This window comes from Sphingomonas leidyi (assembly GCF_011761945.1).
Taxonomy (GTDB): domain Bacteria; phylum Pseudomonadota; class Alphaproteobacteria; order Sphingomonadales; family Sphingomonadaceae; genus Sphingomonas; species Sphingomonas leidyi.
On the sequence record NZ_JAASQV010000001.1, the window covers coordinates 378,039 to 435,709 of the forward strand.

The 57,671-nt window shown below is 68.2% G+C and carries 47 protein-coding genes and 2 tRNA genes (2 of these 49 cut by a window edge); 32 read left to right on the top strand and 17 right to left on the bottom strand.

Annotated features, from left to right (window positions below; all coding sequences use genetic code 11):
- The 7 genes from FHR20_RS02105 to FHR20_RS02135 form a co-directional block, all read left to right on the top strand.
- Positions 1-3: the final stretch of a ferritin-like domain-containing protein gene (locus FHR20_RS02105; protein ID WP_167298011.1), read on the top strand. It extends 681 nt beyond the left edge of the window; the window shows 3 of its 684 coding nt (coding positions 682-684); its start codon lies off the left edge, out of view; the stop codon is at positions 1-3.
- Positions 4-188: 185 nt separating this feature from the next.
- The gene (locus FHR20_RS02110) at positions 189-407 is read left to right on the top strand and encodes a hypothetical protein (RefSeq protein ID WP_167298012.1); all 219 of its coding nucleotides are present in this window, start codon (positions 189-191) and stop codon (positions 405-407) included.
- Between the two features lie 20 nt (positions 408-427).
- On the top strand, positions 428-1,390 hold the full coding sequence (locus tag FHR20_RS02115) for an NAD-dependent epimerase/dehydratase family protein (protein ID WP_167298013.1): 963 nt from the start codon (positions 428-430) through the stop codon (positions 1,388-1,390).
- An 83-nt stretch (positions 1,391-1,473) separates the two neighbouring features.
- Positions 1,474-2,310, top strand: coding sequence for a c-type cytochrome (locus FHR20_RS02120; RefSeq protein WP_167298014.1), 837 nt, complete (start codon positions 1,474-1,476; stop codon positions 2,308-2,310).
- 77 nt (positions 2,311-2,387) lie between these two features.
- Entirely contained in the window at positions 2,388-3,830 is a 1,443-nt protein-coding gene (gene leuC / locus FHR20_RS02125) for a 3-isopropylmalate dehydratase large subunit (RefSeq protein ID WP_167298015.1), read from the top strand.
- A gap of 146 nt (positions 3,831-3,976) precedes the next feature.
- Positions 3,977-4,606 (top strand): 3-isopropylmalate dehydratase small subunit, encoded by a 630-nt coding sequence (leuD, locus tag FHR20_RS02130; RefSeq protein ID WP_167298016.1) that lies wholly within the window; start codon positions 3,977-3,979, stop codon positions 4,604-4,606.
- The gene (locus FHR20_RS02135) at positions 4,569-5,564 is read left to right on the top strand and encodes an NADPH:quinone oxidoreductase family protein (protein WP_208413370.1); all 996 of its coding nucleotides are present in this window, start codon (positions 4,569-4,571) and stop codon (positions 5,562-5,564) included. Before leuD ends, FHR20_RS02135 begins: the two co-directional genes overlap by 38 nt.
- A gap of 3 nt (positions 5,565-5,567) precedes the next feature.
- Here the strand turns inward: FHR20_RS02135 and FHR20_RS02140 are convergent, their stop codons facing one another.
- Entirely contained in the window at positions 5,568-6,428 is an 861-nt protein-coding gene (locus FHR20_RS02140; protein WP_167298017.1) for a hypothetical protein, read from the bottom strand.
- A 119-nt stretch (positions 6,429-6,547) separates the two neighbouring features.
- On the opposite strand from FHR20_RS02140, the gene FHR20_RS02145 reads away from it, so the two are divergent.
- The 9 genes from FHR20_RS02145 to nadA all read left to right on the top strand — a co-directional run bounded on the left by FHR20_RS02145 (position 6,548) and on the right by nadA (position 13,593).
- A complete protein-coding gene (locus FHR20_RS02145) occupies positions 6,548-6,871 on the top strand; it encodes a DUF1476 domain-containing protein (RefSeq protein ID WP_137861509.1) in 324 nt (107 codons plus the stop codon).
- Complete coding sequence (locus FHR20_RS02150; RefSeq protein WP_086128722.1) at positions 6,871-7,110, top strand: BolA family protein; 240 nt, start codon at positions 6,871-6,873, stop codon at positions 7,108-7,110. Before FHR20_RS02145 ends, FHR20_RS02150 begins: the two co-directional genes overlap by 1 nt.
- Before the next feature lie 5 nt (positions 7,111-7,115).
- Entirely contained in the window at positions 7,116-7,442 is a 327-nt protein-coding gene (gene grxD / locus FHR20_RS02155; RefSeq protein ID WP_167298018.1) for a Grx4 family monothiol glutaredoxin, read from the top strand.
- Between the two features lie 554 nt (positions 7,443-7,996).
- Positions 7,997-8,365 (top strand): BlaI/MecI/CopY family transcriptional regulator, encoded by a 369-nt coding sequence (locus tag FHR20_RS02160; protein WP_086128724.1) that lies wholly within the window; start codon positions 7,997-7,999, stop codon positions 8,363-8,365.
- Positions 8,362-9,963 (top strand): M56 family metallopeptidase, encoded by a 1,602-nt coding sequence (locus FHR20_RS02165; protein WP_167298019.1) that lies wholly within the window; start codon positions 8,362-8,364, stop codon positions 9,961-9,963. Before FHR20_RS02160 ends, FHR20_RS02165 begins: the two co-directional genes overlap by 4 nt.
- Before the next feature lie 142 nt (positions 9,964-10,105).
- Positions 10,106-10,975: an MBL fold metallo-hydrolase gene (locus FHR20_RS02170; protein WP_167298020.1), complete on the top strand. Its 870-nt coding sequence runs from the start codon at positions 10,106-10,108 to the stop codon at positions 10,973-10,975.
- The gene (locus FHR20_RS02175; RefSeq protein WP_243857097.1) at positions 10,957-11,679 is read left to right on the top strand and encodes a DUF4230 domain-containing protein; all 723 of its coding nucleotides are present in this window, start codon (positions 10,957-10,959) and stop codon (positions 11,677-11,679) included. The genes FHR20_RS02170 and FHR20_RS02175 overlap by 19 nt, the downstream gene beginning before the upstream one ends.
- A 75-nt stretch (positions 11,680-11,754) precedes the next feature.
- Entirely contained in the window at positions 11,755-12,513 is a 759-nt protein-coding gene (locus tag FHR20_RS02180; RefSeq protein ID WP_243857098.1) for a hypothetical protein, read from the top strand.
- 60 nt (positions 12,514-12,573) lie between these two features.
- Positions 12,574-13,593: a quinolinate synthase NadA gene (gene nadA, locus FHR20_RS02185; RefSeq protein ID WP_167298021.1), complete on the top strand. Its 1,020-nt coding sequence runs from the start codon at positions 12,574-12,576 to the stop codon at positions 13,591-13,593.
- Between the two features lie 33 nt (positions 13,594-13,626).
- Here nadA and FHR20_RS02190 read toward each other — a convergent pair whose 3' ends face one another.
- Positions 13,627-14,619: a phytanoyl-CoA dioxygenase family protein gene (locus FHR20_RS02190; RefSeq protein WP_167298022.1), complete on the bottom strand. Its 993-nt coding sequence runs from the start codon at positions 14,617-14,619 to the stop codon at positions 13,627-13,629.
- 108 nt (positions 14,620-14,727) lie between these two features.
- Here FHR20_RS02190 and nadC point away from each other — a divergent pair, with 108 nt between their 5' ends.
- Positions 14,728-15,579 carry a carboxylating nicotinate-nucleotide diphosphorylase gene (gene nadC / locus FHR20_RS02195; RefSeq protein WP_167298023.1) on the top strand — a complete coding sequence of 284 codons (852 nt, stop codon included), beginning with the start codon at positions 14,728-14,730 and terminating at the stop codon, positions 15,577-15,579.
- Between the two features lie 11 nt (positions 15,580-15,590).
- Complete coding sequence (locus tag FHR20_RS02200; protein ID WP_425057370.1) at positions 15,591-16,310, top strand: ribonuclease T2 family protein; 720 nt, start codon at positions 15,591-15,593, stop codon at positions 16,308-16,310.
- Positions 16,311-16,464: 154 nt separating this feature from the next.
- On the opposite strand, the gene FHR20_RS02205 is transcribed toward FHR20_RS02200, so the two are convergent.
- Both FHR20_RS02205 and FHR20_RS02210 read right to left on the bottom strand, forming a co-directional pair.
- The gene (locus tag FHR20_RS02205; protein ID WP_167299330.1) at positions 16,465-16,878 is read right to left on the bottom strand and encodes a DUF4112 domain-containing protein; all 414 of its coding nucleotides are present in this window, start codon (positions 16,876-16,878) and stop codon (positions 16,465-16,467) included.
- 20 nt (positions 16,879-16,898) lie between these two features.
- Positions 16,899-18,362 carry an ABC transporter substrate-binding protein gene (locus FHR20_RS02210; protein ID WP_167298025.1) on the bottom strand — a complete coding sequence of 488 codons (1,464 nt, stop codon included), beginning with the start codon at positions 18,360-18,362 and terminating at the stop codon, positions 16,899-16,901.
- A gap of 148 nt (positions 18,363-18,510) precedes the next feature.
- On the opposite strand from FHR20_RS02210, the gene FHR20_RS02215 reads away from it, so the two are divergent.
- Entirely contained in the window at positions 18,511-18,744 is a 234-nt protein-coding gene (locus tag FHR20_RS02215) for a hypothetical protein (RefSeq protein WP_167298026.1), read from the top strand.
- Positions 18,745-18,766: 22 nt separating this feature from the next.
- On the opposite strand, the gene FHR20_RS02220 is transcribed toward FHR20_RS02215, so the two are convergent.
- The 3 genes from FHR20_RS02220 to rpsA all read right to left on the bottom strand — a co-directional run bounded on the left by FHR20_RS02220 (position 18,767) and on the right by rpsA (position 21,070).
- A tRNA-Leu gene (locus FHR20_RS02220) sits at positions 18,767-18,853 on the bottom strand.
- 51 nt (positions 18,854-18,904) lie between these two features.
- Complete coding sequence (locus FHR20_RS02225) at positions 18,905-19,183, bottom strand: integration host factor subunit beta (protein WP_116838546.1); 279 nt, start codon at positions 19,181-19,183, stop codon at positions 18,905-18,907.
- A gap of 174 nt (positions 19,184-19,357) precedes the next feature.
- Positions 19,358-21,070 (bottom strand): 30S ribosomal protein S1, encoded by a 1,713-nt coding sequence (rpsA, locus tag FHR20_RS02230; protein WP_086128734.1) that lies wholly within the window; start codon positions 21,068-21,070, stop codon positions 19,358-19,360.
- Between the two features lie 307 nt (positions 21,071-21,377).
- On the opposite strand from rpsA, the gene FHR20_RS02235 reads away from it, so the two are divergent.
- The gene (locus tag FHR20_RS02235; RefSeq protein ID WP_086128735.1) at positions 21,378-21,650 is read left to right on the top strand and encodes a hypothetical protein; all 273 of its coding nucleotides are present in this window, start codon (positions 21,378-21,380) and stop codon (positions 21,648-21,650) included.
- A 10-nt stretch (positions 21,651-21,660) separates the two neighbouring features.
- Here FHR20_RS02235 and cmk read toward each other — a convergent pair whose 3' ends face one another.
- The 3 genes from cmk to aroA form a co-directional block, all read right to left on the bottom strand.
- Positions 21,661-22,299 carry a (d)CMP kinase gene (gene cmk, locus FHR20_RS02240; RefSeq protein ID WP_167298027.1) on the bottom strand — a complete coding sequence of 213 codons (639 nt, stop codon included), beginning with the start codon at positions 22,297-22,299 and terminating at the stop codon, positions 21,661-21,663.
- 61 nt (positions 22,300-22,360) lie between these two features.
- Positions 22,361-23,344 carry a proline iminopeptidase-family hydrolase gene (locus tag FHR20_RS02245; RefSeq protein ID WP_167298028.1) on the bottom strand — a complete coding sequence of 328 codons (984 nt, stop codon included), beginning with the start codon at positions 23,342-23,344 and terminating at the stop codon, positions 22,361-22,363.
- Complete coding sequence (gene aroA / locus FHR20_RS02250) at positions 23,341-24,678, bottom strand: 3-phosphoshikimate 1-carboxyvinyltransferase (RefSeq protein WP_167298029.1); 1,338 nt, start codon at positions 24,676-24,678, stop codon at positions 23,341-23,343. The genes FHR20_RS02245 and aroA overlap by 4 nt, the downstream gene beginning before the upstream one ends.
- A 101-nt stretch (positions 24,679-24,779) precedes the next feature.
- Here aroA and FHR20_RS02255 point away from each other — a divergent pair, with 101 nt between their 5' ends.
- A complete protein-coding gene (locus tag FHR20_RS02255) occupies positions 24,780-25,097 on the top strand; it encodes a TIGR02300 family protein (protein WP_167298030.1) in 318 nt (105 codons plus the stop codon).
- Between the two features lie 82 nt (positions 25,098-25,179).
- Positions 25,180-25,255 (top strand) — tRNA-Ala (locus FHR20_RS02260).
- A gap of 150 nt (positions 25,256-25,405) precedes the next feature.
- On the opposite strand, the gene FHR20_RS02265 is transcribed toward FHR20_RS02260, so the two are convergent.
- Positions 25,406-26,056, bottom strand: a complete 651-nt coding sequence (locus FHR20_RS02265; RefSeq protein ID WP_167298031.1) for a TetR/AcrR family transcriptional regulator — start codon at positions 26,054-26,056, stop codon at positions 25,406-25,408.
- A 192-nt stretch (positions 26,057-26,248) separates the two neighbouring features.
- Here FHR20_RS02265 and FHR20_RS02270 point away from each other — a divergent pair, with 192 nt between their 5' ends.
- The 6 genes from FHR20_RS02270 to FHR20_RS02295 all read left to right on the top strand — a co-directional run bounded on the left by FHR20_RS02270 (position 26,249) and on the right by FHR20_RS02295 (position 38,736).
- Entirely contained in the window at positions 26,249-27,424 is a 1,176-nt protein-coding gene (locus FHR20_RS02270; protein ID WP_167298032.1) for a glycosyltransferase, read from the top strand.
- 138 nt (positions 27,425-27,562) lie between these two features.
- Positions 27,563-35,206: an autotransporter outer membrane beta-barrel domain-containing protein gene (locus FHR20_RS02275; RefSeq protein ID WP_167298033.1), complete on the top strand. Its 7,644-nt coding sequence runs from the start codon at positions 27,563-27,565 to the stop codon at positions 35,204-35,206.
- Between the two features lie 46 nt (positions 35,207-35,252).
- The gene (locus FHR20_RS02280) at positions 35,253-35,654 is read left to right on the top strand and encodes a DoxX family protein (protein ID WP_167298034.1); all 402 of its coding nucleotides are present in this window, start codon (positions 35,253-35,255) and stop codon (positions 35,652-35,654) included.
- Between the two features lie 234 nt (positions 35,655-35,888).
- A complete protein-coding gene (locus FHR20_RS02285; protein WP_086128743.1) occupies positions 35,889-36,401 on the top strand; it encodes an RNA polymerase sigma factor in 513 nt (170 codons plus the stop codon).
- Complete coding sequence (locus FHR20_RS02290) at positions 36,398-37,411, top strand: FecR family protein (protein ID WP_167298035.1); 1,014 nt, start codon at positions 36,398-36,400, stop codon at positions 37,409-37,411. The genes FHR20_RS02285 and FHR20_RS02290 overlap by 4 nt, the downstream gene beginning before the upstream one ends.
- A gap of 14 nt (positions 37,412-37,425) precedes the next feature.
- Complete coding sequence (locus FHR20_RS02295; RefSeq protein ID WP_167298036.1) at positions 37,426-38,736, top strand: M20/M25/M40 family metallo-hydrolase; 1,311 nt, start codon at positions 37,426-37,428, stop codon at positions 38,734-38,736.
- Between the two features lie 107 nt (positions 38,737-38,843).
- On the opposite strand, the gene FHR20_RS02300 is transcribed toward FHR20_RS02295, so the two are convergent.
- Together FHR20_RS02300 and FHR20_RS02305 are read right to left on the bottom strand one after the other, a co-directional pair.
- Complete coding sequence (locus FHR20_RS02300) at positions 38,844-42,020, bottom strand: TonB-dependent receptor (RefSeq protein ID WP_167298037.1); 3,177 nt, start codon at positions 42,018-42,020, stop codon at positions 38,844-38,846.
- Between the two features lie 142 nt (positions 42,021-42,162).
- Positions 42,163-42,747, bottom strand: a complete 585-nt coding sequence (locus FHR20_RS02305) for a DUF4142 domain-containing protein (RefSeq protein ID WP_167298038.1) — start codon at positions 42,745-42,747, stop codon at positions 42,163-42,165.
- 141 nt (positions 42,748-42,888) lie between these two features.
- On the opposite strand from FHR20_RS02305, the gene FHR20_RS02310 reads away from it, so the two are divergent.
- Positions 42,889-43,278, top strand: a complete 390-nt coding sequence (locus FHR20_RS02310) for a DUF3597 family protein (RefSeq protein WP_086128747.1) — start codon at positions 42,889-42,891, stop codon at positions 43,276-43,278.
- Positions 43,279-43,305: 27 nt separating this feature from the next.
- Here FHR20_RS02310 and FHR20_RS02315 read toward each other — a convergent pair whose 3' ends face one another.
- The 4 genes from FHR20_RS02315 to FHR20_RS02330 all read right to left on the bottom strand — a co-directional run bounded on the left by FHR20_RS02315 (position 43,306) and on the right by FHR20_RS02330 (position 47,675).
- Complete coding sequence (locus FHR20_RS02315; protein WP_167298039.1) at positions 43,306-44,019, bottom strand: gamma-glutamyl-gamma-aminobutyrate hydrolase family protein; 714 nt, start codon at positions 44,017-44,019, stop codon at positions 43,306-43,308.
- Positions 44,016-44,984, bottom strand: a complete 969-nt coding sequence (epsC, locus tag FHR20_RS02320; RefSeq protein WP_167298040.1) for a serine O-acetyltransferase EpsC — start codon at positions 44,982-44,984, stop codon at positions 44,016-44,018. The genes FHR20_RS02315 and epsC overlap by 4 nt, the downstream gene beginning before the upstream one ends.
- Positions 44,985-45,082: 98 nt before the next feature.
- Positions 45,083-46,999 carry a sensor histidine kinase gene (locus FHR20_RS02325; protein WP_167298041.1) on the bottom strand — a complete coding sequence of 639 codons (1,917 nt, stop codon included), beginning with the start codon at positions 46,997-46,999 and terminating at the stop codon, positions 45,083-45,085.
- Positions 46,986-47,675 (bottom strand): response regulator transcription factor, encoded by a 690-nt coding sequence (locus FHR20_RS02330; RefSeq protein ID WP_167298042.1) that lies wholly within the window; start codon positions 47,673-47,675, stop codon positions 46,986-46,988. Before FHR20_RS02330 ends, FHR20_RS02325 begins: the two co-directional genes overlap by 14 nt.
- Positions 47,676-47,898: 223 nt before the next feature.
- Here FHR20_RS02330 and FHR20_RS02335 point away from each other — a divergent pair, with 223 nt between their 5' ends.
- The 3 genes from FHR20_RS02335 to FHR20_RS02345 form a co-directional block, all read left to right on the top strand.
- Positions 47,899-49,062 (top strand): helix-turn-helix transcriptional regulator, encoded by a 1,164-nt coding sequence (locus FHR20_RS02335; RefSeq protein ID WP_167298043.1) that lies wholly within the window; start codon positions 47,899-47,901, stop codon positions 49,060-49,062.
- 420 nt (positions 49,063-49,482) lie between these two features.
- Positions 49,483-51,144: a ShlB/FhaC/HecB family hemolysin secretion/activation protein gene (locus FHR20_RS02340; RefSeq protein WP_167298044.1), complete on the top strand. Its 1,662-nt coding sequence runs from the start codon at positions 49,483-49,485 to the stop codon at positions 51,142-51,144.
- An 11-nt stretch (positions 51,145-51,155) separates the two neighbouring features.
- A protein-coding gene (locus FHR20_RS02345; RefSeq protein WP_167298045.1) for a YDG domain-containing protein crosses the window boundary here: on the top strand, positions 51,156-57,671 show its 5' portion. It continues 12,138 nt past the right edge of the window; the window shows 6,516 of its 18,654 coding nt (coding positions 1-6,516); its start codon is at positions 51,156-51,158; its stop codon lies off the right edge, out of view.

Here is a 57,671-nt window from a genome sequence, read left to right on the forward strand (position 1 = left end):
TGATCCTGCCGCTTTCGACGCGCATGCGTGCGGCATGGTCGCCGGCATGTCCGGATTCGTCGCAACATTGCGGCACGGCCCGCCCATCCGATGCATGGGAGTTCGCCGCAGCATCAAGGTCGCACTGCTGCAACCTGCCGGAGAGGGTGTGCCGGGATATCGGCGCACGGGCGTAACGGGGTTTGTGCATGCGTAGGATGGTCTGCGGCCTGACCGGGCTGATCTGTTTCTTTGCCGCCATGGATCTGTCGACCGGCCTCGAGCATGGCGATGCCGCGGCCGAGGCGGAGCGGGGGCGCGGCCTCGGCCGTGCCGCCCATGGCCGCGAGGCGGGCGCCGCGCATTTCTCCACGCATTGGACCGCGCCGTCTTGCCGCTATCTCGTGTCGGACTGGCAGCGGAGCTGACGCTCGTCTATCGAGCGCCCATGCACATTCTCCTGACGGGCTCGTCCGGCTGGCTCGGCCGTTTTCTCGCACCCCTGCTTCGTGCGGAAGGGCATGCCGTCACCGGGCTCGACATAGCGCCGGGCGCGGACACCGATGTGATCGGATCGGTCGCCGACCGCGCACTGGTCGACCGGGTCTTTGCCGAACGCGGGATCGACGCAGTGATCCATGGCGGCGCGCTGCACAAGCCCGACATCGCGCGCTATCCGGCCCAGGCGTTCGTCGACGTCAACGTCGCCGGTACGCTGAACCTGCTCGAGGCCGCGGCCAGGGCCGGGCACGACCGGTTCGTCTTCACCTCCACCACGTCGCTGATGATCAGCCAGACGATCCGTGACGAGGCCGGGGAGGCGGCGACATGGCTCGACGAGGATTCGGGGCCGATCGAGCCGCGCAACATCTATGGGGTCACCAAGCTCGCCGCCGAGCAGCTCTGCCGGCTGGCCTGGCTGAACGACGGGCTCAATTGCGTCGTGCTGCGCACCAGCCGCTTCTTCCCGGAGGAGGACGACACCCATCGCGGGCTTTCCGGCGAGAACATGAAGGCCAACGAGCTGCTGCATCGCCGGCTGACCGCGGAAGATGCCGCGAGGGCCCATCTGTGCGCGCTCGAAAAGGCCCCGGAGATCGGCTTCGATGTCTTCATCGTCTCGGCGCCCACGCCCTTTGCGCGCGCGGACTGCGCCGCGCTCAAGGCCGATGCGCGCGCGGTGATCGCGCGCCACTTCCCCGACGCCCCGGAGCTATATCGTGCCCGGGGCTGGGAACTCCCCGCGAGCATCGGCCGCATATATGACGCCGCGCGCGCCGAACGACGCCTCGGCTTCCGGTGCGAGACCGGGTTCGAGGAAGTCCTGGATGCGCTGCGGACGGGACGGCCGCTGCCCTTTGCCCATGATCCGGCCTATGTCTCGCCCAAGGAGCCGACGGGCGCTGCGTGACCCGCAAGGGGCGGATGGGCTTCGTCGCGGCGGTGTAACGAAACTAGGCTCTGGATCGCGCCCGGGAATCCGGGGGGAATCCGATGCGCAATGTGGTGAAGCTGTTCGAGGCCCTGGTGGCGATCGCGATCGTGCTGGCGGCCGGGCTCTTCGTCGGTTCCGAATGGATCATCGAACGCAGTCACGCCGCGCCGGACGACAGGATCGCCATTCCCCGCGATCCGGCGGCGGTCGCGGAGGGGGGCAGGCTCGCCACGCTGGCGGGCTGCCGCGGCTGCCACGGCCGGAATGGCGAGGGGCGCGTCTGGGCCAGCGACCGGCTGAACGGCACGATCGCGCCGCCGGCCCTCGCCCGCAAGCTCGCGGGGTATTCGGACGCCGAACTCGTCCGGCTGATCCGCTACGGCGTGAAGCGCGACGGCGGCTCGCTCTTCCTCATGCCGACACAGGCGCTGCGCAGCTGGGCCGACGAGGATCTCGGCCGGATCATTGCCTGGCTGCGCACGCTGAAGCCGGACGCGAGGGATTCGCGGGCGGAGACCAGTTACGGCCCGTTGCCGCGCCTGGGCATGCTGACCGGCGGCTTCGAGGAAAGCCGTCGCACCGTCCGGCTCGCGCCGGCGCATCGCCCGCCCGAGACCGGCCGCTATGTCTATGACACCACCTGCGCCGCATGCCACCGGCTGGGCGACGACCATGCGCTGGGCGACGGGCCGGTCGCCCCCGCGCTGGCGGCCAAGGCCGCCGGCTATGATCCCGCGGCTTTCCGCAGGCTGTTGCGCACCGGAGCGGGGCGGCATGGCCACGATGTCGGGCGCATGTCGGTCGTCGCCCGGGAGGCGACCCATGCGCTCGGCGACATGGAGATCGCGGCGCTCCATGCCTATCTGAGGGGCGAGGCGGCGCGGCTGGGCCGCTGACCGGAGAATAGTTCAACTATGCGATGGAAAATTGCACGAACGCTTGCCTGTGCGCAAGAATCGACTAAAGCGCCCGCATGACCGCTCAACCGCGTACCCTTTACGAGAAGATCTGGGCCGACCATGTGGTCGAGCGCCGGGACGACGGAACCTGCCTGATCTATATCGACCGCCACCTCGTCCATGAGGTGACCAGCCCCCAGGCCTTTGCCGGCCTGCGCGCGGCGGGGCGGCCGGTGCGCCGCCCGGACCTGACGCTCGCGGTCCCCGATCACAACCTGCCGACCACGCCGCGCGCGGATGCCGCGGGGCAGATGCTGCCGATCGCCGATCCGGCAAGCGCGGGCCAGCTCGCCGCGTTGCGCGGGAACGTGGCGGAGTTCGGCGTGCCCTATATCGACGCGCTCGATGCGCGGCAGGGCATCGTGCATGTGATCGGGCCCGAACAGGGCTTCACCCTGCCCGGCGCCACGCTGGTGTGCGGCGACAGCCACACTTCCGCGCACGGCGCGCTGGGCGCTCTGGCCTTCGGCATCGGCACCAGCGAGGTCGAGCATGTCCTCGCCACGCAGACCTTGCTGCTGAAACGGTCCAGGACGCTCGAGATCCGGGTCGACGGCAGCCTGGGCTTCGGCGTGAGCCCCAAGGACGTGGTGCTGGCGATCATCGGCAGGATCGGCGCGGCCGGCGGCACCGGCCATGTCATCGAGTTCACCGGCGACGTGATCCGCGGCATGTCGATCGAGGGGCGGCTGACCGTCTCGAACATGTCGATCGAGGGCGGCGCCCGCTCGGGCCTGATCGCGCCCGACGAGACGACCTATGCCTATCTCAAGGGGCGCCCGATGGCACCGGCCGGCGAGGCGTGGGACAAGGCCGTAGCCTGGTGGAGGACGCTGCCCAGCGATGCCGGCGCCGCGTACGACAAGAGCGTGGTCCTGCAGGCCAGCGACATCGCGCCGTCGCTCACCTGGGGCACCAGCCCGGAGGACGTGGTGCCGATCACCGGCGCCGTGCCCGATCCGGAGAGCTTCGTGGACCCCGCCAAGCGCGCCGCGGCGCAGAAGTCGCTGGATTATATGGGGCTGGTCCCGGGCACGCGGATGGAGGACGTTCCCATCGAGCATGTCTTCATCGGCTCGTGCACCAACAGCCGGATCGAGGACCTGCGCGCCGCTGCGGCGGTAGTGAAGGGGCATCGCGTCGCCGACCGTATCCGCCAGGCGCTGATCGTGCCGGGTTCCGGCCTGGTCAAGCGCCAGGCCGAGGCGGAGGGGCTGGACCGCATCTTCCGCGAGGCCGGGTTCGAATGGCGCGAACCGGGCTGCTCGATGTGTCTCGCGATGAACCCCGACAAGGTTCCCAGCGGTGAACGTTGTGCTTCCACCTCGAACCGTAATTTCGTAGGGAGGCAGGGTCCGGGGGCGCGGACGCACCTGCTTTCACCCGCAATGGCGGCGGCAGCGGCGATCCGGGGACGCCTCACCGATGTCAGGGAGCTGATGTCGGAGGATGCGTAAGGGGATGTTCTATGAAGCGGGCGCTAGTCGCGTTGATTGCGGGTACGGTGCTGAGCGGCCTGGCCGCGGCCTATGCGGCCACGGGCAAGGCGGTCGAGGCCCGGGCGGAGATCACGGCCACCCGCTGATCCGGGAGGTTGTGTAGCGTGGAAGCCGTTCGCAAGGTCGAAGGGCGCGCCTATCCATGGGGCGCGAGCAATATCGACACCGACATCATCATCCCGGCGCACTGGCTGAAGACCACCACGCGCGAGGGGCTGGGCAAGGGCGCCTTCGAGAGCGTGCGCGCCCAGCCGGGCAATGTCTTCGACGATCCGCGCTATGCGGGCGCGTCCGTGCTCGTCGCCGGCGACAATTTCGGCTGCGGATCGAGCCGCGAGCATGCCGCCTGGGCGCTCGCCGATCTCGGCATCAAGGCCGTGATCGCGCCGAGCTTCTCGGACATCTTCTCGGGTAACGCCTTCAAGAACGGCATCGTGCCGGTGGTGCTGCCGCAGGAAGCGGTGGACCGGCTGGTCGAGGTCGCCAGGACCGACGAGGTCACCGTCGACCTGGAGACGATGACCGTCACCACTCCCTATCAGGATCGCTTCGCCTTCGATCTCGACCCGTTTCGCCGCCAATGCCTGATGGAAGGGCTGGACGAGATCGGCATGACGCTGGCACAAGATACCGCGATTTCGAAATTCGAAGCCGGGATGGCAAAGGATCGCCCCTGGCTCGCGGTGGAGACGGCGAATGAAGGCATTGCTTTCGAAGCAACCGGGCGGACCTGATACTCTAATCCTGGAGGATCTGCCCGATCCGGTGGCGGGCAGGGGGCAGGTCGTGGTCGCGGTGAAGGCCTGCGCGATCAACTATCCCGACTTCCTGATCATCGAGGACAAGTACCAGTTCAAGCCGCCGCGCCCCTTCGCGCCGGGCGGCGAGATCGCCGGCGTGATCGAAAGCGTGGGCGAGGGCGTGGCCGATTGGGCGGTGGGCGACCGGGTGATCGCAGTGACGGGCCATGGCGGGCTTTCGAGCAAGCTGGCGATCGAGGCGGTGCGGCTGTTCCGCCTGCCCGAGGGCCGCAGCTTCGAGGAAGGCGCCGCGCTGCTGCTCACCTATGCGACGACGATCCACGCGCTGCTCGATCGCGGGCATCTGCGCGAAGGGCATACTCTGCTGGTGCTGGGTGCGGCGGGCGGCGTCGGCCAGGCGGCGGTCGAGCTTGGCAAGGCGTTCGGCGCGCGCGTGGTGGCGGCGGTCTCCTCGGAGGAGAAGGCCGCGGCGGCCCGGTCGGCGGGCGCGGATGCGGCGCTCGTCTATGGCCGGGCGCCGTTCGACAAGGACCAGTCCAGGGCGCTGGCCGAGCAGTTCAAGGCGGCGCTGGGTCCGCAGGGTGCGGACGTGATCTACGATCCGGTGGGCGGCGACTATGCCGAGCCGGCACTGCGGGCGATCGGCTGGCAGGGGCGCTATCTGGTGGTCGGCTTCCCGGCGGGTATCCCCAGGCTGCCGCTCAACCTCACCCTGCTCAAGAGCTGCGACGTGTGCGGTGTGTTCTGGGGCGCCTTCGCGGCGCGCGATCCCGAGGCCAATGCGGCGCATGTCGGGCAGTTGTTCCGGCTGTGGGGCGAGGGCAGGATCGCGCCCCGGGTCACCGAGACCTTCGCGCTGGCCGATGGCGGCAAGGCGATCGCCAAGATGGCCGCGCGCCAGGTGATCGGGAAGGTCGTGGTGACGATCTGAGGGCTAGTCGCCGGCGGGGGGAGCGGGAACGCTCTTCCCGCCGGCACCGTCGGTGCAATTGGTCGCGCTCGACTTGCCGTCGACCCCATGCACTTCACATACCAGCGCTCGTGCCGGCGACGTGATCCCGGCGGATGAGCGGCAATAGGGCGTCGCCCGGACGGCCCCGGTGCCGAGATTCCGGTCGCACAGCATCCGTCCGAGCAAGGCGCTGGGCGCGTCCGGATCGCAGAGGCGGCTCGTCTTCTGTGTCGCCAGGTCGTTGTAGTGCGAGTTGACGGCCTGGCTTGCCGAGGGGCGCAGCGTTTCGAGATAGCCGCCGAGATCGGTGATGAAATGCCGAGGCAGGGTGGGATTCGTCCCGTCGCCGCCATTGGCCGCGAGGCTTGCCCGTGCCTGCGTGCCCATGCGCTGGAACAGGGCGAGCTGGGCCTTGGCCTGATCCACCTCGATGACCTGCTGTGCGGTGAGGTCGTTCCGGGTGGCGGCATAGTCGAGAATTGCCTGGAAATAGCCGCTGCCGACGCGGCTGACATATTCCATCAGGACAATGTCGCCGCGATCGACCGTGACGTCGGCCGTCAGGTTGGCGGCAGTCTGGCCGCCCGCCTGCCATGCCGAAACCAGCATGGCGAGGGTGAGAAAGCCGTCGTCGTCGAAGAAGTTGAACGCCTGGCCGCCGGGTGAGGCGGTGCCTGCGACCATCAATGCCGGGAGCGTACGCTTGGCGGTCGGCTGCTCGTAGTTGCCGAGCAGGATGCGGGAATAGTGCACGCTGCATGTCTCGCCGGGGGCCTTCTGCGGCAGGGGTGGCGCAGCGCCCAGCAACGAGAGCGCGAGCGGCGCGGCGATTCCGATCTTCATGATGCCTCCCCCCTTGGTCCCGGGTGCAGGATGCACCATCCGGCGATGGGCGCAACCGTCAGTTGCGGTTGCGCTGCGTTCTCCCTATCTCCGCACCAAACGCCATATAGGGGATTGCAATGACCACGTTCGACGATCGCGAAAAGGCATTCGAGGCGAAGTTCGCGCGCGACGAGGACATGGCCTTTCGCGTCACCGCGCGCCGCAACCGGCTGGTCGGCCAATGGGCCGCCGCGCAGATGAAGCTGACCCCGGAAGAGACCGACGCCTATGCCAAGGCGGTCGTCCAGGCCGATTTCGAGGAAGCGGGCGACGAGGACGTGATCCGCAAGCTGCTCGGCGACCTGCTCGCCGCCGGCATCGAGACCGACGACGCCACCGTGCGCCGCGCGCTCGAGGAGCAGGCGGTCGAGGCGCGCCGCCAGCTGATGGGCGAAGCCTGATGCCGATGGCTGCCGCCGAGATCGAGGACCTGATCAAGGCCGGCATCCCCGATGCCCGGGTCGAGATCACCGATCTCGCCGGTGACGGCGATCATTATGCGGCGCGCGTGGTCGCGCCGATGTTCAAGGGCATGCCGCGGGTGCGCCAGCACCAGGCGGTCTATGCCGCGCTCGGCGGGCGCATGGGCGGCGTGCTCCACGCGCTCCAGCTCACCACCGAAGCGCCGCTCGAGGAGTAAGCGAAGTGACCGACGATACCCAGGCGCGCATCCAGGCGCTGGTCGACAGCAACAACGTGCTGCTGTTCATGAAGGGCAGCCCGCTCTTCCCGCAATGCGGCTTCTCCAGCCGCGCGGTGGCGATCCTGAACCATCTCGGCGCGGAGTTCGAAAGCGTCGACGTGCTCCAGGACCAGGGCATCCGCCAGGGGATCAAGGAATTCTCCGACTGGCCGACCATCCCGCAACTCTATGTGAAGGGCGAGTTCGTGGGCGGTTCGGACATCATGATGGAGATGTTCGAGAGCGGCGAGCTGGGCGAGCTGCTGGCCGAGAAGGGTGCGGCCGCCTGAGCGCGGCCGGCGACCGATCCTTCCCGGCACCTATCTCCTTCAGGCAAATATCCCCGTTGCGTCATCGAGCCCTTGCCTGAAGGGAAGGGGATGATCGTCATCCTTCTTCATTGCCCCGGCCCGCTGCCGGCGCCGACGCTCCGAGATGGCGAGCGTGTCGGTTTCTGTGGCGATCCCGCCGCGGCGATCGTGCCATAATCAGGCGGCGGACGGCATCCGATCGATTCGTTCTGGGAAGACCCGGGTCGGGTGGGTCGACGCGAGACCGGGGAAAGTAGCGGTCGACCCACCCTGAAATGAAGCGTTGAACGCTTGGGGTGCCTTATATCCTGCAGCCCCCGTGCCAGTTCGCCCCGACCGCGGATTTCTGCGCCTCATGCTGGTTATCGGCTCTTAACCCTCTCGCGCAGCTGTAAGCCGTTCCGACAGTTTCCGGCCCTGAGGGCGAAGGGCAGGTCAAAGATCCGACAGAATTCGTTCAGCCGGCGTTCACCCGCTTGACTACAGACGTAATCGTAACGATTACAACAGTAGTCGAGCGAAAGAGGGACCCGATGACGGAACGGATCAGCGACGCCGAGCACGCCGTGATGGAAGTGCTGTGGGAAGAGTCGCCGCTCACTGCCCAGGAAGTGGCCGAGCGCGTGCCGGCCGAGCGCGGCTGGAGCGCCAATACGGTCAAGACTCTGCTCGGCCGCCTGCTCGCCAAGAACATCATCGCGCATCAGGAGGAGGGGCGTCGCTACCTCTATCGCCCGCTGGTGGTGCGCGGCGATTATGTCGCCGGGGAGTCGCGCAAGCTGATGGACCGCCTCTTCGGCGGCCGACTCACGCCGCTGGTCGCGCATCTCGCCGAGCGCGACGAACTCACCGACCAGGACATCGCCGAGATCGAGGCCCTGCTGAAGGAGCTCAAGCAATGACCGGCTGGCTCATCGAGACCTTCGTCGCCACCACGCTGCTGATGCTGCTGGTGCTCGCCGTCCGCGCGCCCGTCCGCCGCGCGTTCGGGCCGCAAATGGCCTATGCGCTGTGGGCGATCCCCGTGATCCGGATGCTGCTGCCGCCGTTGCCGGGCGACTGGCAGCTCACCAGCCTGATCGCTCCCTTCGTCCGCGAGGCGGATGTGCCCGGGATCGTCACCGGCGTGATCAGGCCGGAGGCGCTGCCCACCGGGATCGACAAGAGCGCGGTGACGATCGTCGAGATCGGTGCCGGCAGCCATCCCGCCACTGCGGCGCTGGTCGCGCCCACCTATGGCGCGAGCGGGCCCAGCCTGCTGATCCTCGGCATCGGCTTGTGGGCGATCGGCGCGCTGGCCTTTCTCGGCTGGCACCTGATCGCCCATCGCCGCCACTGCGCGCGCCTGCTCAGGGCCGCCCGCGTCGATCGTACCGTGGCGCAGGGCAAGGTGCGCGTGATCGAGACGGATGCGGTGCACGGCCCGCTCGCCTTCGGCGTGCTGCGCAAATACGTCGCCTTTCCGTGCGACTTCACCGAGCGCTATGACGAGCAGGAGCGCGATCTCGCGCTGGCCCATGAGCTTGGCCATCATGTCCGCGGGGACCTGATCGCGAACTGGGTCGCCCTGTTCGTCCTCGCCATCCACTGGTTCAATCCCGTCGCCTGGAGGGCGTTCCGCGCCTTTCGCGCCGACCAGGAAATGGCCTGCGACGCCCTGGTGCTCGCCGGCCGCGCCCAGGCACTGCGCCATGCCTATGGCCGTGCGATCGTCAAGTCCGCGCATGGGGGTGCGGTCTCGGCGGCATGTCACTTGCACACGATCAACGAAGTCAAAGGGAGGCTACGCATGCTTTCGAAGACCCACAAGAATACCCCCGCCCGTCTCGCCATCGGCCTGATCGGCACCGGCGCGCTCGGCCTCGCCGCCCTCGGCCTCACGGCCTCTGGCACGCAGGCCGCCGAGCAGATCAAGGCGAAGGTGGAGACCGTCACCGGCGTGAAGCTGGACCAGGACGTACCCGCGCCGCCGGCGCCGCCGGTTGCGGCCGAGCCGGCCGCTCCGCGGGCGCCCGCCGCCGCGCCGGAAGCGCCCGCGGCCCCGGCCCGGGTCGAGCGCTACGTCTATCGCTCCACCGAGGGGGGCAAGGAAAAGGACGACAAGCGCGTCACCAAGATCGTGATGGTGCGTGCCGACGGTTCATCGTTCGAGACGAAGATGCCCGATATCGACGCGATCCGCGCCAGCGTGCCCGAGGTCCGGAACGGCAGGTGCGCGGACACCGCGGACGGCAAGCCCGTCGTCGAGAAGTTCGAGCGCGACGGCAAGAAGGTGATGATCGTCTGCTCCAACCGGATCGAGAAGATCACGATCAATGCCGAACGCGCGGCGGTCGACGCCAAGCGGATGGGCATGCGCAGCGCGATGATGGGCCTGCGCATGGCCCGGCGCTCGATCGAGAGCCAGTCCGATCTCAGCGCCGAGCAGCGCGCCAAGGCGTTGAAGGGCATCGATGAGGCGATCGCCGAAGTCGAGAAGAGCGCCGCCGACGACAAGTGACATGGAGGGGAAGGGCGTTCGTCAAAAAGCCCCTTTCACGAACGCCTTTCGACGGGGCCGGCCGATCTCCTTCGCGGCCGGTCCCGTTTCCGTTTTTCAGGCCGGCCTTGCGCTGCGGCGCGGCAAAGGCCATTTCGGGGACATGGACATCATCGCGGATGCCCCGACCGGCCTGGCCATGGCGCTCGATCCGCTGGTCACGCGGGTGCTGGCGCCCAATCCCTCGCCCTTCACCTATACCGGCACCCAGACGTATCTGGTCGGCACCTCCGAGCTTGCGGTGATCGATCCCGGACCGGACGATCCGCGCCACCTCGCGGCGCTGGTCGCGGCGATCGGCGGGCGCCGGGTGGCGGCGATCCTCTGCACCCACACGCATCGCGACCACAGCCCCGCCGCCGCGCCGCTCCGGGCCGCGACCGGCGCGCCGATCATCGGCTGCGCCCCGCTCACGCTCGAGGATGCCGGCCCGCGTGCCGATGCCGCGTTCGATACCGGCTATGCGCCCGATCGCGTGCTCGCCGACGGGAACAGGGTCTCGGGCCCGGACTGGACGCTGGTCGCGGTCGCCACGCCTGGCCATACCTCCAACCACCTCTGCTTCGCCCTGCCCGAGAGCGGTGCCTTGTTCTGCGGCGACCATGTCATGGGCTGGTCGACCACCGTGGTCGCGCCGCCCGACGGCGACATGGCCGCCTATATGGCCAGCCTCGACAAGCTGATGGCGCGCGAGGACGACCGCATCTATTTCCCCGCGCATGGCGAGCCGATCGAGAAGCCGCACCGCTTCGTGCGCGGGCTGATCGGGCACCGCAAGCAGCGCGAGGGGCAGATATTGCGCCTGCTCAAGGCCGATGTCGGCGCGGTTCCCGCCATGGTCGAGCGCATGTATGCTGGGCTCGATCCCCGGCTGAACGGGGCGGCCGGACGATCGGTGCTCGCGCATCTGATCGACCTGCGCGACCGCGGGCTCGTCATCGAGGAGGACGGCGTTTGGAAGACGACAGCGTGAAGCAGGGCGGCGGGGGCTGCCTCAAGCTGTTCGGTGTCACCCTCGTGATCGTGCTGGCGGTGGTCCTGACGATGGGGGCCGGCTTCTGGTTCCTGGGCGATACGATCAAGCGGCAGTTCCAGGGCCCGACGCCGGAGACGGTGGCGCAGGCCAGCCTGCAGGGGCTGCGCGAGCAGAACCGGCTGTCCGCCTTCGCGGCCAAGTTCGTCGCAGTGGTCACGTCGAAGCAGAGCCAGCTCGGCCTCACCGCGCAGAAGACGATGATCATGCCGGGCAGCGTCCGCTATGAGGTAGACCTGTCGAAGCTGCGCCAGGAGGATGTGACCTGGGACGCGCAGAACAAGCTGCTGACCGTCCGGTTGCCGGCCGTCGAAGCAATGGGCCCGGACGTCGATCTCGACCAGGTCCGCCAGTACGACAATGGCGGCATCCTGCTCTCGGTCACCGATGTCGGCGGCAAGCTTGACGATGCCAATCGCAAGGCCGGCCAGCAGGAGCTGCTCCGCCAGGCCCAGTCGGGTCCCTATATGCGCATGGCGCGCGATGCGACGCGGCGCGCGGTGGAGCGCAGCTTCACCATGCCGCTCCGGGCGACGGGCATCGCCGCCGATGTCCAGGTGATCTTCCCCGACGAGGCGAACCGCCCGACCGAGCGCTGGGACGAATCGCGCCGGCCCGAAGAGGTGATCGCCAACAAATGGTGAGCGGCCGCGCCGTTGAGCGGCCGGCCCGAATGCGCTACCTTCACGGCATTGCATATTTCAGTTGGGGGACTGAACATGGCGACTCTCGCCGAACCGATGCCGCGCGTCCAGCGCGACCGCTTCTTCCTGATCCTGTCGCTCGCCATGATCGCGGTGATCGTCGGCGGCTTCTCGCTCAACCTGGCGCTTGGCCGGTCGAGCTTCGGCCTGCCGCTGATCTATCATGTCCATGCCTTTGTCTTCATGGGCTGGATCCTGATCTATCTGGCGCAGAACCTGCTGATCGCCACCGGGAACGCGGCGATCCACCGCAGGCTCGGCTGGATCGCGCTGGCCTGGGTGCCGGCAATGGTGGCGATGGGGCTGGCGATCACGCTCTATGCGGTGCGCGATCATGGCGGGCCGCCCTTCTTTGCGCTGCCCGAGTTCCTGTTCGGCAATCCCGCCGGCCTGTTCTGCTTCGCCGGGCTGGCCCTTGCGGGATTCTCGATGCGCGGCCGCTCCGACTGGCATCGCCGGCTGATGCTCTGCTCGATGGCGGCGATCACCGGGCCGGGCTTCGGGCGGATCCTGCCCGTGCCGTTCATGATCCCCTGGTCGTGGCTGGTCGCGGCACTTCTCGCCCCGGCGATCTTCCCGCTGATCGGCATGGCCGTCGACCGGCGGCGCACCGGCCGGGTGCATCCGGCCTGGCTCTGGGGGCTCGGCGCGATGATCGCCACCTTCGCGTTGGGCGAGGCGATCGCGTTCACCCCGTTCGGCGAATCGGTGGCGCGGGCCGTGGTGGCGGGCTCGCCCGGTGCCGATCGCGCCTTTGCTGCGCACTTTCCCTGATCGACCTTGAACCCGCGCGTCCGCCGGGCCATGTGCGGCGCGGGCAAGGGAGTGTTAGGCATGGACGCGCGCAATGGTATCGGCGGGAGCCTGTCGGGGCTCGATCTTCGTGCGGAGATCGACCGGCTGCGCAAGGAGCGCAATGCCGTCATCCTCGCCCATTATTATCAGAAGCCCGAGCTGCAGGACCTGGCCGATTTCGTCGGCGACAGCCTCGACCTCAGCCGCAGGGCGGCGGAGACCGATGCGGAAGTGATCGCCTTTTGCGGCGTGCGCTTCATGGCCGAGACCGCCAAGATCCTCTCGCCGGACAAGATCGTGGTGCTGCCCGACATGAATGCCGGGTGCAGCCTGGAGGATAGCTGCCCGCCCGAGCAGTTCGCCGCCTTCCGCGCCGCGCATCCGGACCATATCGCGCTGACCTATATCAACTGCTCGACCGAGGTTAAGGCGCTCAGCGACATCATCGTCACCTCGAGCTCGGCCGAGAAGATCCTCGCGCAGATCCCGGAGAGCCAGAAGATCATCTTCGGCCCGGACCGCAATCTGGGCGGCTATCTCAAGCGCAAGGTGGGGCGCGACCTGCTGCTCTGGCCGGGCGTGTGCATCGTGCACGAGGCGTTCAGCGAGACCGAACTGCTCAAGCTCAAGGCGCAGCACCCCGGCGCGCCCGTGGCGGCGCATCCCGAATGCCCGCCGCACGTGCTCGATCACGCCGACTATGTCGGCTCGACCCGCGGCATCCTGGAATTCTCGCAGACCGTTCCGGGCGATACGCTGATCGTCGCCACCGAGCCGCACATCATCCACCAGATGGAGAAGGCGATGCCGGGCAAGACCTTCATCGGCGCGCCCGGTGCCGACGGCAACTGCAATTGCAACATCTGCCCCTATATGGCGCTCAACACGATGGAGAAGCTCTACCTCGCGCTGCGCGACCTCACGCCGCGCATCGAGATCGAGGAGGGCCTGCGCCTCCAGGCCAAGAAGAGCCTCGACCGGATGCTCGAAATGGCGGCGGGCACGGTGGGGCAGGGCGATCTGGGCGCGATCGGCGGCGATCCGGCCGGGAAGCGCTGAACCTGCGCCTCTCCCAAAAGGGGAGGGGCCGGCTCACCGCCACGCCGGCTGGATGCCCATCTCCGCCGAATAATAGTTCACATATTGCGCGAGCCGCGGCTGCGTGGCCGTGTTCGGGCTGGCGCCGTGCGGCAGGTCGTGCCGCCAGATGATCAGGTCGCCGGCACGCGCGGGGACGCGCACGGCCCGGTCGCCGAGATCCACCGTTCGCGGATCGGCGTCGCCCAGCGCGGCCAGCCATTCGACCAGGCGATGGTGGAAGCCGGGAACCAGCTCGAACGCGCCCTGGTCCGCAGCGGTGTCGGAGAGATAGAGGATGCCCTGCGTCGCGAAGGCGATCGGCGGGACGAGGCTCACGTCCCAGTGCAGCCGCGGTGCGGCGAAGCTGCAAGGCGTGCGCAGCGGCGCGTTGAAGCTCATCCGGTCGATGCGCGACCACAGGTCGCTCGTGCCCCAGAGCTGGGCAAAGGCCTTGTGCACCCGCGGTGCGCGTCGCGCCGCCTCCAATGCGGGATGCTGGAAAAGCTGGACCATCAGCCCGTTGGTGCGCGGCCCATGCCAGCTTGCCGGATCGGCCGGATCGGCCCCGGTCGCTTCCCAGAGCAGGGCCGCCGCCGCTTCGACTTCCCGGGGCGTGATCGCGCCGCGCAGGATCACATAGCCTTGCGCATCCCAATGGGCGAGGTCCGCCGCATCGAGCACCGCCGGCATCGCGTCGATCCGCGAGAGCTGGGCGGAGACTTGCGGCGGAGGCGGGGCGCCGGCGATCGCGGCATGATAGCGGGCGATGGTCACCGGGTCGGGCGGGCCCGCGGTGGTGACGATCCAGCGCCGGAAGGCCTCGAAATCGGGCTGTTCGCGGCCCAGAAATTGTAGCGTCTGCTCCAGGCCCAGGCCCAATGCGTCGAGCAACAGCTTGTCGGCCATCCACTCCTCGGGCGGCGACGACCGATGCGCGACGCGGCGTTCCCAATAGGCGCGCAGCCGGCGGACCTCGGGCAGCGCGGCGGGTTCGATATCGGCCATGGAGGCAGCCTGCTATGCGCGCCGCATCCCGGTCAACTCGGGTTCGAACCGATCCCGCGCGGTTCCGCACCCCCTTGCCGTCCGCGCGGACTGTGCCACAAGCGCGCCATGTCACACGTCTTCGCACTTCCGGGATTCGATCTCGATGCCTTTGTTGCCGCCACGCTCGCCGAGGATCTTGGCGACGAAGGCGACGTCACCTCCGCCGCGGTGATCCCGGCCGATGCGATGTTTGCCGGGGTGATGGACAGCCGCGACGCGATCACCGTCGCCGGCCTGCCCATTGCCGAGGCCTTTTTCCGCGCACTCGATCCCGAGGTCGAGATCGAGCGGCTGGTCGAGGATGGCGATCGCGTGGTGCCGGGCACCGACCTGATGCGGCTGCGCGGCCGCGCACGCGCCCTGCTCACCGCCGAGCGTCCCGCCCTCAACACGGTGCAGCATCTCTCCGGCATCGCGACCATGACGCGAGCCTATGTCGATGCCATCGCGGGGACCGGCGCCACGCTGCTCGACACGCGCAAGACGCTGCCGGGCCTGCGCAGGCTCGAGAAATACGCGACGCGCATGGGCGGGGCGACCAACCATCGCATGGGCCTTTGGGACGCCGCGATGATCAAGGACAATCACGTCGCGGTCGCCGGATCGGTGGCCGAGGCGGCGCGGCGCGCCGTCGCCGCCGGTATCGCGCGCATCATCGTCGAGGTCGACCGGATCGACCAGATCGAACCGGCGCTTGCCGCGGGGGCGACGCATCTCCTGCTCGACAATATGGGGCTGGCGACGCTGCGCGAGGCTGTCGCGCTGGTCGCGGGCCGGGTGCCGACCGAGGCTTCGGGCGGCGTGCGGCTCGACACGATCCGGGCGATCGCCGCAACCGGCGTCACTTATGTCAGCGCCGGCCGGCTCACCCAATCGGCGCCCGCCGCCGATATCGGCGTGGATTTCTTGCAGGGATGAGGAGCATGGATGTGCGCAAGCCGGTTCTCGGTCTCGTCGGCGCCGGTCTCGCGTTGCTGCCCGGCCTTGCTTCCGCCCAGGCGCTGATGTGCCGCGTGCCCGGCAAGGTCGAGCGGCCGCGCCCCGATCTGCCCGGCGCGAAGGAGCCGCGGCGGATCATGCCGATCGGCTCCTATACGCTGGCGCTTACCTGGAGCCCCGGTTTCTGCCGCGCCCATGGCGACGAACCGGAGAATCGCTTCCAGTGCCGCCAGGGCGCGCGCTTCGGCTTCACCTTGCACGGCCTGTGGCCCGATGGGGAGACGCGGAGCTGGCCGCAATATTGCGCCGATACCCGCATCCTGCCGCCCGCGCAGATCAAGTCGATGCTCTGCGCCACGCCCTCGGCGCAGTTGATCCAGCACGAATGGGCCAAGCACGGCACCTGCACCTCGATGTCGCCCGCTGCCTATTTCGGCACGGCCAGGCGGCTCTATGACGCGGTCCGCTATCCGGACATGGAGCGGCTGTCGCGCGGGGAGCTGACCGTCGGCGGGTTCAAGGCGCGTTTCGCCGAGGCCAATCGCGGCATTCCCGCCAGCGCGATCCGCGTGACGGTGACGCGCGAGGGGTGGCTCGACGAACTCTGGCTCTGTCTCGACAAGGGGCTGCGCTACGAAGCGTGCCGGCCCGGCACCGGCGGCGCGGCCGATGGCGGCGCGTTGAAGATCTGGCGCGGCGGGCGGCGCTGATCAACGACCTTTGGCTGAGCCAATCACGGATAGGGAAGTCCGAAGCGCCCGAATATCCCGGTTCGTTCTAGGTTGGGGGCTCCTATTCGTTTCCGTCATCCCCGCGCAGGCAGGGATGACGGCGGAAAATCAGATACTGGTTTGGGTTCTCAACCTAGCGCTGATGGACCGTCGCGGTGCCCGGGTGGTGCCGATCGAGGTGCCGCTTGATCAGCCTGAGGTTGCGGGTGTTCGACCTGAAGAGAAAATCCGCCGCGTCGCCCACGACCGGCACCAGCCCGATCAGCCAGTCGAAGCCGACATTGCCGACCATGCGCATCATCGTCGTCGCCGGCATCTTCAGGTTGCGCGCTTCCCAGACGATGTAGAGGCCGAGCAACGCGGCGATCAGGTCGCCGCCCACCGGCACGAGGCCCAGGATCGCATCCAGGCCGACCTTGGCCTTGGTGCCGGGGATGGGAACGCTGCGCTCGAGCAGATGCTCCATCATCTCGATCCGCCGGCGCACGTCCGCCGCATGCGTTCCCAGCGGCAGCGCCGCCGCTGCCGCCTTTGCCCCCGAAGCCATCCGCGTCGTTCTCGCCACGCTCACCTCGTCTCGTTGCGCAGGTGGTTCAACGGGTGCCACGCGCGCGCGTTCCCCTGCCACGCCTGCAGCCGCAATGCGACGATAGACCATCGGAAGGGCTGGGCGATAGGGATGAAAGCGCCGTCCGCGGTGAGCGCGGCATCGGCCTCGGCGATGCGATGGGCGCGAGCATAGAGGTCCGGCGCATCGCGCGCGGCTTCGATCAGCGTCTGCGCATCGTCGGAACAGGCCTGGCAAGCGGTGGCGACGAACCACCGCGCACTGTCATAGGGGGCGACGGCATCGACGAGGCGCAGGTCCGCGGGGGCGTCGAGGGCGCTGCGAACGGGCGTTATGCCGATCGCATAGAGCGCCTCGGCCAGTCGCGACCAGACGAGCGTGGCGCCCGGCCCCGCGGGCAAGGCGATGCGCATGGTGACCGGGCCCGGGTGCGCACGCCGCCAGCCGGCGACCGCGGCCCGCGCGCTCTGCCGGCGCTGGTCGAGGTCGAGCGGCGTCCAGGCGGGCTGCGCAGGCGGATTGGCCGAATCGAGCTGCCCCGGAAGCAGGGTCTCGACCGGTACCCAGTCCGGATGGATCTCGTGCGTGAGGGTGGGGCGATCGATCGCCATCGCGATCGCGGCGCGATTGGCGGGATCGGCCAGAAACCCCTGGCGCGAGACCACCGCCAGGCCGAACAGCCCGAGCGCGTTGTCCAGCTTCACATTGGGCGTTGCGATGCCCGATGCCACTACCAGCGGCCAGTCGGCGAAGCTGCCGCCCAGCACCAGGTCCGACTGGCCGTCGCGGAAACGGGCAAGGGCAACCGCCGCGCGCTCGCCGTGGAACTGCAGCATCTCCTGGGGGCGGGGCGCGCCGGCGTCTTCGGCCGCGTCCGGATCGGGCACCGGACGCAACAGCACGCCGCCGTGGTGCTGCGCGGCCCGGAAGGGGCCGCTGCCATCGAGCTTGTCGAGCCGGAATACCGCCATTTCCGGTTGGGCGAACAGCTTGAGCAGGTCGGGCCGAGGGCGTTTCAACCGCACTTCGATCACCTGCGGCGTCATTTCCACGATCTCGTCGATCACCGCGAGAAAGGGCGAGAGCGCGTTGCGCGAACGCGGCGCGATCGTGCGGCGCAGCGCCCGCACCACTTGCTCGGCGGTGACCGGTTCGCCGTCCGGCCAGGTCGCATCGTCGCGCAGGCGAAAGATGTAGCTGCGGCCGTCGTCGATCACGATCCAGCGCTCGGCCAGCCCCGGCTCGATCTGGCCGGTGGCGTCGAATCGCACCAGGCCCTGCGCCGTCGCGCCGAGCAGTACGCGGCGGGCAGGATCGAGCGCACCGCCGTCGGGATCGGCGAGCGCGCTGCCCGATCCGATCGCGCTGACCACCACGGCAGTGTCGTCGCGCCGTTGCCCCGCGCCGCCGTCGCACGCCGAAAGCGCGACCAGGGGCAGCAGGCAGAGGAGGCGAGGGGACATCAGGTAAATCCGGCTGGGCGGAACGGGTGTATGATCGCCGGGCGCCGCTGCCAACCCCTGCGGCACCGCAGCGATTCGCTGCGATGCGGGAACTATCGGCGCGCGCGAGGCATTTTACTCCCATTCCTTTGAAAGGGGAGTGTGTACGATGCGTATTCTTGGTCGGGCGGCGGCTGTCGCTGCCCTGGTATCGCTGGCGGCTGTGCCGGCGCTCGCTGCGTCTGAAACCGCCGCGTCGAAGCTGTCTCTGCGCGGAGCTACCGGCTCCAAGCACAAATCGGATATCGCCGGCGCACCGATCATCGCGATCATCGGCGTCGTTGCGATCGTGGCCGGCGGCGTGATCATCGCCACGCAGGACAACAAACCCGACAGCCCGTAAAGGGCATCGGTGTTAAAGACATTGGTGCGGACGGCGGGACTCGAACCCGCACGCCCTGAAGGGCAGAAGATTTTAAGTCTCCGGCGTCTACCGGTTCCGCCACGTCCGCACGCATCCACGCAAGCGCATGGAGTCGCCAGCGTCAAGCGGTGCGCATCGCTCAGACGTTGAGCTTGATGCGCATTTCCTTGCCGGGCTTGAAATAAGGGACGCGCTTGGCATCCACTTCGACCGTCTCGCCCGTGCGCGGGTTGCGGCCTGTGCGCGCGTCGCGCGCGCGGGTGGAGAAGGCGCCGAAGCCGCGCAGCTCCACGCGACCATCTTCCTGGAGCCGGCCGACGATCTCGTCGAAGAAGACCGACACGATCTTCTCGACTTCGCGGACCGAAAGGCCCGGATTGTCCTGCACCAGCAACTGAACCAGTTCCGAGCGGATCATCCGCAACCCTCCCTTTGCGCACGCGGATCTGCGGTCTTCCGCGCGAGCGCCAAATCCCTGATGGGCTCTCTAACCCTGTTCGCCAACCTGCATCAACCCGCAGATGGCTATTAACCCATGATATTCCGGAATAAACGAAACGGGGAGCGGTTTTGCCGCTCCCCGTCGCCGTTCTTAGTTCTTTTCGTTGCGGGCCTTGAGGGCCTCGCCCAGGATGTCGCCCAGCGACGCGCCCGAATCGGACGAGCCATACTGCGCCACCGCCTGCTTCTCCTCGGCGATCTGCATCGCCTTGACCGAGAAGGTCGGCTTCTTCGAACGATCGAAGCCGGTGACCATCGCATCGAGCTTCTGGCCGACCTGGAAACGCTCCGGACGCTGCTCGTCGCGGTCGCGGCCGAGGTCGGTGCGCTTGATGAAGCCGGTCGCGCCGTCTTCGCCAACCTGCACTTCGAGGCCCGCGTCGCGGACTTCGAGGATGGTCACGGTGACGACCTGGTTCTTGTTCAGGCGATCGGCCGAAGTGGTCGAACCCGCAGCGGCGACGCCGCCACGCTCGAGCTGCTTCATGCCGAGCGAGATGCGCTCCTTGTCCGACTCCACGGCGAGCACGATGGCCTTAACCACCTCGCCCTTGCGGTGCAGGTTGAGCGCGTCCTCACCCGAGATGCCCCAGGCGATGTCCGACATGTGGACCATGCCGTCGACGTCGTTGTCCAGGCCGATGAACAGGCCGAACTCGGTGGCGTTCTTGACTTCGCCCTCGACCTCGGTGCCGACCGGGTGCTCGGCCGCGAACTTCTCCCACGGGTTCTGCTGGGCCTGCTTGAGGCCGAGCGAGATGCGGCGCTTCTCGGCGTCCACCTCGAGCACCACGACTTCGACTTCCTGCGAGGTCGAGACGATCTTGCCCGGGTGCACGTTCTTCTTGGTCCAGCTCATCTCCGAGACGTGGACCAGGCCCTCGATGCCCGGCTCGAGCTCGACGAACGCACCATATTCGGTGATGTTGGTCACGCGGCCCGACAGCTTCGCGCCGACCGGATACTTCACCGCGGCGCCATCCCACGGATCGCTCTCGAGCTGCTTCATGCCGAGCGAGATGCGCTGGGTGTCGCGGTTGATGCGGATGATCTGGACGCGGACCGTGTCGCCGATGTTGAGCATCTCGGACGGGTGGTTGACGCGCTTGTAGCTCAGATCGGTGACGTGCAGCAGGCCGTCGATGCCGCCCAGGTCGACGAACGCACCGTAATCGGTGATGTTCTTGACGACGCCGTCGATGATCTGGCCCTCGGCCAGGCTCTGGATGAGGCCCGAACGCTGCTCGGCGCGGGTCTCTTCGAGCACGGCGCGGCGCGACACGACGATGTTGCCGCGCTTGCGGTCCATCTTGAGGATCTGGAAGGGCTGCGGGATGTCCATCAGCGGGGTGACGTCGCGCACCGGGCGGATGTCGACCTGCGAGCCGGGGAGGAAGGCCACCGCGCCCGAAAGGTCGACGGTGAAGCCGCCCTTGACGCGGCCGAAGATGACGCCCTCGACGCGGGCCGACTTGGCGAATTCGGCTTCCAGCTTGTCCCAGGCGGCTTCGCGGCGGGCGCGGTCGCGGCTGAGCATCGCTTCGCCATTGGCGTTCTCGACGCGGTCGACATAGACTTCGACTTCGTCGCCGACCTTCAGATCGGCCTTCTGGCCCGGCGCGGCGAATTCGCGCAGCGGCACGCGGCCTTCGGACTTGAGGCCGACGTCGATGACCGCGAGGTCGTTCTCGATGCCGGTGACGGTGCCGATCACGACGCGGCCTTCGAAGCCGTCAGCCTGACCGAGAGTCTGTTCGAGAAGCGCCGCGAAATCGTCGCGGCTCGGATTTGCCGTAGTGGCCATAAGGGTTTCAGTTCCTAATCATGTTGTTTCCGGCCAGTCGGTTGGATCCGACGGTCTTTGGGCCAGACTCGCCGCGGCGGCCGGTCGCCGGTCGCGGCATCCGTCGTGCGGGAGCAAGCGAAGGAAAGACAAGACGCCGATCAAAGCGAAAAGGGCGCGTGAGAGTCACCCCTCCGCGCCTTCCTCCGCGGACACCCGTCCGCCGGACGCGCGCGCTCTAGCCGAATCCGCCCATATCCGCAAGCATTGCAGAGAGGCGCGCGGGATGCGACGTGCGGGGTCTGAGACCGGGTCGCGAGGAATCAAGATGGAATATGACAAGCAGCGTTTCGAGAATGTCGAGATCGTGCTCGACGGCAACGTCTTCCGCAACTGCACCTTCAACGAAGTGATATTCGTCTATTCGGGCGGGCCGGTGGACATGGTCGATTGCGGCATCGAGCGCTTCTCGATGCGGTTCGACGGCGATCTCGCCCAGGGTCTGTTCACGCTCTATCAGCTGTTCGGCACCGAAGGCATGCTGCAGATCATCCGCGGCTTCACCCAGCCGGCGGAGGGCGAGATCCAGATCGATATCTAGCAGGGACGTATCAGCCGGAGGCGCGGGTCGCGTTCGTCTTGCTCTCGACGATCGCGATCGCGCGCTGCACGGCGGCGTCGATCGAAAGGAAGCTGGTGTCGAGCAGTGCGGCGTCGCTGGCCTGGGCCATCGGCGCCTCGGTGCGCTTGGAATCGCGCTCGTCGCGCGCCCGGATGTCCGCCAGCACCTTGTCGAGGCTGGTGAGCACGCCGTGCTTGCGGAGTTCCAGGTGACGGCGCTGGGCGCGGATCATCGGCGTCGCCTTGACGAAGAGCTTCACGTCCGCGTCCGGCGCGATGACGGTGCCGATATCGCGTCCGTCGAGCACCGCGCCGCCGGGCTGGCGGGCGAACTTCTTCTGGCGGTTGAGCAGTGCGGCGCGCACCAGCGGGTGCGCGGACACCACGGACGCGGCCCTGCCCACCTCGTCGGAGCGCAGCCAGGGATCGTCGAGCAGATAATCCTCGAAGCTGCAGGCGGAGACCGCGTCGGCTTCCCTGGCCGGATCCAGTTCCTCGCGCAGCACCGTGGCGGCGACGGCGCGGTAGAGCAGGCCGGTATCGAGATGCGGCAGCCCATAATGCTGCGCCAGCGCGCGCGCTATGGTGCCCTTACCCGAGGCTGCCGGTCCGTCGACTGCGATGATCATATGTCCGAGCGTTCGCGGCACATGCGCGCGCCGTCAAGCGATTCGGATGCAAAATCCGCGTTCAGGCGCCGTCGTGGCGTGCCATCCACGCGCGAAGCAGGGCGAGATAGGCTTCGGGGCGATCGGACAGGATCGAATGCGCCGATCCCGTCACTTCCCTGAACGTCGCGCCGGGCACGCGCGCGGCGAACTTCGCCACCGTCTCGGGCCGGGCCTCGTCATATTCGCCGCAGACGAACAAGGCGCGCGGGCCATCCAGCTTCGCGAGCAGGGGTTCGCCATCATAGTCCCTGAGCGTACCGGTCGCGACGAACTCGGCCTTGCCCCACATCCGGTTGTAGAGCGTGTCGCCGGCATCGCGCGGCGCCCGGGCGCGATAGGCGGCGACGCCATCGGCGCGTTGCGAGCGGATGACGTAGCGACGATAGAATTCCCAGGTCGCCGCATTGCAGGCCTGGGCCGGCGGCGGCGCGGCGGTGTCGCATTTCTCCAGCGTGGCGCGCGTATCGGCCGGCATCCGGGAGCGCAGGAGATCGGCATCCGCGATCCAGCTCTTCGTCGAGACCAGCGGCGACTGGACGATCAGGCTTGCCGTGCCCGGCCGCCGGCGCGCGCCATATTCGATCGCCAGCGTGCCGCCCCAGCTGCCGCCGCCGACGTGCCAGCGGGCGATGCCGAGCGCGTCGCGAATCCGGTCGATCTCGTCGACGAAGCGCGACACCCGCCAGTTCTTCGGATCGAGCGGCGCGTCCGAACGGCCGCTGTCGAGCTGATCCCACAGGATCACCGCGCGCTCGCTTGCCAGGGCAGTGAGCGGAAGCAGCCCCGAATGATCGCCGCCCGGGCCGCCATGCGCGTAGATAAGTGGCGGTCGCGGGCCCTTGAGGTCGCCGTTCACCCGCACATAGACGCTGCCGCCCTCGACCGGGACCATCAGCTCCCTGTCGGGCTTGAACAAGATCTCGTCGCGCAGCCTGGCCCAGGCCGGGGTGGCCAGAGTGCCGGCGGCCATCCCGCCCAGAAAGGCGCGACGGCCGAGCTTCATGCGACGAGGCCGTCGAGCACGTCGAAAAAGGCGGGGTAGCTGGTCTGCACCGGCGCGACATCGTCGATGGCGATGGGCGCCGCGGCGGCGAGGCCGGCGACCGCCATGCTCATCGCGATGCGGTGGTCGAGCCTGGTGACCGCGGCGCCGCCGCCCGGGATCGGCGTGCCGCCGGTGCCGGTGATGGCGAGGCCGTCCTCGAATTCCTCCAGCGCGACGCCATTGGCCTCGAGTGCCGCGCGCATCGTCGCGATCCGGTCCGATTCCTTGACGCGAAGCTCGTGCGCGCCGCGTGCCACCGTCCGGCCCTCGGCCACCGAGGCGGCGACGAACAGGATCGGATATTCGTCGATCATGCTGGGCGCGAGCTCGGGCGGCACTTCGATCGCCTTCAGCGGGGCATGGCGCACGCGCAGGTCGGCGACCGGCTCGCCGCCCACTTCGCGCGGGGCGAGCGCCTCGATCGACGCGCCCATCATCCGCAGCGCCTGGATCAGGCCGGTGCGGGTGGGATTCATGCAGACATTGGCGATGGTGACGTCCGATCCCGGCACGATCGATGCGGCGACCATCCAGAAGCCGGCGGAGGAGGGGTCGCCCGGGACGACGATGTGCTGGGGCTTCAGTTCCGCCTCGCCGCGGATCGAGATGATCTTGCCCTCGGGGCCGTCCTCCGCGGTCAGCTCGGCGCCGAAGCCGCGCAGCATCCGCTCGCTATGATCGCGCGTGGGCACCGGCTCGATCACCCGGGTGATGCCCGGCGTGTTGAGCCCGGCGAGCAGCACCGCCGACTTCACCTGCGCCGAGGCCACGGGAAGCGTATAAGTGATCGGCACGGCCGGGCTGATCCCCTTCAGCATCAGCGGCAGCGTTTCGGTCCCCTTGGCGCCCGGGCTGGCGGTGATCTCCGCGCCCATCTGGGCCAGCGGCTCGATCGCCCGGCCCATCGGCCGGCTGGAGAGCGAGGCGTCGCCGGTGAAGGTCACCGTGATCGGATGGCTGGCGACCAGGCCCATCAGCAGCCGGGTCGACGTGCCCGAATTGCCCATGTCGAGCGCGCCCTCGGGCTGGAGCAGGCCGCCGACGCCGACGCCGCTGACCGTCCAGGCGCCATCGTCGCCGCGCGCGATGGTCGCGCCCATCGCGCGCATCGCCGCGGCGGTGGCCAGCACGTCCTCGCCCTCGAGCAGTCCCTCGATCCGGCTTTCGCCGACGGCGAGCGCCGAGAACATCAGTGCGCGATGGCTGATCGATTTGTCGCCGGGAACGGTGACGCGGCCCTTCAGGGGACCACGGGCGGAGATGGCGAGCGGGCGGGGAGGAGAGGCAGACATGACGCCCGGCTTTGACAGCGCCCTTGCAGCATGGCAAGGCGCCTCCCACTTTCCGGGACCTGTTCCCGAAATCCAAGATTTGAAAGGCGAAGAGGCAACACATGGTGAAGCCCGAATGGGGCACGAAGCGCGCGTGCCCGAAGTGCGGAACGCGCTTCTATGATCTGACCAAGGACGAGCCGGTGACCTGCATCAGCTGCGGGTTTGCCTGGGATCCGGAACCGATCCTCAAGTCCAAGCAGCCGCTGCCTTTCGAGGCGGTGAAGACCGAGAAGCCCGAGACGGAGGATTCCGATTTGGGTGACGAGGATCTGGACATCGGCGACGACGACGAGGAGCCCTCGGCGGACGACGACGTCGATCTGGGCGGCGACGACGACCTGGGCGTCGAGACCGGCGGCGACGACGAAGAACAATAATTCGGGGAAATTGGCAGGGACCGAAAAAAGGTCCTTGCCAGACCCGCGGAGCCCTTCTAGAGGGCCCGTCTTCCCGGGGTTTGGGGCCGTAGCTCAGCTGGGAGAGCGTCGCAATGGCATTGCGAAGGTCAGGGGTTCGATCCCCCTCGGCTCCACCATTCCCCCCGTCCGCGGCAATGCGGACTCTTCCAGTTCCAGCCAGCGCGTAGCGGTGCGGCATACGGCCGAATCGGTCGTGCGACACGGTCCTGCGCCTCCCGATGGGGGCGTTGCCGTCTTCGATACATGCCGGGAACCGGTGTGGCGCGTCAGGCCACGCGGCTGAGCTGATTCCGCTGCGTCTGCGCGAATGCCTGGGCGAGGGCGCCGATAAGCGGAAGCGCCTGTCGGGTCGCTTCCTCGTCGGTGCGGCCAAGCAGTCGCGAGGTTTCGGCGAGGCCGAGCACGATCGCGACGATCTCCCGCGCGCTGCGCTGCGGATCCTGGTGGAAATCGCGGGCGCGCCGCGTGCCGAGATAGCCGGCGAGGAGGGCGCTCAGCGGATCGAGAAGCTCGCGCTCGAAGGCAGTGCGCAGTTCCGGGCGATCATTGCCGTGGCGGACCAATGCCAGGTGGAGGTCGAAGAAGCCGGGGCTGGCGAACAACCCCAGCAAATCCCGCATGAACCGTGTGAGCCCGGCGTGCAGCTGCCGCTCGGCCGGAGGGGCGGGCGGCAGCTGCGCCTTCAGTTGCCGAAGCGTCTGGTGCACGACTCCCGCGAACAGGTCGTCCACATTGGCGAAGTGATTGTAGATCGTCCGGCGCGTCAGTTGCGCCTCGCGGGCGACATGCTCGAAGGTGACGCCGGAAACGCCGTGGCGCGCGAACAGGATGCGGCCGGCGAGCAGGATCGCGGCACGGTTGTCGCGCCGGCTGCGGGGCGCCGAAGTCTCTGCATCCCTGTTCCCGACAATGAACATTGCTGTCCCCCTCTCAACGCTGGTCGTGCCCATGCGCAATCAAGGCCGCCGATGCCGCATCGGCTGCGACCGAAGCCGTCCGTCACGCGACAGGGTCGGGGATTGCACGCCCCTGGGAAGGAACGGCGGCTGTCCGACGGTGCCCGATCGCGGCTAGGATACTCGATTGCTCTGGTCCGCCCGGGAGATTGCATGCGATTGCTGGCCACCTGGGAACTGGGGCTGGGATATGGCCATGTCGCGACGCTCGCGCCGATCAGCCGTGCGTTGCGCGGAGGCGGGCACCATCTGACATTGGCGGCACGTACGCCGCAGACGGCGCTGCGGCTCGAGCGCGATGCATTCGACCTGGTGGTGCAGGGCCCGCGCTTTGCCGGTTCCGCGCCCCGGGGCGAGACGCTGACCTATGGCCAGGTGATCGCCGCGGGCGGGCTGGTCGATGCGGCGTGCGCGATTCCGCTGGTGCGGCAATGGCTGGATGCCTTCGAACGCCTGGAGCCGGCCCTGCTGCTGGCGGAGCATGCGCCCCTGTCGCTGCTGGCGGCGCATATTGCCGGGCTCCCGGCGCGGAGGCTGGGCCCGACCTTCGTGGCGCCCCGCGCGCACGACGCGGGTGCGAGCCTGCAGCCCTGGGCCGGCCATGGCGCTGCCGAGCTGGCGGCGGCCCAGCAGCCGGCGGACCGGGCGGTGCGAGAGGTTTGCCGCCATTTCGGCGCGCCCGAGCCCGCCGGACTCGGCGCGTTGCTGGCGGGTGCGCCGCTCCATTCGCTGGCCTGGGCCGAGCTCGACCATTACGGGCCGGACGCGACGGGCTCCTATTATGGTCCCCTGATCGGGATAGAGGCCGATGCCCGCCCCGAATGGCCCCGGGGCGAGGGGCCGCGGACGCTCGTCTATCTGCCGTTCGATCGCCCCGGCAGCGCGATCGTGGCGCAGGCGCTCGGCGGATTGGGCTGGCCCGTGCTCTGGCATTCGGCGAGCCCGCCGGGCGAGGCGCTGCCTGCCAACATCCTGTTCAGCGCCGCGCCTATCGATCTTGCGGCGGCGGGGTGCGAAGCGGCGCTCTATGTCGGTCGCGGCGGCTATGGAGCCTCGGCGAAGATGCTCGCCGCAGGCGTGCCGCAGCTTCTGCTGCCCGATACGCTGGAATCGTTGCTGCTCACCTATCGGCTGCGCCTTGCCGGCGTGGCGTGGTCGCAGGCCGTGTCCGCCGGTGCCGACGCGGTGCGAGAGGCGTTGCGTCGCGCCGCCCGCGACGATCGTATGCGCCACCAGGCTGCCCGGGTGGCGGCGCGCCACGGCAAGTATTCCGCCGCCGCAATGACCGAACTGCTGGTCCGGGACATCCTGGCCGGCATGCCCGGATGAAAACTGCACAACCGCGTGAAGTTGCATTCCGCTGTGCAATTAAAGGGTTGGAACTCCTCTTCGAACATCGGCACCTGCCCTTGCTGTTCACGCTGGCGCGCACATCCGGGCCGGCACTTCCGGCATTGGAGCAGCATCATGGCGCGTACTGCGTTTCCGACCCGTATCTCGATTCTTCCTGGTGCCAGGGGCCGCACCGCGCTGTTCGTGAGCGCGGCGACGCTGGCGATCGCTCTTTCCTCGACGGCGGCGCGCGCCCAGTGCGCGGGCGAAGGCGCGCAGGTCGTCTGCACGGGCACGTCCGCACCCTTCGTGATGACCGTGGCGGGCGGCACCGTCACCGTGCAGCCCGGCGCTACCGTAGGCAGCCAGACCACCGAGGGCCCGGGGCTTCGCTTCGATGTCGGCGGCAAGCTGATCGTCGAGGGTGGCGTGTTCTCGCAGGGCCCGGCGGTCCTGCTCGCGGACGCGGTGGGTCTCGAGGTGAAGATCGGCAGATCGGGCACGCTTGCGGGCGGCAACGCGCTGCGCCAGGGCGATGACGACGGCGCCTTCATCGCGCTCGACAATAGCGGCCTGGTGCGCGGGACCGACGGCACGGCGGTGCGCGCGCGCTCGGCCGCGCTCGACATGCGCAACCGCGGCACCGGCCGTATCGAAGGTGGCGTGGACGTCAACGAGATCCAGGGGACGAATGCCGGCACGATCGAGGCGGGCGAGGTTTCGGCGATCCGTGCCCGGTATCTCGACATCGACAATAGCGGCGCCATTGCGAACAACTCGGCTGCCGAAGCGACCATCGCCGTTGCCCAGGGCGCCATCCGCAACCAGGGCCTGATCGAGTCGCGCGGTGCCGCGCCGGCGATTTCGGCTGCCGACCTCGAACTTCGGAATCGCGCCGGCGGCGTGATCCGCAGCGCCGGCGACACCGCGATCCGGGTCACGGAGCAGGCCGTCATCGAGAATGCCGGCCAGATCGACGGCGGCGTCGCGCTCGGCCAATATGGCGATCGCTTCTACCAGCGCATCGGCGGCAGCGTGGCCGGGAACATCGCGATGGGCGATGGCGACGACCAGTTCTGGCGCGAAGGCAATGCGACCGGCGTTGCCGGCATGCCGAGCGGCACGCTCGACGGCGGCGATGGCATCGACATCTACGGCATCCGCATGACCAGTTCGGGGACGGTCGCCTTCGGGAGCCTGCCGACGGGTTTCGAGCGCTACGGGCTCGACCTGTGCGGCTGCAACCTCGACGTGACCATCGCTGCCGAGAACCTGACCGGCGCGCTCAGCGTGTCCGGGCCGGGGGTCGTCACCAACCTGGCCAGCTTTACCTATGCCGGATCGGACGCGGGCCTCGAGATCAGGGCATATAATGCGTCCGGCAATGGCGGGACGTTGACCGTCATCAATCGCGGCGCGCTGAACTTCACCGGCATATCGGCCCCCGAGAGCGGCCCGCCGGTCGCGCTGATCGATGCCAACGACTTTCTCACCGGCTTCGTCAACGACACGGGCGGCACCATCAATCTGTCCGGCGAGGCGATCTACGGCATCCGCACGGCGGGCCGCTATGCCGCCGACAGCGCCCATGGCTTCATCAACCGCGGGTCGATCCACGCGGAGGGCCTCGTGTCCACCGCGGTCGCGGTGTCCGGCTCGGGCTATAACAGCGGCACGATCTCCAGCGCGGTGGAAAATGGGGTCGCGCTGAGCCTGGAGGGCGTATCCGCCCAGTTCGTCAACGACACCGGCGGCGTGATCCGCGGCGATCGGGCGGTGAGCATGCAATATGGCGCGAGCCTGACGAACCGCGGCACGATCGTTGCCACCGGCGAGAACGCCGCCGTCTCCGGCTACAGCACGCAATATTATCGCGCTGCCAAGCTGATCAACGAAGGGGAGATCCGCGCGGGCGCGGGCGCCGCCGTCGAGCTGTATAGCGAGGCGCCCTATGGCGCGCAGGTCGCGAACAAGGGCACGATCGTGGGCGACGTCGTGCTGGGCGGTTCGGGCAAGGACATGCTGTGGCTGGCCGAGGGCAGCGCGGTGCAGGGCAATGTCTCGACCGGCAATGGCGACGACAAGCTGGTCGTCGACCTGCGGCGGCTTGGTCAGGATGGCAGCGTCAACACCGGCGGGCTGGTGACCGGGGCGGTCGATATGGGCGCCGGCAACAACGTGCTGCAGGCCCGGGCCGGCGAGAGCCAGGCGTTCTCGGTGCTGCGGGGGAATGCCGCGGGCTTCTCGGGCGGTACGATCTACGAGGCCGCGGGTGCGGGCACGGTGCTGACGCTGCAGGGGCCGGCCGACGGCACCGGCGGCCATTACAGCTATGACGGATTGCTGCGCGTGGCCGGCGACGGCCGGGTCGTGCTGGACATGAATTTCAACAATGGGGGCTATGACCGTCCGTCGATCGTCGTCGAGAAGGATTCGACGAGCAGCGTGTTCGGCGAGGAAGGGCGGGGCCTCGACCTGGTGATCGCCGGCGCCGTCAACGGCGGCACCGCCGGCATCGCAGTCGACGCGACCCATGCCCGCCGCGTCGAGCTGCTTGCGCAGAGCGGCTATATCGGCATCACCGGCGGCACCGCGCTCAAGACCGGCGCCGGCACCGAAGTGCTGATCTCGGCGAGCTCCAACCTGCGCAAGATGGGCAATGCCTATGGCGTGCTGCTCGAGGCCGATGGCAGCACGATCACCAACCGCGCCTCGATCTGGGAGGATTCGAAGGACGCCTCGACCGGCAATTTCGGGCTCGGCGTGGACCTTCGGGACGGCATGTTCACCAACGATCGCGGCAATCTGGGCATCGGCCGAGTCAGCATGCAGGGCACCGGCATCCGGATGGAGAATTCGACGGTCGACAACAGCGGCGACATCGTCAGCGCCCATGGCAATGCGATCGAGACGGTCGGCTATGGCGTCAACCGCATCGTCAATCGTGCGGCGGGCACGATCCAGGGTCACGCGACGGACAATGCCGCCGGCACCGCGGGCGCCGCGATCGTGGGCGGCAATGCGGACGACATCGTCGAGAATGCCGGCACCATCACCGGCCATGTGCTGCTCGGCAACGGCAATGATCTCTATGTCGCGAACGGCGGCAAGGTCACCGGCGACCTCGACATGGGCAATGGCGACGACACGGTGCTCACTCGCAACGGCGCGGCGCTCGACGTGAGCGGCACCGTGACCGGCGGGGCGGGCATCGACGCCTATGGCCGGTCCTTCACCGGCAACGGGACCTTCGATCTTACGGGCAACGTGCTCCCCGCGGGCTTCGAGATGCACGGCGTCGAGGCGAGCGGCGCGCAGACCGAAGTTACCGTCACTTCCGCGACGACCCAGACCAGGGGGCTGCGTGCGCTCGGCGACGGCAAGGTGATCAACAACGCCAATTTCGACATTGCGGACGACACGCTGAACGCGGCGATCGAAGTCACCGATCCGCGCTTCGAGGCGCAGCTCGACCTGGTGAACAACGGCACGATCACCAGCACGGCGAATGGGGTCCTCGCCTATGGTGCGCTGTCGAGCTTCGCCAATACCGGCGCGATCACTGCCCGGGGCAACGGCCTGTCGGTCTATCGCGACTATGGCATCGGCGCCTTCACGCTGAACAACAGCGGCAGGATCGCCTCGACCGAGGGGCATGGCGTTCGAGTCTACAGCTATGGCGTCGACGAGGCCGGTCGCAGCATCGATGTGACGAACAGCGGCCAGATCACCGCATCGGCCGATGGCGGCAACGGCATGGAGCTTCAGGGCGAAGGGGGGCTGGTCAGGCTCGCCAACACCGGCACGATCGGCGCGGCCAGCCTCCACGGCAGCGGGGCCTCGATCAGCGCCCGGTCGTTCGACGTGACCAATGGCGGCACCATCGAGTCCACCGGCGGGAGCGGCACCGGCTTGCTGCTCACCGCTCTCGGCGGCGCCGCGTTCGGCGAGGACTGCCCCGATCCGCAGCAGCCGGTGCTGGTCGGCAAGCTGGTCAACAGCGGCCGGATCGCGGCAAATGGCGGCGGCAGCGACGGCGGCTCGTCGCCGGACATCGCCACCGGCATCTTCGCGGCCCTGCTCGGCGACAACGGCATCGTCGGCATGACCAACGCGGCCGGCGGCACGATCGAGGCCACCGGCGGCGTGTCGGCCGCGCTGATGGTCGCCGGCCTCGACGACGAGGGCTATGGCAGCGCCGGCGTCGATGCGGCGCTGCGGCTGTTCGAACTCGACAATCTGGGGATGATCCGCGGCGGCGCGGACACGGTCCTGCACGGCGACAGCGGCTTCGAGGCAGGCGGCGTCTATCTTCACGCGCCGGGCGACTCCACGACCGAGACCTATGTGATCGCCGGCGGCATCCAGACGATGCATACCACCGACAAGATCCGCAACCTCGCCGGCGGCACCATCATCGGCAATGTCGACCTGGGCCAGGGTGACGACCGGTTCGAGAATTACGGCACGCTCCAGGGCGACCTGCGCCTCGGCGACGGCAACGACACCTTCGTCTATGGCGCCTCGGGCATCTTCACCGGCACCGCCTATGGCGGCGAGGGTACGGACGTGCTGCTCGTCGACGTGAATGGCGGGGGCACGGTCAATTTCGATCAGTTCCGGGGCTTCGAGACGCTGAGCCAGCGCGGCACCGGCTCGATCACGATCCGCGGCACCGCCGATCTCGACACGCTGAGCATGGCGGGCTCGAACGTGACGGTCGCGGCCGGTACCCGCTTCCAGACCCAGGGCGCGACCGCGCTGGCCGGTTCGGACGCGGCGGAATCGGTTACCGTCTCGGGAACGATCGGCGGCGGCATCGGCATGGGCGGCGGCAACGACACCGTGACGCTCAACGCCGGGGGCGTGGTCGAGGGCAATATCGACCTCGGCGCGGGCGACGACCGCCTCGTGCTCGCCGGCGGCACCGCCACCGGCCTGATCGACGGCGGCGCCGGCATCGACACCGTCGCCTTCCAGATCACGCAGGACACCAGCGACCTGCCCAACGTCGTCAATTTCGAGTCGCTCGACGTCTCGGGCAATGCCCGCCTGACGATCGGCATGAACCAGGACTTCGACACGGTGACGCTGCGCAACGGCGCCGACCTGACGGTCAACCCGGGCTCGGGCGATCACCATATCGGCACCATCATCGGCGACGACAGCGCGCAGTCGGTGATCCTCAACACGGCGCTCACCGGCGGCGTGTCGCTGGGCGGTGGCGACGATTCGCTGACCATGCTCCTGAACGGCACGCTCTCCGGCATGCTCGACGGCGGCGCGGGCAACGACGTGCTCAATCTCAACCTGACGGGCGACTCGCGGATCGCCGGCGGGATCACCAGCTTCGAGACGATCAACGTGGCCGGCGGCGCGTCGCTGACGCTGGGCGGCACCATCGCCGCCGACCAGACGCTCAACTTCGACGGGCATGACAACCAGCTGATCGTCGATGGCGGCTCGATCCTCGGCACGGTCAATGGCGGCCCCGGGCACGACGCGCTCGTGTTCAACACGCTGGCCGACCAGACTGCGACGCTGGCCACCGCCAAGATCCTCAACTTCGAGGATATTCTGGCGCGCGGCGCCGGCAACCTGGCGATCAGCGGCAATGGCAGCTACCAGACCATCTCGGTGGATCAGGGCGACCTGACCATCGCGGCGGGGAGCTCGATCTCCGCGGAGCAGATCAGCTTCGGCGCGGCGGACAACGTCCTCACGCTTTCCAGCCGCGCGACCCTGAGCGGCGCGATCGACGGCGGCGACGGCATCGATCGCCTGGTTCTCAACCAGGCGGCGAACACCGTCCGCCAGCTGAGCAACGTCAACGCCACCGGCTTCGAACAGCTCGAATCGGGCGATGCCGGCGAACTGATTATCGATCGCGACGCGCAGTTCGACACGGTCGACCTGTTCGGCGCCAAGCTGACGGTCACGGCGGGCGCGACGCTCACCACGCCGGCGCTTGCGGGCAATGACGGCGCCAATCACCTCAACGTGCAGGGCACGCTGGCGGGCAATGTGGCGCTGGGCGCGGGCGACGACCGCCTGACTCTCGGCCGCACCAATGCGATCACCGGCACCGCCAGCGGCGGCACCGGCTATGACACGCTCGAGTTCAACACCCAGGGCAGCTATGCCGCGCCGACTGCGTGGAACGGCCAGGGCTATTCCGAATTCGAAGCGTTCAACGTCGCCGGCGGCGTGGTCTCGCTGACGGGGAACATCAGCTACGACACCGTCTCGGTCACCGGCGGCCGCCTGATCGGGCAGGCGGGCACCACCATCACCTCGGCCAAGACCATCGTCGTCAGCCACGGCGCGACGTTCGGCAGCGCGGGCACGGTGAACGCCAATATCGAAGTGCGCGGCACGCTGTCGCCGGGCGCTTCGCCGGGCACGATGACGGTCAACGGCAACGTGCTGTTCACCAACGGCTCGAACCTGCTGCTCGAAATGGCGCCGACCGGCAGCGACCGCCTGAACATCTCGGGCACCATGAACATCCAGGCGGGCGCCACGCTGGATATCACGGGCATCCTCCAGTCCACGCCGGGCGGCGCGCTCGACCTCGTCGTGGCGCAGGGCGGCATCACCGGCGGCTTCACCACGATCAACAAGTCGGAGACGGTATTCGGCTTCGTGGCGACGCGCGGCAACCGCATCCAGCTGGTCGGCGAGTTCCAGAACGACAACGCGTTCGGCGCCAATGTGCGCGATTCGATCCGCTACGCCAATGCGGTGCTGGGCGGCGGGCAGATGGTGCAGACCTTCACCAATGCCCTGCCGTCGCTGGTCGAGACCAACGGCGCCTCGCGTGCCGCGAGCTTTGCGGCGCTGAGCCCGGAGGCCTTTGCCGCCGCGGATCAGGCGAGCGTCGAGAGCGGCCTGGCCGTGGTCGATGCGATGCGTGCGCAGGACAATGGCGGGAAGGGCCATGTCGGCTTCTACGGCTTCGCGCAGAGCCTGTATCAGGAAGGCGCGCTCCAGGGGAATGCCGGCACCGGTGCGCACGACCTGCGCAGCGACAGCCGCGGCCTGCTCGGCGGGTTCGGCTGGGGCTTCTCGGAGACCGCCCGGGTGAATGCGTTCGTCGGCACGCTCTCGACCAACCAGACGGTGGAGGGCCTGGGCGCTTCCACCAAGCTGGAGGGCATGCAGGTCGGCGTCTCGGCCAGTGCCGAGCTCGGCGGCCTCGCGCTGCGCGGCCTGGTCGCCTATGACCTGTCGCGGGCCAAGACCCGCCGTGCCGTCCCGGGCGGCACCGCCACTTCGCGGTACGACCTGGGCGGGTTCGTCGCCGATATGTCGGCGGGCTATCAGGTGTCGCTGGGTTCGGCACGCATCACGCCGCGCATCGGCCTCACTTATGTCGAGGCTGGCCGCAACCACCTGGCCGAAGGCGGTTCGGGCTTTGCGCTGGAGGTGGTCAGGAATACCGGCAACGCGCTATTCGGCGATGCCGCGCTGGGCGTCAGATTCGATCTCGGCGGCGTTACCCCCTGGGCCGAGACGGGCATCCGCCATCAGTTCAGCGGCAACAACGGCCGGGCCTCCGCCGCCTATGCCGCGGCGAGCGCCGGCGGCCTGATGACGGCCCTGGCGGCCGAGCGTGGCGACACCATGGCGCATCTCGCGCTCGGCGTGACCGCGCCGGTGTCGAAGGGCGTCCGGCTGAACCTCAGCTATTCGGGCGAATATGGCGCCGGGGTGGGCGGCAGGTTCGGCGACACGACCCGCCACAGCGTGAATGCGGGCCTCTCTATCGCGTTCTGACCGGAAGCCGCCCCTGGTTTCCCGCTGCCGAAGGAACATTCGTCCGTTGCATATCCTGTTCAGACCATTGTCCGTCTCCGCCCGGCCGCGTGCCGGGTGGATATGCTCGATCCTCGTCAGCGCGCTGTTGCTGGCCGATGCGCTGGTCATGCTGCTGGCACCGGATGTTCTTGCCGGCGCCCAGGAGCATATCGGTTATCCGCCGGGGCAGCTTCCCTATCTGGCGGGGATCCTGATCCTTGGCGTCGGCGCGTTCCTTACCCGCAGATTGGGGGCGATGGGCTGCGCCGTCCTGACGGCCTTTCTCGGCGGCGCGGTCGCAAGCCATGCGCGCATCGGCGAAGCGCTTTCCGTGCCGGTGCTGATCTGCGGCTTGCTGGGCGTGCTGCTATGGGTCGGCTGGCTGATGCGCGGGGCGGTGACGGGGGCACCCGGCACCGCCTCCTAGCGGGCGATCGGCTTCCCCGCCGGGCGGGGATCGCGTGCCGAAGCTCGACTGCCGGGGCTCTTCCGGCACCGCGCGATCACGCGCGGATTCGCCTCCTCACGATCGCGTCTCCTGATTCTCCCTTCCCGGCCCTTGCGCCGAATCCCCCGAAATGGTGCGACAAGGCCGGGCGGCTCGACTTTTCCTTTACGGGATGGGCAAGGGGTTGCGTCTTAGGGGTCGGGAGGAGCTTGCATGCCAGATGCCGCCAGGCACCCGGGGCTGGATGAAGTCGTCGCGCAATATCGGGTGCCGCTGCTGCGTTTCTTCCAGCGCAGGGTCGAGCATTTCGAGGATGCCGACGATCTGGTGCAGGATGTCTTCAGCCGGCTGGCCGCCCAGGATCTGGCGGCCATCGCCAATGTCCAGGGCTATGTCTTCCAGGTCGCCGCCAACGTCCTGCGCGACAAGGCGCGCCGCGCGAACGTGCGCAGCATCATGAGCCCGGCACCCGAGGGCTTCGACATCGAGGACGAGGCGGGCTTCTCTCCCGAACGCATCCTGCAGAGCCGCGAAGCGCTGCAGATCATGATCGCCGCGCTGTACGAGCTGCCGGAAATCGTGCGCGTGGTGTTCAGCCAATATCATTTCGACGGAGTCGCGCAGGTGGAGATCGCGCGCCGCACGGGCCTGTCGCTCAGCACCGTCGAAAAGCACATGGCCAGGGCGAACGGCCATCTGCTCCACCGTCTCCGGAAAGCCCGATGAGCAGGTCCCTCGACAAGGTGGAGGAAGCGGCGGCGACCTGGGATGCGCGCCTGCGCGGCGCCACGGCGACGTCCAGCGACCGCCAGGCCTTCCAGGCATGGTTGCAGGAAGACCCGCTGCACCGGATCACGCACGAACGCTTGCAGATGGCGTTGTCGGAGCTGCGGACCCATGCGCGGTTGCCCGAACTCAGTGCCCTGCGCGACGAGGCGCGCAACGGCGTCGATGCGATCCGGCGCCGCCGCCTGGCGTCGATCTTCGCCGTCGCTGCCGCCATCGTCCTGATCGTGATGGTGAGCATCGGCGCCCAGACCGAGCGCGGTGCCGAGATCGTCGCCCAGCTCCAGGGCGGCTCGGTCTATGTGACGTCGCCGAACGAGCGGACCAAGGTGACGCTCGCGGACGGTTCGGTGGTGACGCTGGATTCGGGCACGCGGCTTTCGGTGCTGCTCGGCGCGTCGCGGCGCGACGTCACGCTGCTGGCCGGTCGGGCATTGTTCCAGGTCGCCAAGGATTCGCGGCGGCCCTTCGTCGTCAGGGCCGGGGAGCGGACGATCACCGCGCTCGGCACCGTGTTCGACGTCGATCTTTCGAAGGGCGAATTGCGAGTGACCCTGGCCGAGGGCAGCGTCGCGGTGCGGCCGGTGCAGTTCCGCCGCGGCTCCCCCCAGCAGATATTGGCGCCCAGGCAGCAGCTCGTGGCGACGGCCGGGGACGCGCTTCCCAAGTTGCGCACCGTCGATACCGAGCGCGCGATGAGCTGGGCGGAAGGGCAGGTCTTCTTCGAGAACGAGCCGCTCGCCAGCGCCGTCGAGGAAATGAACGAATATTCGAGCCGGAAGATCGTGGTCGATCCCGCCGTGGCGGACCTGCGGATCAACGGCATGTTCCGCACGAGCAACCAGGCCGGCTTCCTGGAGGCGCTGCAAGTGACGTTGCCCGTCGAAGTCCGCAACGACGGCGAGGGCAGGATATTCGTCTCGAAACGGCCCGGGCCGACCGCCGAATGACCAAGGGGAAGACCATGCGATACTCGTCTCTCGCTCTCGCCGCCGCCCTGCTGCCGGCCACGGCCGCCGCGCAGGACAAGCCCGATCCGGCCCGGCTCAAGGCCGATGTCGAGAAGCTGGTGAGCTTCGGCACCCGGCACACCCTGTCCTCGCCCGACGATCCCAAGCGCGGGATCGGCGCGGCCCGCCGCTGGTTCGGCGAGGAGATGAAGAAGACGGCGGCCCGGTGCGGCGGATGCATCCAGGTCTCCACGATCGAGCGGGTGTTCACCAACGAGCGGGCGCCGGCCGGCGTCAACGTCGTCGACGTCCTCGCCATCCAGCCGGGCAGCGATCCCGCCCGCGTGGTGATCGTGCAGGGCCATATCGACAGCCGCGTCAGCGACGTGATGGACATCACGCGCGATGCCCCGGGGGCGAACGACGACGCTTCGGGCGTGGCGCTGGTGCTCGAGGCGGCGCGGCTGCTTTCGCAGAGGAAGTTCAAGGCGACGATCGTCTACGCCGCGCTCTCGGGCGAAGAGCAGGGGCTGCTCGGCGGCACGCTGCTCGCCGAGACCGCGAAGGCGCGGGGATGGAACGTCACGGCGGTGCTCAACAACGACATCGTCGGCAATACCGTCGGCCAGAACGGCGCACGGGTGGCGGATCGGGTGCGGGTCTTCTCCGAGGGGATCCGTGCCTCGGAGGATCTGGCCGGGCAGATGGCGCGGCGCGTCAATGGCGGCGAGGACGACGGCCCCAGCCGCGCCCTGGCCAAGGCGATCGACCATGTCGCGCAGGGGATACCGGGCGGGCTCGACGTGTTCGTCGATCGCCGCAACGACCGGTTCGGCCGCGGCGGCGACCATGAGCCGTTCCTCAAGCTGGGCTATCCGGCGGTGCGCTTCTCGGTGGGGATCGAGAATTACAACCAGCAGCACCAGGACCTGCGCACCGAGGGCGGCATCGAATATGGCGACACCGTCGACAAGATGGACTTCCCCTATCTCGCCAAGGTGACGGCGATCAACGCCGCGACGATCGCGCGGCTCGCCGCCGCGCCGGCGGCGCCGGCGGAGGTGAGCCTGAACGGTGCGCTCGGCATGAACACGACCGTGACCTGGACTCCGGTGCCCGATGCGGCCGGCTATCGTGTCCGCTGGCGCCGCAACGACAAGCAGGACTGGACCGAGCAGCGCGACGTGCCGGCCACGGCCGGCGAGACGGTGCTGAAGGACGTGATCGTGGACGACGTGTTCATCGGCGTTTCCGCCCTGTCGGCCGACGGCGCGGAGAGCCTCGTCACCTTTGGCGGCCGCGCACCCCGTCGCGCGCCGCGCTGAGGGAATTCCCTGGCGACAGGACGAACCCGTGCGGGCAAGCGCGCACGGGTTCTTCTCGTTCGGGCGAAACCGCCATCCCGGCCTGCACCGGGATGGCGGCGGGCAGGTCAGAACTTGAACCGGAATCCCATGCGATAGCTGCGGCCGATCATGTCATAGGGCGCCGAGGTGCCGAACGAGGTGCCGCTGCTGGGGATGGGTTCGGGCGCGCGGTCGAACAGGTTCTCCACGACCCCGAACAGCGTGACCTTGCGGCCGCCAAGGTTGACGTCGACATTCTGGGCGAGCTCGAAATACCAGACCGGATCGACATGATTCAGCGCGTCCGGAATGCCCGTGCGGCTCGTCTCAGGCTGGTTGGTGATCCTGCCCGGGCCGAGATAGCGCGTCGTCAGCGTGGTGCGGCTCGGGCCGACGGCATAGCTGGCGGTCATCAGGCCGCGCCATTTCAGGCTGCTGAAGGTACCCAATATGGGCGGCGCGGAATCTCCGGGCAGGTTGGTCTCGTCCTTCAGCCGCTGCGAGATCAGTAGCCGCAGGTTGATCGATCCCGGCAGCTTCGCGGCGATGTCGCTGAGATTGGCGCGATAGCTCGCCTCATAGTCGATGCCTTCCACCGCCACGTTCTGCGCGTTGATGCCGCTGGTATAGATGGTGGCGTTCACCAGGTTGGTGGCGCCCGGCGCCAGCACGATCGAGCCGCACGCCGCCGGGTTCACCGGACGGTTGAAACCGTAGCACATGTCGATGATCTGCTGGGCGCCGACCGCGGTAATCGCGTTCTTGATGTCGATCTTGTACCAGTCGACCGAGAAGCTGAAGCCGCGCAGCCAGCGCGGCGTGTAGACACCGCCGGCGGTCCAGGTATCGGCGATTTCCGGCGTCAGGTTGGGATTGCCGCCGCTCAGCGTGGTGTTCGGCACTTGCGGGCTGCCCGGCTGGGTACGGTCGAGATAGGCGTTCACGAACTGGCTGGCGGGCGCGAACAGGTCGTTGAGGTTCGGCGCCCGGATATCGCGCGAGCGCGTGCCGCGCAGCCGCAGCCCGTCGACGACTTCCCAGCTCAGTCCCGCCTTCCAGGTCGTCACCGGGCCGCTCGTCGAATAGTCCGTGCGCCGGATCGCGCCGTTCAGCTCCAGGCTCTTCGCGACGACCGAATCCTTCAGCAGCGGCACCAGGACCTCGCCGAAGAACTCCTTCACATTATAGCCGTTGCTGCCGCCCTTGAAGTTGCCGACGTTCCACAGCGACTGGAGCGAATAGCTGTCGGCCGTCGAGGAGAAGGACTCCTTGCGATATTCGAAGCCGGCGGCGACCGAGACCGGCCCCGCCCAGGTCGAGAACGGATTATACTGTGCGTCGATCGACCAGACGTCCTGATAGAAATCGAGGTCCTGGCGCGTCCGCAGCCCGTCGGCATGGCCGGTCACCCAGGCGATCGAGGCCGCGCCGAGCGATCCCTCGCCGAACAGGTTCATCGGCACGCAGCCATTGCCCGGATTGGCGAGCGTCGAGCGACAGATCGGCGTGCCCGTCGCCACTCCGGCCACGCCGCCCGCCGCCGGATTGGCGATCACGTCGATTGCCTGGTTGAACCGGCTGAGGATGATGTTGTTGTCGCGGGTGTACCACACCTTGCTGTGGCCGCGCTGATAATAGGCGCGCCACTTGCCGCTGCCGAGGAAACTGCCCTCCAGCGCGAGCAGGACGCGATCCTGGCGGCGATTATATCCCGCCTCGCCGATATGCGAGCCCGGCGTGTTGATCATGTCGTAGAACAGGCGGTTCATCTGGAACGACGTGACCTGCGCCGAGTCCATCGCCTGCCGCGTTGCCAGGGGGATGAAGGGATTGTCCCGCGTGACGGTGATCGCCGTGGTGCCCTGGCGGTTGTAGACGGCCGACCAGTTGATCGTGTCGTTGCCGGCATAGCTCGCCTCGACGATCGCGTTGATGCCGTCGGTGAGTTCGTAGCTGAGGCGGCCGTAGAGGCTCCAATGCTTGTCGTCGGGCATCAGCGCGCCGCGGACGGGCATGGATTCCACCGTGCCGCCGGCCTGGACCTGGCCCTGCTGGATCGGCCCGAACACGAAGGTGCCGACCGTGCCGCCCGGGCCGAAGGACATGCCCTTCAGCGGCCCCGTGGCGATCACCCCGCCCGGCGTGCTGTTATAGCCGGCATCGGTGCGCACGATCTGGCCGGGCTCGCCGTTGGTCGCCGTCCATGCCGGATTGTTCATCAGGCGCAGGCCCGGCTGAAACCAGTCGCGGACATGGTGATAGAAGTCGATCCGGTCGCCCTTGTAGTAGTTGCCGCTCAGCAGGACATGGCCGCGCCCGCCCGCGAACCTGGCGCCCCAGGCCAGGTCGCCGGTCACCACGCGCCCGTCGGAATAGTCGGTCTGGCTGAAATTGAAGCCGCCCTTCAGCCCGGTGAACTTCGTGTCGAGGATGAAGTTGACGACGCCGGCCACGGCATCCGAGCCATAGGCGGCAGAGGCGCCGCCGGTCACCACGTCGACGCGCTGCACCAGGTTCTGCGGCAGCATGTTGATGTCCACCGCGGGAGACATGCCGGAGCCGACGACGCGGCGGCCGTCGAGCAGGGTCAGCGTGCGGGTGACGCCCAGGTCGCGGGCGCTCAGCTGGTTCGCGCCGCCGGTGGCATTGGCGAACAGGGTCGTCGTGCGCGGGGTGTTGCCGGTCCCCATCGCGGGCAGCTGGCTGACATAGTCGGCGATGTTGGTGGGATTGCGCTCCGAGATGTCCTCGGCGCTCAGCACCGTGGTCGGCGTCGGAGCGTCGTTGCCGTTGCGCACGATGCGCGAGCCGGTGACGATCAGTTCGGCGCCCTCGGACGCGGCTTCCGCCGGTGCGGCAGGCGCCTGATCGGTGCGATCCTGGTCGCGTGCCGGGGCGGCCGGAGCTTCGAAACTTGCCGTCTGGCGGCGCACGTCCTCGGGCCTTGCGATCCTGCGCAGGGTGAGGACGCTGCCGCCCTCGGCGCTCAGCCCGGTTCCCTCGAGCAGGACCCGCAGCGCGTCGCGCGGCGTCAGGCTGCCATGGATGCCCTTTGTGCGCTTGCCCGCCACCATCGCGCTGGAGAAGATGATCTCCTGGTTCGCCTGCCGGGCAAAGGCATTCAGCGCGCTGCCCAGGTCCCCGGCGGCAATGTTGAAGCTGCGGGCCTGCTGCGCCGCCGCGGCCGGAGCGGCGGACAACCACAAGGCCGCCGCCAGTGCGGAGCCAGAGCCATGGACCGAGAACAGCCCCCTGTTTCGCATATTGTCCCTCCCTGCCGCGCTGATCGCGGTGTCATTCCGTGAGACGCAGGGAGAAGCCGATCCCGCCGAAAAAATGTCGGTCGGGCCGGGGAGGGGGCGCGGCGGCCTGCGGCCCGCGATCGCTCGCGGGCCGCCCTTGGATCTAGGACTTGAGGCCCTTGGCCATGTTGAGATGCGCAGTCACCGTCGGGATCAGCCTGGTGGCGAAATCGCGCAGCTGCTGCGGCACGTCCTTGTTGCCGACGGTCGCCTTCACCGCGTCGAGCGTCTTCTGATGCGCATCGACCTGGGCGGCGGCATAGGCCTTGTCGAATTCGGCTCCCTTCAGGGGCTTGAGCGAATCCAGCGCCTGCTGCTGCGCGGCTGTCAGCGCCGGATCGGGGGTGATGGCGGGCGCGGCCGCGCTCGCCGCCGTCTTGAGCTTCGCGGTCGATTCGGTGTGCGCCTTGATCATCGCGTCGGCGAATTTCTTGATCGCCGCGGATTGCGACTGGCCCTGGGCGAGCTTCGAAGTCTCGATCTCGAAGGCGTCGCTCGCCGCGGCGGCATTTGCAAAGGCCTGGCCGGCGGACGCGGCGGGTGCCGTGCCCATCCCGTTCGCCATCATCGAACCGTCGGTGTTGGTGGCGACGGTGGTCGTATCGGAGCCGGTGGTTTCGGTCTTCGAACCACAGCCTGCGAGCGCGAGCCCGGCGGCCCCCAGCATCATCCAGCGAAGAACCTGCATCCTTACCTCCTGTTCGAGCCCCTGGTGCGGAGCCATGGCGTGAACGCGTGCCGCTATTGCCCGTTCCGCCCGAACCCTTTTGACGCAATGCGCGTTTGAACCGGCGCGCCTGCGCTTCATCGCACGTGACGGGAGGATTGAATGAGCATCTTCGGTAGCATCATGGGCAAGATCTTCGGCCACAAGGCGGACGCACCCGCCCCGAGTCCCGCACCCGCGGAAGCGGAAGCCGCCCCGGCTGCGGCGCCGGCTCCCACCGCGGATGCCACGCCAGTCGATGTGGGCGCCGTGTTGTCCGAGATGGCGAGCATGAAGGGCGGCGGCGGCAACTACCAGACATCGATCGTCGATCTGCTCAAGCTGCTCGATCTCGATTCCAGCCTGGATGCGCGCAAGCAGCTTGCCGACGAGCTGGACGTGCATGCCGGCGAGCCCGGCACCGCCGAGCAGAACATCGCATTGCACCAGGCGGTGATGGCCAAGCTCGCAGAGAATGGCGGCGTGGTGCCCGATAGCCTGCGCGGGGGCTGAACCCCCCGGCCGGCCAGGGCGCGCGGCTCAGGCCGCGATCGCCTCTCCGACGAAGTGGAAGAAGGCGCGGCTTTCGGGCCGGCGGGCCGCGTCCCATTCCGGGTGCCATTGCACGGCGAGCACCGGTGCACCGGCGGGACGGGCAGAGAATGCCTCGACCAAACCGTCGCCCGCGGCATGGGCTTCGGGCGTCAGGCCGCGACCGAGGCGCTCGATTCCCTGCCGGTGCACCGAGTTCACCCGGATGCGCCGCGCGCCGGTAATGGCGGCGAGGAGGCCTTCGGCGCGCAGGTCCACGTCGTGGTCATGGTCGAACAGCGCTTCATAGGGCAGATGATCGCCCTCCCTGTGATGCGCGGCGAGGCCGTCGGCCAGCGTGCCGCCGAACAGCACGTTGAGCTCCTGCAGGCCGCGGCAAATGCCGAACACCGGACGGCCCGCATCGATCATGCGGCCGGCCAGCGCGATCGCCGCTTCGTCGCGCTCCTCGTCGAGCGGGCCTTCGGCAATGCCGTCACCGCCATAGCGGCGGGCCGCGATGTTCGAGCGCGAACCGGTGAGCAGCAGGCCGTCGAGCCGCGCGGCGAGCGCTGCCGCGTCGAACGCGCCGGTGACGGCGGGCACCAGCAGCACGGTGGCGCCGGAAATCTCGGCCAGCGGGCGGATGAACCGCGTCGCCACGGCCTGGATCGGCCGGTCGGCAACTTCATTGCAGCACAGAACGCCGATCAGCGGGCTCATGCGCCGTGCTCCGCCAGCCGCTCGGAAAGCGCGTCGCGTGCGGCGGGGCCCAGCCGGATCGCCTCGGGCTGCGCCACCACGCTTTCGGGCGGCACATCGTCGAGCAGCCACACATTGCCGCCGATCACGCTGCCGCGCCCGATGGTCACGCGGCCCAGGATCGTGGCGCCGGCATAGATGGTGACGCCATCCTCGACGATCGGGTGGCGCGCGTGCCGGGTCCGCGGCCCGGTGGGTGCCAGGCCCAGCGGACTGCGTGCGCCCAGGGTGACGTGCTGATAGAGGCGCACGCCCCGCCCGATGATGGCGGTCTCGCCGATCACCACGCCGGTGCCGTGGTCGATGAAGAAGCTGGGGCCGATCGTGGCCCCGGGATGGATGTCGATGCCGGTGCGCGCATTGGCCAGCTCGGAGATCACGCGCGCGACGATCACCGCGCCCAGCGTGTGGAGCTGGTGCGCGATCCGGTGATGGAGAATGGCGAGCGCGCCCGGATAGCTGATTAGGATCTCGTCGGTGCTGCGCGCGGCGGGATCGCCGACAAAGGCGGCTTCGACATCGGCATCGACCAGCGCGCGGATCTCGGCGAGCGTCGCGGCGAACAGGCGGACGATCGCATCGGGCTGATCCGGCTCGAAGGGCTGGTCGGATTCGGCCTGCCAATAGTCGAGCTCGCTCGCCACTTCCTCGCGCAGCAGCGTCAACGCGCGGTGCAGTTGCTCCGCGACGAAATCGTCCTCGCCCGCCGGGCCGTCGCGGAAGCCGCCCAGCCTGGCGGGGAAGAGTGCGGCCGAGAGATGCTCGACGGCGCGCGCCAGGCCGGCCGGGGAAGGGAAGCGAGTCACGCTCCCCCGGCCGGGCTGCCGCGCCCGCCAGGCCGAGCGCACGGCATTGAGCGCGGCGACGGCGTCCGCGATCCCGGCGGCAAGGGTGGGGTCCGGCTGGCCGGGGGACGTCGAACGCATGGAAGCTGCCTCGTGCTGCGTGCGATTAACATCCCCTAATTCGATAGGAGTTTCAGCAAAGGAAATATTGGCGAGCGCGAAGGCCTGGCGAAGCGGGATCAGGCCGGCTGGGTGCGGGCGCCTTCGATCGGCAGCAACAACGTGAAGCGGGTACCCCGCGGTGTCGATTCGAATTCGACCCGGCCGCCGATCACTTCGGCCCGGCGAGCCTGGTTGCCCAGGCCGCGGCCCTGCGCCGCCATGGTCGCGTCGAAACCTCTGCCATTGTCCTCGATGCCCACGCACACCTGGCCGTCGCGCACCCCGGTGGTGACGACGATCTCGTTCGCGCCGGCGTGCTTGATCACGTTGGTGAAGGCTTCCTGCAGAATCCGCAGCACGTGGAGCGAATGGCGCTGGTCGAGCCAGGGGAGCGGCGGCACGTCGCGCACGTCCCAGCGCAGGCGGATGCCCGTAGCCTCGAGCCGGGGTTGCAGGCGGAAGCGCAGGGTGCCGAGCAGCAGCAGCAGGTCGGTCTCCACCGGCTCCATCGAATCGATGGTGAGCTTCAGGTCGTCGATGCAGCCCTTGAGCAGCTGGGCGATGTCCGTTTCGTCGATATGGCCGTGCTCGACCATGCGCAGCGTGCTCACCAGGGACGAGCCGAGCCCGTCGTGCATGTCCTGCATCAGGCGCTGGCGCTCCTGGAAGAGCACTTCGCGCCGCTCGATCTCGCGCAGCTTCTGATGGCTGGCGTTGAGCTCCGCCTCGCGCTCGGCCAGGCGGCTGGCGAGCACGAGGTTGGACTCGGCCACGGCATGCATTGCCCTGATGTAGCGGCTCAGCATGATCTGGCAGAAGGCGATGATCAGCGCGATCTGTGCGTAGAAGGAGACGAACAGGCTCTCGATGTCGATGATGTTGTTCTGCAGCAGCATGTCGCGCCCGCCCAGGATGAAGGAGAGCAGGCCGCAGATCGCCAGCCCGATCCCCTCCATGGTGCCCGCGCGGCGGCTCCAGACGATGTGCACGATGAAGGTGAAGGTGCCCACGCTCACCATGGTGATGTACATCAGCGGCGAGACGATCGTGGCGTCGGCCGTCCCTTCGAACAGCGGCAGGGTGATCCCGCCGAAGCCCAGGCACATGACGGCGATGACCGCGGTCAGCCAGCGTGCGTGGTGATGGTGCAGGGCGGTGAGGAAGAGATGGGCGATCAGGATCGTCCAGCCCACCGAATTGACCGTGATCCAGCCGAACCAGGCGTCCGAGACGGGCAGCCGGTCCGCACCCATATAGGCGTGCATCACGCGCAGGAACGTCGCGACGGTCATCAGCGCATAGAGGAGGTAGAGCGTCTCGCGCCGCGACCGCAGCCAGACGAGGAAGGCGAACACCCCCGTCGCGAGGAACATCGCCGAGCTGATATAGGGCAGCTCGGCCTGGAAGAAGGCGCGGGTGTAATAGGCTGCGGCGAGTTGGCGATAATCGCCGATCCACAGCGTGGAAAGCGCGCCGCCGATGCCCCGGACGTGGCGGATGCGGATCAGCAGGTCCCGGGGCGGGGTGCTCTCGGCGGCTTCCTCGAGCGGGATCCACAGCGGCCGGTTCGAACCGTTCCACTGGAGATTGGCGTGCGTCTGGTAGAAGAGCCGCCCGTCGACATAGATGGCCAGCTCGCCATCCGTCTTCCAGCGCGGGATGTAGAGATAGGCGCCGCTCGGCGCTGCCTGCGCGGGATCGATCGTGAAATGATACCAGGTCGTCTGGGTGGGCAGCAGCCCGGCATCGCCGGCACCCGGCAGCATGTGCGGCCGGGGCGCATGGGGCAGGGCGATGTCCTGCCACCGGCCCGGCAGCGCGCGCCAGTCGGCGGTGCGCGATGGCGGGGGATAGCCCTGGGTATATTGTACCAGCAGCTGCGCGCGGGTCAGGTGAATGCCCTGCGGCCGGGATCCGAGATAAAGGGCGGCGAGGATCAGCGTCGCCAGGCCCGCATAGACGAGGAAGGTCCGCAGCGACCTAGAGAATACCATGGTTGCGGGCCTCGAAGATCGCTTCCGCCTTCGAGGTGACCTCGAGCTTCTGGTAGATTCGCCGGACGAAGGTCATCACCGTGTTGCGCGAGACCAGCATCAGCTCGGCGATCTCGTCATAGCTGAAGCCCTTGGTGATCAGCTCGAGCGCCTCGCGCTCGCGCGGCGAGAGCGGGGAGGCGATGGGAGTCGCCGTCGCCAGCGCGGCGGCGGTGGGCACTTGCGGCGCCTGCTCGACCGGGCGGAAGCGCAGCAGGATCTGGCGGGCGATGCGCGGGCTGATCGGGCTGCCCCCGGCATGGAGCGCGCGGATCTCGTCGGCGATCTTCTCGGCCGAGCTGTCCTTCAGCAGATAGCCTGCCGCCCCCGCCTCGATCGAGGCGATCACGTGCTTCTCGTCGGCGAAGGTGGTGCTCACCATGATCCCGCAATCGGGCCAGCTCGCATGGGCCGCGCGGATGACGTCGATTCCCGATCCGTCGGGCAGGCCCAGATCGACCACCAGCACGTCGAGCGGATCGCCGGCAAGCATCCTGCGCGCCTGGGCGACATTGTGCGCCATGCCGATCAGCTGCATGTCCGTCGAGTTGCGCACCGCGGCGGCGAAGCTGTTCTGGAAGGCGATATCGTCCTCCACCAGCGCGACCTTGAGCAGTGGCGAGGCGGAATCGGGCATCGGGGCATCCTGGAGCGGCCCGCGTCCCGTCGCGTGGCCGTGGCGGCGATCGGATGGGCGCGTGGCGACGCCCGGCTTTCGCGCTCTTACCATTCCAACGGCCCCGAGCTTGTCCCTAGAAATAGCGACATACGCGATATTTCGTGTTCGTTACAATTTGTTCCGGAGCCTTGCCCTGGCTAATGTCGCATTTCCCAGGTCGGGCACAAACAAGAGTCGCGCCATGCCAAGCCCGGAACCCTTGACGCCGCTGCTGGTGGCGGAACTGGTCGGCGGTATCTACGAAGCCGCGCTCGATCCGTGCCTTTGGCAGCGGCTGGTCGATCGCGTCGAGGAGATCTACCCCGAGATCACCGTCGCGCTGTTCAGCCATGAGAGCCATCTCCCGGCGGCCGCGCTCACGGTGACGGCCAATTATTCCGATGCCGCGATGCGCGACTATGCGGCCCATTATTTCTCCAACAGCCCCTATGTCGATTTCGTGCCGCGCAACGGCGTCGGCCAGCCGGTGCGGAGCGAGGCGATCATTCGCGAGGAGGAGCTGTTCGGCACCGAGCACTACAACGATTTCATGCGCGTCCACCGGATCGGCCATCACGCTACCGGCATGGTGCTCGAGCGCGGACCGGGGGGCTGGGCCTCGCTCTCCTTCGCCGACCGGCGGAACGACACCGCGCGGCGCGAGCATCAGATGCAGCTGCTCCGGCTGCTCGCCCCGCATTTCGGCCGCGCGTTCAGGCTGCGGCGGACGCTGATGGACGCGCGCATGGCGGGCACGGCCGCGCAGGCCGTGTTCGACGGCTGGATGCACGCCGCCCTGGTGCTCGATCGCGAAGGGCGCGTGATGACGATGAACCGCCGTGCGGAAGCGCTGGTCGCGCGTGGCGAGGGGATCATGCTCAACCGCTTCGGCCAGCCGCGCAGCTTCGACGACAGGTGCAGCCGCGCGCTCGACCTTGCCTTTGCCGCCTGCCGTGCCAGCGCGGATGCGCCGATGGAAGCGAGCGGCGAGCTTTCCGGCGTGATGCTGCCGCGCCGCGCCGGCGGGGTGCCGTTGCACGCGATGCTCTGGCCGATCGCCGCCGCGGCCGAGTTCGGCTTGCCGACCCTGCCCGGGCAGGTGTTGCTCGTCATATCCGATCCCGACGACACGCCGCCCGGCGCGGTCGCCTGGATCGCGCGGCGCTTTGCCCTGTCTCCTGCGGAGGAGAAGCTTGCCGATGCGGTGATCGCCGGCGTGCCGCTGAACGAGGCGGCGGAAAAACTCGGCATCCAGCTCTCGACCGCCCGCACGCGGCTCAAGACGATCCAGGGCAAGACCGGCTGCCATCGCCAGCTCGATCTCGTGCGCCTGGCCATGTCGGTGCCCGCGGTCCGACTCGGATAGGACGCACGGCCGTCGGCTTCTCCGCGAAGATGAACCGCGCCGAAACCACTACCATATGGGAGCTATTCGCCCCCGGTGCGGCTGCCTAGGCAGCTCCGTTCCGGATCGTGGCTGCACGATCGCGGTCGGGGGCCTGCGTCGATGAAATTGGTGTTTTCCTGTCGTGACTTGGGTGCGGGACGGGGGCGAATGCGGGAACATGGGGCAGCGATGCCGCGGTTCCGTAACGTCATTCCGCAGCTGTCACTATTAGTAGCGACAGACGCAATATCCCGCCTGCGGTACGATCGGCAGGCAGGATCGCTCGCCCGGGTCGTGGGGCGGAGCGGCCTCCGGGTTCCCCAGTTCCAGACAAAAAAAGGCCGAGCGATGCCGAAGGTTGCCGTGCAGCATCTCCCGAGCGGGCGGAAGACGCTTGCCATGTTCCTGCTACTCGGGGGCACCACGCTGGCGTTGCCCGCGGCCGCGCAGGTGCTGCCCACCCGCCAGCAGCTCAATCCGGCCCAGCAGACGCCGATACCCGCCGCGCCGCGCGGCGAACTGTTCCGCGACATGGAAACGGGGCCATGCCCCTTCGCCGACAGCGACCTCAAGGTCACGCTGACCGGCGTCGAGTTCCAGGGCGCCAATGGCGCGCTCGCGCTGGGCGAGGACAGGCTGCGCCTCGCCTATGCCGACCTGCTCGGCAGGGAAGTGCCGATCGCCACGATCTGCACGATCCGCGACCGGGTGGCGGCGCTCTACCTGCGCCGCGGCGTGCTGGCGGCCGTGGAAATCCCCCAGCAGCGCATCGCCGACGGCAAGCTGATCCTCTCCGTCGTCGAGGCGCATGTGGTCTCGGTGAGCTATCACGGCGATGTCGGCCCGGCACAGCGCCAGGTCGAGCGCTATCTCGACAAGCTGAAGGGGATGACGCCCTTCGATCTCAACGTCGCGCAGCGCTACCTGTTGCTCGCCTCGGACATTCCCGGCGTGATCGTCCAGGCTTCGCTCAAGCAGTCGCCCGGCGGCAGCGGCGCGGTCGACCTCGACATCGCCGTCTCGCGCACGCCGGTCACCGCCACGTTCGCGGTGAACGATTACGGCTCCGACTCGATCGGCCGCGATCTCGCCACCGCGCGCGTCGACTATAACAGCTTCACGCCCCTCGGCGAGCGCACCACCATTGTCGGCTATGGCACGATCTCCAGTCCGGAGCAGCGAGTCATCCAGCTGACCGAGAGCGTCAAGCTGGGCGGGGAGGGCCTCCAGCTCGATCTGTCCGGCTCGTTCGCGCGGACCCGGCCTGGGGCCGCGCTCAAGCCGCTCGACCTGCTGGGCAACAGCTTCGCCGGCAACGCCCGGCTCACCTATCCGCTGCTGCGCCACCGCCGCTACAATCTGAACCTGTCGGGCGGGCTGGAATGGATCGACCAGAAGGTCGAGTTCGGCGGCGGCATCGCCACGCTGACCGAGGACAAGCTCCGCGTCTTCTTCGCCCGGCTCGACGGCCATCTCGCGCCGCGCGAGCTCGCCTCGCATTCGCTGGCCGCCACCGGCTCGCTCGAGCTGCGCAAGGGCATCAACGGGCTGGGCGCAACGCCCTATGGCAACCGGGTCGCCTCGCGCTTCGGCGGGCGCCCGGACGCCACGGTGGTCCGCGCCGATCTCTCGGTCGGCGGCCGGGTCGTCGGCCCGGTGACCGCCAGCGTCTCGGCCAGCTGGCAATATACCGACACGCCATTGCTCTCCTATGAGGAGTTCACCGCCGGCAACCTCTCGATCGGCCGGGGCTACGACCCCTCGGCCGCCTCGGGCGACCGGGCGCTGGGCTCGACCTTCGAGATCAGCACCGCGCCCTTTGCCTTCGCCAAGCGCTCGGCCTTCCGCCCCTATGCGTTCCTCGATGCGGTGCGGCTCACCAATATCGGCCCGGGCGCCGACCAGGTGACGCTGCGCTCGGCGGGCTACGGCGTCCGCGCGCAGATCGGCCCGTGGTTCTCGCTCGATCTCGCCTGGGCGCACCCGTTCGATCGGGTCGCACCCAAGGCGCCCAAGCCCGCCGACCGTATCCTCGTCAGCCTCTCCGCCTCGATCTTCTGAGGGATATGCCCATGTCCGCCCCCCGCCGCCGCAGCCGCCTCTTCACCACCTCGGCCTTTGGTACGCTCGCGCTGGCCGCGCTCTGGGCCGCGCCCGCGCAGGCGCAGCTCGTGCAGGGCGCCACGCCCGCGCAGAGCAACGGCACGGGGCCGACGATCGACCAGTCGGTGCCGAACACCACCACGGTGACCTTGGGCGGCTCGCGCACGGTGATCGACTGGGACAAGTTCGACATCAACGGCGGCGACACGGCGAACTTCGTCTTCGCCAACCGGAGCGACATCGTGCTCAACCGCGTCGGCGGCGCGGCGAGCACGATCAACGGCAATCTCAACGGCACGATCGGTTCGGCGGGCGGCACCGCGGGCGGCAATATCTGGATCTACAACGCCAATGGCGTGGTAATCGGCGCGAATGCCCGGATCAGCACCGGCGGCCTGCTCGTCACCACCGCGGCGATCGATCGCGCGACGGACAGCAGCGCGGGCGGTTTCCTCGACGGCAGCTCGACCCAGTTCGGCTTCACCGGCGCTTCGAGCGATGCCGGCATCACCGTGCGGAACGGTGCGCAGATCACCAGCCATGGCGGCGCGATCGCGCTGGTTTCCACCTCGGTCACCACCGAGGCGGGGTCGAGCATCTCGGCGCAGGACGGCGGCAACGTGCTCTACGGCGCGGCCGCCAAGTACAAGATCAGCTTCCGCCCGACCGGCGCGGACGATCTCGACCTGCTGAGCTTCGAAGTGGCGAGCGGGGCCGATGGCACGGCCAGCACGGCCAATGGCGGCGACCTGCTGTCGCTCGGCGGCAATACCAGCGGCAACCGCGTGTTCGCCGCGCTCGTCTCGAAGACCAACGTCTTCTCGCGCCTGTTGTCGACCGGGACGGTCACCGCCAGCACGGCGGCGCTGGACGAGACCGGCGCGATCATCCTCACCACCAACCATAACATCGTCAACGGCGCGGCTGCCGCCACGGCGGTCGCCAATAATGGCGGCGCGGATCTCGGCCTCGCCAACGCCGGAAGCCTCACGGCCCCGGCGATCACGGTGCGCTCGAGCGATTCGATCACGGGCGGCGGCGGCATCACTGCTGCCGGCGGCGCGGTGGATCTGGCCGCCGAGAATGGCGTGCTCTGGCTCGATAGCGCGGCGATCACCGCCGGCACCCTCAATGCGCGCGCGGGCGCGTCGCTGAAGCTTACCGGCGGCTCGAACCAGATCGACAAGGTCACCGGTCTCACCTCGGGCGATTACATCAGCCTATACAGCTACAGCGGCACCGGCACCGAGATCGCCGGCGACATCGTCGCGCCGGGCAATGTCAATCTCAACGTCGGCGGCGCCAGCGGCAGCGGCGTCATCCGCGCCGCCTATGCCGAGCTTTCCGGCGACGGCGCATACAACCTCGATACCGCCACCACGCTCGACTTCGTCTATGCGATCAACCACGATCTCACGGTCAACAGCACCGGCGACCTGAACATCGCGCTCACCGGGACCGCGAACAACCTCGGCAACCGGGTATTCCTCAACGCCGCCAACGGCGCGATCCACCAGAGCGCCGGCACCGGCGTGCTGAACGGCACCGTGATTGCGGGCGCGCGCGACGGCATCGATCTCACCCAGAACAACCTGTTCAGCCAGGTCTTCGTCAGCTCGCTCACCGGCGCCACGATCGACGTCAAGGGTGTGAACAGCTTCGACATCGGCGGCCTCACCACCGGCGTGATCAACGTGACCTCGGGCGGCACTGTCGGCGCCGGCAGCGGATCGAACATCGGCACGCTCAACATCAATGCGGCCGCGATCAACATCAACCAGGCCGCGCTTGGCGCGGTCAACTTCGGCAATCTGACCGCGACCAGCGGCGACATCGCCATCGCCACCGATTCCACGGTCAGCTTCAGCGGCGCCGTCACCGCGGCGAGCGGCCATGACGTGTCGATCACCTCGAACCTGGGCGCGATCAACCAGACCGCGGGCACGATCAGGGGCCGCCAGGTCCATATGTCGGCAGGCGGCTCGATCGTGCAGGGCCAGAGCGCGACGATCACCAGCACGGGGATGAGCACCGACTCCTTCGTGGCGGGCGACGACCTGATCCTCGCCGGCGCCAACAACATGGGCCTTTGGGGCCTTACTCTGGGTTGGGGCTCGGGCAGCGACGTCACCCTTCGCTCGGCGAACCGCATCTATTTCGACGGCGGCGCGACGCCGATCGGCACGCTGACGCTGATCGCCGACAATGGTAACATCCAGCAGGGCAGCGTCGCCTTCACCGCGAACACGCTCATCGCCAGCGCGACGCAGAGCATCGAGCTCGGCACCTCGCAGAACAACAGCATTGCCCATCTCGGCAATATCAGCAGCAGCACCGGCGATGTCAGCTTGCGCATGGGCGCGAACACGCCCGTGTCGATCGACGGCACGATCAGTTCCGCCACCAAAGTGCTCTTCACCGCGCGCGGCGCGGTAACGGGCAGCGGCACGATCGCCGCGCCGCAGACCTATCTCGATACCCAGAGCGGCGGCACGATCAACATCGCCGGCAGCACCACGCTGATCGGCCTGGGCACGGGCGGCGGCGATCTGACCGTCAACGCCACGGGTGGGCTGGCGGTCAACACGACCGTTGCCGGCAACAACCGAGCGATCACGCTGAACGCGGCGGGCGGGGACATCCTCCAGACCGGCGGTTCCGTCGTCGCCGTGTCGCTGCTGACCTTGAACGCCTCGGGCGACATCGATTTCGGCGCGGGCAGCTACATGTCGGGCGTCATCGCGGGCTCGACGGGCGGCGGCGATATCACGCTCCGCAACGCCGGCAGCACCAACCTGGCGGTCAATACCACGGGCGCGGTCACCCTTCTGGGCGATAGCTACGATATGAGCGGTGGGGGCCATGCCGGCTCGCTCACCGCCACGCTCGGCGGCGACCTGACGCTCGACATGGGCTCGGTCGGCAGTTTCGGTGCGCTGAGCGCCGGCGGCGACCTTTCGATCGCGCTCGACGGCGACATCAGGCTCACGGACACCGTCACTGCGGGCAACTCGCTGTTGCTCAACTCGCGCAACGGCGCGATCGTGCAGACCGGCGGCACGATCAGCCTGGGCACCGGCTTCGTCTTCCAGGCCGCAACCGGGATCGACCTGAACCAGACGGGCAACCATCTGGGCAACCATCTCGGTACCTCGAGCGTCATCGGCGCCAACGGCAGCAACGTGGTGATCCGCGGCGACTGGGTGAATGCCGGTTTCTCCGGCGTGTTCGGCGATGTCAGCCTGTATGCCGAGAGCGGCGATGTCGTCGTGAACCCAGGCCTCGTCGCCAATTCGATAACCGCCGAGGCCGCTGGCGACGTCGGGATCGGCAGCCAATTCGGCAAGGCCGATGTCACCACCTATCATCAGTTGCTTGGCACGCACGTCACTGTCTGGAACGATGGCGACTTCACGGTCGATGGGGATGTCGGCCGAGCGGGCGGTGTGGTGACGCTGATCGCGGCGAACGGCACGCTCACCCAGGCCGCCGGCACGATCTTCGGATCTGACATTTCACTCCGCGCCACCAACTCGGTCCTCCAGTCCAGCGCCGCGAGCGTTCAGGCGGACATCGGTGGTGTCTTTTTGGGGGATTCCGGTGCTGACCTGAAGCTACTCGGCACCAACCGGCTCGAATTTAATTCATTCAACTGGGGCGCCAACGCCACCGTAACGATACGCTCGCTCGGCGATCTGCACTTCGACACCGTTGGCACCAACCCTTCTAACCCTGCCATCGGCGCGCTCACACTGATCTCGGACACGGGTAACGTCGACCAGTGGGGCAGCTTCAACGCCGCCTCGCTGAACGTCCAGGCGCACGGCGACATCACGCTCTACGACCAGTATTCCGGCACGGCGAACAAGGTCGGCAGCGTCACCGGCCTGACGAGCGCGACGGGCAGCATCAGCTTTAAAGAAGACAATGGCTTCACCATCGATGGTAACATCAGCGCGGCGGCGGGCAATGTCTCCCTCAGCTCCGGCGGGGCGATCGAAACCTATTCGGGCAAGCTTTCGCTCGGCGGCACGCTGGCGGTAACCGCCGGCGGCGATGTCTCGTTCGATGTGGCCGGCAACATCCGGCTCGGTGCCGTGGACACCACCGTCGGCAGCGGCGGCAAATTCTACCTGGGCAGCGACAGCGGCATCGTGCTGACCGGCGCCGTCAATACCGGCACGCACGACCTGATCCTCTTTACGAACGGCGGCGCGATCACGCGCAACGGAGGCACGGTTTCGAACAGCTTCCCGGCCACGACCTATGCCACTGCCTCCGGGGGAATCGACCTCGCCGGTGCCGGCGGCGTGAACATCTGGGCGACCTCGACCGGCGGCGGCGGCATCCACCTGAGCGGCGACAGCTATATCGGCTTCTCGGTGAACACGACGGGCGACGTCACCATCGACAGCGCCGCCTCGGTCGGCAACAGCGGTGACGTGATCGCCCATTCGCTGGGGATCAACGCGGGCAACGGCATCAGCGTCTACGGCTCGAGCGCCACCGTCAATGTTGGTAGCTATCGCTATCTCACCACCGCGGCCGGCCAGCTCGAGATCCAGACCCCGGGCGACATCCATCTCGACGGCGACGTAACGGTAGGCGCCTCCGGCAACGCCGACTGGATCCATCTCCAGTCGACAAGCGGCTCGATCCTGCAGAACAGCGGGAAGATCGCCGGTGGCTATGCCATCACCCTGGATGCGGCGCAGTCGATCACCCAGAATACCGGTGCCCAGGTGATCAGCAATGGTCCGGGCGGTTTCTACTTTACCGGTACCGACGTGATCCTGCCCGGCGCGAACCAGATCGACGCGATCTCCAGCTATACGGTCAGCCACGACTTCACGCTGCGCAACGCCGGCGACATCCAGCTGTGGGGCAACACAGTCACCAGCACCGGCGACTGGAACCTGACCTCCGACAACGGATCGATCTCCGGCGTCATCCTGGCGCACAAGCTGACCGCCACCGCCACCAATGGCTTTATCCGGTTCAACGACGGCAACAGCGAGCTCACCGAGCTCGGCGCGCTGACCGCGAAGAGCACCGGCGGCGACAATGACGTCTACATCTACTCCAATACGCTGCTCAACCTGACCGGGAACATCACCGCCGGCGGCGTCAAGCTCTATGCCGCGAGCGGGATCAACCAGATCGGCGGCGTGATTACTGCGGACCGGCTCTGGACCGGCACCAGCGGCAGCCTGCTGCTCGGCGGCGCGAACAATTTCGGAACCCTGACGGAGGCCTTCCACCCGAATGGGGGGACCGTCACGATCCGCAACCGCGGGGACATCACGCTGCCGGGCGCGCAGAACAGCTTCGGCACGCTCACCCTGATCTCGGACCAGGGCAAAATCAGCCAGACCGATGCCATCACGGTCGCCACGCTGGTCGCTCAGGCCGCGACCGGCATCGACCTGTCGAACGCGTCCAACAACTTCACTACGCTGAACGGCCTCGTCACCACCGCCGGCGATATCCGGATCGGCGATACCGGCGGCTTCGCCATCGAGGGGGACATCAGCGCGGCCACCGGCACGGTGGCGCTCGCCAGCACCGGCGTCGGTGGCATCACGACCGGCACCACCACCGTCGGCTCGATCGTTACCCCGCACGGCAAGATCGATGCGGACACGCTGACGGTCAACGGCTTCAGCGCGACGCTGTACGCCAAGGACGACATCAAGCTCGGCAATTCGAGCGTGAGCAACGGCCTGACCATCACCGCCGATCACGATCTCGACCTAGCCGGGACGATCAATGCATCCGCCAGCCTGATCGCCAAGACCGGCGCGATCACCCAGAGCGGCGGCAGCTGGAACTCCGGCGTCTTCGGCGCCGCGTCGGCAGCCGGGGACATCACGCTCCTCCAGGGCAATCGATTCGGCACCTTCAACGCCCAGTCGAGCGGCGGCGGCACGATCCGCCTGAACAATGCGAACAGCGCGGCGCTGAACCTCGGCCTCACCACTTCGGGCAGCGCCGCCGTCACCACCGCCGGCGCGCTGAGTTCGAGCGGCATCACCGTCGACAGCCTGTCGGCGAGCGCCAACGCGATCGACCTGACCAGCAATGTGAACGTCAACAGGTTCACCGGGCTCGCCGCGGCGGGCGGGGACATTCGCGTCACGGTGGCCCATGGTTTCACGATCGAGGGCGACGTCACCGCCAGCAAGGCGACCGGGAAGATAATCGACCTCTGGGCGAATGGCGGCGCGATCACCCAGACCACCGGCACGATCTCCGCCTATGGCGTGACGCTGCGCGCCACCGGCAACGTGACGCAGGCCAGCGACGGCAAGGTCGATGCCAATGCCACCACGCTGGGCGGTGCCAACCTGTATCTGACGGGTGCCAACAGGTTCGGCCTCGGCACGGCAACCGCCATTGATTCGGCCGGCACGGTGCAGCTGCGGGGCGACGGGCTGTACCTGCAGTTCCTCAACCCGGCGGGCAACGTCACGCTCACCGCGACG

Coding starts and splice junctions, on each gene's coding strand:
- FHR20_RS02110 (WP_167298012.1), top strand. CDS start 189: ATGCGTAGGATGGTCTGCGGCCTGACCGGGCTGATCTGTTTCTTTGCC.
- FHR20_RS02115 (WP_167298013.1), top strand. CDS start 428: ATGCACATTCTCCTGACGGGCTCGTCCGGCTGGCTCGGCCGTTTTCTC.
- FHR20_RS02120 (WP_167298014.1), top strand. CDS start 1,474: ATGCGCAATGTGGTGAAGCTGTTCGAGGCCCTGGTGGCGATCGCGATC.
- leuC (WP_167298015.1), top strand. CDS start 2,388: ATGACCGCTCAACCGCGTACCCTTTACGAGAAGATCTGGGCCGACCAT.
- FHR20_RS02135 (WP_208413370.1), top strand. CDS start 4,569: ATGAAGGCATTGCTTTCGAAGCAACCGGGCGGACCTGATACTCTAATC.
- FHR20_RS02140 (WP_167298017.1), bottom strand. CDS start 6,428: ATGAAGATCGGAATCGCCGCGCCGCTCGCGCTCTCGTTGCTGGGCGCT.
- FHR20_RS02145 (WP_137861509.1), top strand. CDS start 6,548: ATGACCACGTTCGACGATCGCGAAAAGGCATTCGAGGCGAAGTTCGCG.
- FHR20_RS02150 (WP_086128722.1), top strand. CDS start 6,871: ATGCCGATGGCTGCCGCCGAGATCGAGGACCTGATCAAGGCCGGCATC.
- FHR20_RS02160 (WP_086128724.1), top strand. CDS start 7,997: ATGACGGAACGGATCAGCGACGCCGAGCACGCCGTGATGGAAGTGCTG.
- FHR20_RS02165 (WP_167298019.1), top strand. CDS start 8,362: ATGACCGGCTGGCTCATCGAGACCTTCGTCGCCACCACGCTGCTGATG.
- FHR20_RS02170 (WP_167298020.1), top strand. CDS start 10,106: ATGGACATCATCGCGGATGCCCCGACCGGCCTGGCCATGGCGCTCGAT.
- FHR20_RS02180 (WP_243857098.1), top strand. CDS start 11,755: ATGGCGACTCTCGCCGAACCGATGCCGCGCGTCCAGCGCGACCGCTTC.
- nadA (WP_167298021.1), top strand. CDS start 12,574: ATGGACGCGCGCAATGGTATCGGCGGGAGCCTGTCGGGGCTCGATCTT.
- FHR20_RS02190 (WP_167298022.1), bottom strand. CDS start 14,619: ATGGCCGATATCGAACCCGCCGCGCTGCCCGAGGTCCGCCGGCTGCGC.
- nadC (WP_167298023.1), top strand. CDS start 14,728: ATGTCACACGTCTTCGCACTTCCGGGATTCGATCTCGATGCCTTTGTT.
- FHR20_RS02205 (WP_167299330.1), bottom strand. CDS start 16,878: ATGGCTTCGGGGGCAAAGGCGGCAGCGGCGGCGCTGCCGCTGGGAACG.
- FHR20_RS02210 (WP_167298025.1), bottom strand. CDS start 18,362: ATGTCCCCTCGCCTCCTCTGCCTGCTGCCCCTGGTCGCGCTTTCGGCG.
- FHR20_RS02215 (WP_167298026.1), top strand. CDS start 18,511: ATGCGTATTCTTGGTCGGGCGGCGGCTGTCGCTGCCCTGGTATCGCTG.
- FHR20_RS02225 (WP_116838546.1), bottom strand. CDS start 19,183: ATGATCCGCTCGGAACTGGTTCAGTTGCTGGTGCAGGACAATCCGGGC.
- rpsA (WP_086128734.1), bottom strand. CDS start 21,070: ATGGCCACTACGGCAAATCCGAGCCGCGACGATTTCGCGGCGCTTCTC.
- FHR20_RS02235 (WP_086128735.1), top strand. CDS start 21,378: ATGGAATATGACAAGCAGCGTTTCGAGAATGTCGAGATCGTGCTCGAC.
- cmk (WP_167298027.1), bottom strand. CDS start 22,299: ATGATCATCGCAGTCGACGGACCGGCAGCCTCGGGTAAGGGCACCATA.
- FHR20_RS02245 (WP_167298028.1), bottom strand. CDS start 23,344: ATGAAGCTCGGCCGTCGCGCCTTTCTGGGCGGGATGGCCGCCGGCACT.
- aroA (WP_167298029.1), bottom strand. CDS start 24,678: ATGTCTGCCTCTCCTCCCCGCCCGCTCGCCATCTCCGCCCGTGGTCCC.
- FHR20_RS02255 (WP_167298030.1), top strand. CDS start 24,780: ATGGTGAAGCCCGAATGGGGCACGAAGCGCGCGTGCCCGAAGTGCGGA.
- FHR20_RS02265 (WP_167298031.1), bottom strand. CDS start 26,056: ATGTTCATTGTCGGGAACAGGGATGCAGAGACTTCGGCGCCCCGCAGC.
- FHR20_RS02270 (WP_167298032.1), top strand. CDS start 26,249: ATGCGATTGCTGGCCACCTGGGAACTGGGGCTGGGATATGGCCATGTC.
- FHR20_RS02275 (WP_167298033.1), top strand. CDS start 27,563: ATGGCGCGTACTGCGTTTCCGACCCGTATCTCGATTCTTCCTGGTGCC.
- FHR20_RS02285 (WP_086128743.1), top strand. CDS start 35,889: ATGCCAGATGCCGCCAGGCACCCGGGGCTGGATGAAGTCGTCGCGCAA.
- FHR20_RS02290 (WP_167298035.1), top strand. CDS start 36,398: ATGAGCAGGTCCCTCGACAAGGTGGAGGAAGCGGCGGCGACCTGGGAT.
- FHR20_RS02295 (WP_167298036.1), top strand. CDS start 37,426: ATGCGATACTCGTCTCTCGCTCTCGCCGCCGCCCTGCTGCCGGCCACG.
- FHR20_RS02300 (WP_167298037.1), bottom strand. CDS start 42,020: ATGCGAAACAGGGGGCTGTTCTCGGTCCATGGCTCTGGCTCCGCACTG.
- FHR20_RS02305 (WP_167298038.1), bottom strand. CDS start 42,747: ATGCAGGTTCTTCGCTGGATGATGCTGGGGGCCGCCGGGCTCGCGCTC.
- FHR20_RS02310 (WP_086128747.1), top strand. CDS start 42,889: ATGAGCATCTTCGGTAGCATCATGGGCAAGATCTTCGGCCACAAGGCG.
- FHR20_RS02315 (WP_167298039.1), bottom strand. CDS start 44,019: ATGAGCCCGCTGATCGGCGTTCTGTGCTGCAATGAAGTTGCCGACCGG.
- epsC (WP_167298040.1), bottom strand. CDS start 44,984: ATGCGTTCGACGTCCCCCGGCCAGCCGGACCCCACCCTTGCCGCCGGG.
- FHR20_RS02325 (WP_167298041.1), bottom strand. CDS start 46,999: ATGGTATTCTCTAGGTCGCTGCGGACCTTCCTCGTCTATGCGGGCCTG.
- FHR20_RS02330 (WP_167298042.1), bottom strand. CDS start 47,675: ATGCCCGATTCCGCCTCGCCACTGCTCAAGGTCGCGCTGGTGGAGGAC.
- FHR20_RS02335 (WP_167298043.1), top strand. CDS start 47,899: ATGCCAAGCCCGGAACCCTTGACGCCGCTGCTGGTGGCGGAACTGGTC.
- FHR20_RS02340 (WP_167298044.1), top strand. CDS start 49,483: ATGTTCCTGCTACTCGGGGGCACCACGCTGGCGTTGCCCGCGGCCGCG.